At 24.6% G+C, this 57671-nt stretch carries 56 protein-coding genes and 8 pseudogenes (2 of these 64 only partly in view); 50 read left to right on the forward strand and 14 right to left on the reverse strand.

Annotated elements, in window-relative coordinates:
• From coaBC to ACI2WJ_RS05230, 5 genes and pseudogenes are all read left to right on the forward strand, one after another.
• Window positions 1–640: the 3' portion of a bifunctional phosphopantothenoylcysteine decarboxylase/phosphopantothenate--cysteine ligase CoaBC gene (coaBC, locus tag ACI2WJ_RS05210; protein ID WP_400255047.1), read on the forward strand. Its footprint begins 533 nt before the window's first position; only the last 640 of its 1173 coding nucleotides appear in the window; its start codon lies off the left edge, out of view; its stop codon occupies window positions 638–640.
• A gap of 377 nt (window positions 641–1017) precedes the next feature.
• Entirely contained in the window at window positions 1018–1881 is an 864-nt protein-coding gene (locus ACI2WJ_RS05215; RefSeq protein WP_338959718.1) for a hypothetical protein, read from the forward strand.
• Window positions 1882–1921: 40 nt separating this feature from the next.
• Window positions 1922–5917, forward strand: a complete 3996-nt coding sequence (locus ACI2WJ_RS05220; RefSeq protein ID WP_400255048.1) for an ABC transporter permease — start codon at window positions 1922–1924, stop codon at window positions 5915–5917.
• Between the two features lie 20 nt (window positions 5918–5937).
• Window positions 5938–6936, forward strand: a complete 999-nt coding sequence (locus tag ACI2WJ_RS05225; RefSeq protein WP_338959714.1) for an ABC transporter ATP-binding protein — start codon at window positions 5938–5940, stop codon at window positions 6934–6936.
• A gap of 534 nt (window positions 6937–7470) precedes the next feature.
• Window positions 7471–8710 (forward strand): annotated as a pseudogene (locus ACI2WJ_RS05230) (IS256 family transposase).
• A gap of 324 nt (window positions 8711–9034) precedes the next feature.
• Here the strand turns inward: ACI2WJ_RS05230 and ACI2WJ_RS05235 are convergent.
• On the reverse strand, window positions 9035–9595 hold the full coding sequence (locus ACI2WJ_RS05235) for a hypothetical protein (RefSeq protein ID WP_400255049.1): 561 nt from the start codon (window positions 9593–9595) through the stop codon (window positions 9035–9037).
• 118 nt (window positions 9596–9713) lie between these two features.
• Here ACI2WJ_RS05235 and ACI2WJ_RS05240 point away from each other — a divergent pair.
• The 8 genes from ACI2WJ_RS05240 (at window position 9714) to ACI2WJ_RS05275 (ending at window position 18713) form a co-directional block, all read left to right on the forward strand.
• A protein-coding gene (locus ACI2WJ_RS05240; RefSeq protein WP_400254448.1) for an IS5 family transposase occupies window positions 9714–10503 on the forward strand; the annotation gives its coding sequence in 2 pieces (ribosomal slippage) (window positions 9714–9974 and window positions 9976–10503; 789 coding nt in all).
• A gap of 392 nt (window positions 10504–10895) precedes the next feature.
• Window positions 10896–11552: a hypothetical protein gene (locus ACI2WJ_RS05245; RefSeq protein WP_400255050.1), complete on the forward strand. Its 657-nt coding sequence runs from the start codon at window positions 10896–10898 to the stop codon at window positions 11550–11552.
• 16 nt (window positions 11553–11568) lie between these two features.
• Window positions 11569–12240: a (d)CMP kinase gene (gene cmk, locus ACI2WJ_RS05250; RefSeq protein ID WP_400255051.1), complete on the forward strand. Its 672-nt coding sequence runs from the start codon at window positions 11569–11571 to the stop codon at window positions 12238–12240.
• Between the two features lie 27 nt (window positions 12241–12267).
• Window positions 12268–13599 (forward strand): ribosome biogenesis GTPase Der, encoded by a 1332-nt coding sequence (gene der, locus ACI2WJ_RS05255; RefSeq protein WP_338957597.1) that lies wholly within the window; start codon window positions 12268–12270, stop codon window positions 13597–13599.
• 439 nt (window positions 13600–14038) lie between these two features.
• On the forward strand, window positions 14039–15865 hold the full coding sequence (locus tag ACI2WJ_RS05260) for a PTS transporter subunit EIIC (protein WP_400255052.1): 1827 nt from the start codon (window positions 14039–14041) through the stop codon (window positions 15863–15865).
• A gap of 105 nt (window positions 15866–15970) precedes the next feature.
• Entirely contained in the window at window positions 15971–16408 is a 438-nt protein-coding gene (locus tag ACI2WJ_RS05265; protein ID WP_400255053.1) for a hypothetical protein, read from the forward strand.
• A gap of 468 nt (window positions 16409–16876) precedes the next feature.
• Window positions 16877–18115 carry an IS256 family transposase gene (locus ACI2WJ_RS05270; protein ID WP_400255245.1) on the forward strand — a complete coding sequence of 413 codons (1239 nt, stop codon included), beginning with the start codon at window positions 16877–16879 and terminating at the stop codon, window positions 18113–18115.
• Window positions 18116–18275: 160 nt separating this feature from the next.
• Window positions 18276–18713: a hypothetical protein gene (locus ACI2WJ_RS05275; RefSeq protein WP_400255054.1), complete on the forward strand. Its 438-nt coding sequence runs from the start codon at window positions 18276–18278 to the stop codon at window positions 18711–18713.
• 2 nt (window positions 18714–18715) lie between these two features.
• Here ACI2WJ_RS05275 and ACI2WJ_RS05280 read toward each other — a convergent pair whose 3' ends face one another.
• Window positions 18716–19540 carry an Mbov_0401 family ICE element transposase-like protein gene (locus ACI2WJ_RS05280; protein ID WP_400255055.1) on the reverse strand — a complete coding sequence of 275 codons (825 nt, stop codon included), beginning with the start codon at window positions 19538–19540 and terminating at the stop codon, window positions 18716–18718.
• Between ACI2WJ_RS05280 and ACI2WJ_RS05285 the strand changes: the two genes are divergently transcribed.
• Window positions 19522–20311 (forward strand): IS5 family transposase gene (locus ACI2WJ_RS05285; RefSeq protein WP_400254448.1). Its coding sequence is split into 2 segments (ribosomal slippage): window positions 19522–19782 and window positions 19784–20311, totalling 789 coding nucleotides; the frame shifts between segments, so codons are not numbered across the junction. The two genes, ACI2WJ_RS05280 and ACI2WJ_RS05285, sit on opposite strands and share 19 nt — an antisense overlap.
• A 78-nt stretch (window positions 20312–20389) precedes the next feature.
• On the opposite strand, the pseudogene ACI2WJ_RS05290 reads toward ACI2WJ_RS05285, so the two are convergent.
• Window positions 20390–21512: pseudogene (locus ACI2WJ_RS05290) on the reverse strand (IS3 family transposase).
• Window positions 21513–21954: 442 nt separating this feature from the next.
• On the opposite strand from ACI2WJ_RS05290, the gene ACI2WJ_RS05295 reads away from it, so the two are divergent.
• From ACI2WJ_RS05295 to ACI2WJ_RS05310, 4 genes and pseudogenes are all read left to right on the forward strand, one after another.
• On the forward strand, window positions 21955–22854 hold the full coding sequence (locus tag ACI2WJ_RS05295) for an NUDIX hydrolase (RefSeq protein WP_400255056.1): 900 nt from the start codon (window positions 21955–21957) through the stop codon (window positions 22852–22854).
• A 111-nt stretch (window positions 22855–22965) separates the two neighbouring features.
• Entirely contained in the window at window positions 22966–23151 is a 186-nt protein-coding gene (locus ACI2WJ_RS05300) for a hypothetical protein (protein ID WP_338959299.1), read from the forward strand.
• Between the two features lie 180 nt (window positions 23152–23331).
• Window positions 23332–24570 (forward strand): IS256 family transposase, encoded by a 1239-nt coding sequence (locus tag ACI2WJ_RS05305; protein ID WP_400255246.1) that lies wholly within the window; start codon window positions 23332–23334, stop codon window positions 24568–24570.
• A 40-nt stretch (window positions 24571–24610) separates the two neighbouring features.
• A pseudogene (locus ACI2WJ_RS05310) lies at window positions 24611–24781 on the forward strand (IS256 family transposase); the annotation flags it as partial.
• 43 nt (window positions 24782–24824) lie between these two features.
• Here ACI2WJ_RS05310 and ACI2WJ_RS05315 read toward each other — a convergent pair.
• Window positions 24825–25948: pseudogene (locus tag ACI2WJ_RS05315) on the reverse strand (IS3 family transposase).
• 387 nt (window positions 25949–26335) lie between these two features.
• Here ACI2WJ_RS05315 and ACI2WJ_RS05320 point away from each other — a divergent pair.
• Together ACI2WJ_RS05320 and ACI2WJ_RS05325 are read left to right on the forward strand one after the other, a co-directional pair.
• The gene (locus ACI2WJ_RS05320) at window positions 26336–27004 is read left to right on the forward strand and encodes a UPF0236 family transposase-like protein (protein ID WP_400255058.1); all 669 of its coding nucleotides are present in this window, start codon (window positions 26336–26338) and stop codon (window positions 27002–27004) included.
• On the forward strand, window positions 26973–27470 hold the full coding sequence (locus ACI2WJ_RS05325; protein WP_400255059.1) for a UPF0236 family transposase-like protein: 498 nt from the start codon (window positions 26973–26975) through the stop codon (window positions 27468–27470). Before ACI2WJ_RS05320 ends, ACI2WJ_RS05325 begins: the two co-directional genes overlap by 32 nt.
• A 1-nt stretch (window position 27471) precedes the next feature.
• Here ACI2WJ_RS05325 and ACI2WJ_RS05330 read toward each other — a convergent pair whose 3' ends face one another.
• The 6 genes from ACI2WJ_RS05330 to ACI2WJ_RS05355 all read right to left on the reverse strand — a co-directional run bounded on the left by ACI2WJ_RS05330 (window position 27472) and on the right by ACI2WJ_RS05355 (window position 31769).
• Window positions 27472–27807: a hypothetical protein gene (locus ACI2WJ_RS05330; protein WP_400255060.1), complete on the reverse strand. Its 336-nt coding sequence runs from the start codon at window positions 27805–27807 to the stop codon at window positions 27472–27474.
• A gap of 57 nt (window positions 27808–27864) precedes the next feature.
• Complete coding sequence (locus ACI2WJ_RS05335; protein ID WP_400255219.1) at window positions 27865–29103, reverse strand: IS256 family transposase; 1239 nt, start codon at window positions 29101–29103, stop codon at window positions 27865–27867.
• A gap of 82 nt (window positions 29104–29185) precedes the next feature.
• Window positions 29186–29359, reverse strand: a complete 174-nt coding sequence (locus ACI2WJ_RS05340; RefSeq protein ID WP_400255061.1) for a hypothetical protein — start codon at window positions 29357–29359, stop codon at window positions 29186–29188.
• A 231-nt stretch (window positions 29360–29590) separates the two neighbouring features.
• Window positions 29591–30112 (reverse strand): transcription elongation factor GreA, encoded by a 522-nt coding sequence (gene greA, locus ACI2WJ_RS05345; RefSeq protein ID WP_252320669.1) that lies wholly within the window; start codon window positions 30110–30112, stop codon window positions 29591–29593.
• A gap of 109 nt (window positions 30113–30221) precedes the next feature.
• Window positions 30222–30569: an HPr family phosphocarrier protein gene (locus ACI2WJ_RS05350; protein ID WP_252320667.1), complete on the reverse strand. Its 348-nt coding sequence runs from the start codon at window positions 30567–30569 to the stop codon at window positions 30222–30224.
• Window positions 30570–30648: 79 nt separating this feature from the next.
• Window positions 30649–31769 (reverse strand): IS3 family transposase gene (locus tag ACI2WJ_RS05355; protein ID WP_400254545.1). Its coding sequence is split into 2 segments (ribosomal slippage): window positions 30649–31526 and window positions 31526–31769, totalling 1122 coding nucleotides; the frame shifts between segments, so codons are not numbered across the junction.
• Window positions 31770–32004: 235 nt separating this feature from the next.
• On the opposite strand from ACI2WJ_RS05355, the gene rpmB reads away from it, so the two are divergent.
• From rpmB to phoU, 5 genes are all read left to right on the forward strand, one after another.
• Complete coding sequence (rpmB, locus tag ACI2WJ_RS05360) at window positions 32005–32196, forward strand: 50S ribosomal protein L28 (RefSeq protein WP_252320665.1); 192 nt, start codon at window positions 32005–32007, stop codon at window positions 32194–32196.
• Between the two features lie 267 nt (window positions 32197–32463).
• Window positions 32464–33429, forward strand: coding sequence for a PstS family phosphate ABC transporter substrate-binding protein (locus ACI2WJ_RS05365; RefSeq protein WP_338959705.1), 966 nt, complete (start codon window positions 32464–32466; stop codon window positions 33427–33429).
• Window positions 33430–33443: 14 nt separating this feature from the next.
• Entirely contained in the window at window positions 33444–35465 is a 2022-nt protein-coding gene (pstC, locus tag ACI2WJ_RS05370) for a phosphate ABC transporter permease subunit PstC (RefSeq protein ID WP_400255062.1), read from the forward strand.
• 80 nt (window positions 35466–35545) lie between these two features.
• Window positions 35546–36325: a phosphate ABC transporter ATP-binding protein PstB gene (gene pstB / locus ACI2WJ_RS05375; protein WP_400255247.1), complete on the forward strand. Its 780-nt coding sequence runs from the start codon at window positions 35546–35548 to the stop codon at window positions 36323–36325.
• A 37-nt stretch (window positions 36326–36362) separates the two neighbouring features.
• A complete protein-coding gene (phoU, locus tag ACI2WJ_RS05380; RefSeq protein ID WP_400255063.1) occupies window positions 36363–37040 on the forward strand; it encodes a phosphate signaling complex protein PhoU in 678 nt (225 codons plus the stop codon).
• A 251-nt stretch (window positions 37041–37291) separates the two neighbouring features.
• Here the strand turns inward: phoU and ACI2WJ_RS05385 are convergent, their stop codons facing one another.
• Window positions 37292–38530, reverse strand: a complete 1239-nt coding sequence (locus tag ACI2WJ_RS05385; protein ID WP_400255248.1) for an IS256 family transposase — start codon at window positions 38528–38530, stop codon at window positions 37292–37294.
• Between the two features lie 565 nt (window positions 38531–39095).
• Between ACI2WJ_RS05385 and ACI2WJ_RS05390 the strand changes: the two genes are divergently transcribed.
• The 9 genes from ACI2WJ_RS05390 (at window position 39096) to ACI2WJ_RS05430 (ending at window position 46603) form a co-directional block, all read left to right on the forward strand.
• The gene (locus tag ACI2WJ_RS05390) at window positions 39096–40478 is read left to right on the forward strand and encodes an MFS transporter (RefSeq protein WP_400255064.1); all 1383 of its coding nucleotides are present in this window, start codon (window positions 39096–39098) and stop codon (window positions 40476–40478) included.
• 902 nt (window positions 40479–41380) lie between these two features.
• Window positions 41381–41644, forward strand: a complete 264-nt coding sequence (locus ACI2WJ_RS05395) for a hypothetical protein (RefSeq protein WP_400255065.1) — start codon at window positions 41381–41383, stop codon at window positions 41642–41644.
• A 101-nt stretch (window positions 41645–41745) separates the two neighbouring features.
• Window positions 41746–42387 carry a hypothetical protein gene (locus ACI2WJ_RS05400; RefSeq protein WP_400255066.1) on the forward strand — a complete coding sequence of 214 codons (642 nt, stop codon included), beginning with the start codon at window positions 41746–41748 and terminating at the stop codon, window positions 42385–42387.
• Window positions 42388–42409: 22 nt separating this feature from the next.
• Window positions 42410–42688 carry a transposase gene (locus ACI2WJ_RS05405; protein WP_400255067.1) on the forward strand — a complete coding sequence of 93 codons (279 nt, stop codon included), beginning with the start codon at window positions 42410–42412 and terminating at the stop codon, window positions 42686–42688.
• Between the two features lie 119 nt (window positions 42689–42807).
• Window positions 42808–42993 (forward strand): transposase, encoded by a 186-nt coding sequence (locus ACI2WJ_RS05410; RefSeq protein ID WP_400255068.1) that lies wholly within the window; start codon window positions 42808–42810, stop codon window positions 42991–42993.
• Window positions 42965–43300, forward strand: coding sequence for a hypothetical protein (locus ACI2WJ_RS05415; protein ID WP_400255069.1), 336 nt, complete (start codon window positions 42965–42967; stop codon window positions 43298–43300). Before ACI2WJ_RS05410 ends, ACI2WJ_RS05415 begins: the two co-directional genes overlap by 29 nt.
• Before the next feature lie 206 nt (window positions 43301–43506).
• Window positions 43507–45228: a phosphoenolpyruvate--protein phosphotransferase gene (gene ptsP, locus ACI2WJ_RS05420; RefSeq protein ID WP_450097635.1), complete on the forward strand. Its 1722-nt coding sequence runs from the start codon at window positions 43507–43509 to the stop codon at window positions 45226–45228.
• Between the two features lie 84 nt (window positions 45229–45312).
• Window positions 45313–45822 carry a PTS sugar transporter subunit IIA gene (locus ACI2WJ_RS05425; RefSeq protein WP_174481513.1) on the forward strand — a complete coding sequence of 170 codons (510 nt, stop codon included), beginning with the start codon at window positions 45313–45315 and terminating at the stop codon, window positions 45820–45822.
• 76 nt (window positions 45823–45898) lie between these two features.
• The gene (locus ACI2WJ_RS05430; protein ID WP_400255070.1) at window positions 45899–46603 is read left to right on the forward strand and encodes an alpha/beta hydrolase; all 705 of its coding nucleotides are present in this window, start codon (window positions 45899–45901) and stop codon (window positions 46601–46603) included.
• Window positions 46604–46605: 2 nt separating this feature from the next.
• On the opposite strand, the pseudogene ACI2WJ_RS05435 reads toward ACI2WJ_RS05430, so the two are convergent.
• Window positions 46606–47698: pseudogene (locus ACI2WJ_RS05435) on the reverse strand (IS3 family transposase).
• Window positions 47699–47775: 77 nt separating this feature from the next.
• Here ACI2WJ_RS05435 and ACI2WJ_RS05445 point away from each other — a divergent pair.
• The 12 genes and pseudogenes from ACI2WJ_RS05445 to ACI2WJ_RS05500 all read left to right on the forward strand — a co-directional run.
• Window positions 47776–48417 (forward strand): annotated as a pseudogene (locus tag ACI2WJ_RS05445) (IS256 family transposase); the annotation flags it as partial.
• 238 nt (window positions 48418–48655) lie between these two features.
• A complete protein-coding gene (locus ACI2WJ_RS05450) occupies window positions 48656–48802 on the forward strand; it encodes a hypothetical protein (protein WP_338956860.1) in 147 nt (48 codons plus the stop codon).
• 273 nt (window positions 48803–49075) lie between these two features.
• Window positions 49076–50197, forward strand: a pseudogene (locus ACI2WJ_RS05455) (IS3 family transposase).
• 109 nt (window positions 50198–50306) lie between these two features.
• A complete protein-coding gene (locus tag ACI2WJ_RS05460) occupies window positions 50307–51155 on the forward strand; it encodes a rolling circle replication-associated protein (RefSeq protein ID WP_400255072.1) in 849 nt (282 codons plus the stop codon).
• Window positions 51156–51227: 72 nt separating this feature from the next.
• Window positions 51228–51563 carry a hypothetical protein gene (locus ACI2WJ_RS05465; protein ID WP_400255073.1) on the forward strand — a complete coding sequence of 112 codons (336 nt, stop codon included), beginning with the start codon at window positions 51228–51230 and terminating at the stop codon, window positions 51561–51563.
• Between the two features lie 19 nt (window positions 51564–51582).
• Window positions 51583–51897, forward strand: a complete 315-nt coding sequence (locus tag ACI2WJ_RS05470) for a hypothetical protein (RefSeq protein ID WP_400255074.1) — start codon at window positions 51583–51585, stop codon at window positions 51895–51897.
• Between the two features lie 208 nt (window positions 51898–52105).
• Entirely contained in the window at window positions 52106–52393 is a 288-nt protein-coding gene (locus ACI2WJ_RS05475) for a hypothetical protein (protein ID WP_400255075.1), read from the forward strand.
• A gap of 49 nt (window positions 52394–52442) precedes the next feature.
• Window positions 52443–52637 (forward strand): hypothetical protein, encoded by a 195-nt coding sequence (locus tag ACI2WJ_RS05480; RefSeq protein ID WP_281749008.1) that lies wholly within the window; start codon window positions 52443–52445, stop codon window positions 52635–52637.
• A 101-nt stretch (window positions 52638–52738) separates the two neighbouring features.
• A complete protein-coding gene (locus ACI2WJ_RS05485) occupies window positions 52739–53140 on the forward strand; it encodes a hypothetical protein (RefSeq protein WP_400255076.1) in 402 nt (133 codons plus the stop codon).
• A gap of 129 nt (window positions 53141–53269) precedes the next feature.
• Window positions 53270–53608, forward strand: coding sequence for a hypothetical protein (locus tag ACI2WJ_RS05490; RefSeq protein WP_400255077.1), 339 nt, complete (start codon window positions 53270–53272; stop codon window positions 53606–53608).
• A 1-nt stretch (window position 53609) separates the two neighbouring features.
• Complete coding sequence (locus ACI2WJ_RS05495; protein ID WP_338956654.1) at window positions 53610–53735, forward strand: hypothetical protein; 126 nt, start codon at window positions 53610–53612, stop codon at window positions 53733–53735.
• Window positions 53735–53923, forward strand: coding sequence for a hypothetical protein (locus tag ACI2WJ_RS05500; RefSeq protein WP_338957715.1), 189 nt, complete (start codon window positions 53735–53737; stop codon window positions 53921–53923). The genes ACI2WJ_RS05495 and ACI2WJ_RS05500 overlap by 1 nt, the downstream gene beginning before the upstream one ends.
• Before the next feature lie 79 nt (window positions 53924–54002).
• Here ACI2WJ_RS05500 and ACI2WJ_RS05505 read toward each other — a convergent pair.
• Window positions 54003–54792 (reverse strand): IS5 family transposase gene (locus ACI2WJ_RS05505; protein WP_400254448.1). Its coding sequence is split into 2 segments (ribosomal slippage): window positions 54003–54530 and window positions 54532–54792, totalling 789 coding nucleotides; the frame shifts between segments, so codons are not numbered across the junction.
• Between the two features lie 233 nt (window positions 54793–55025).
• Here ACI2WJ_RS05505 and ACI2WJ_RS05510 point away from each other — a divergent pair.
• From ACI2WJ_RS05510 to ACI2WJ_RS05525, 4 genes are all read left to right on the forward strand, one after another.
• Window positions 55026–55286 (forward strand): hypothetical protein, encoded by a 261-nt coding sequence (locus tag ACI2WJ_RS05510; protein WP_338956747.1) that lies wholly within the window; start codon window positions 55026–55028, stop codon window positions 55284–55286.
• Between the two features lie 12 nt (window positions 55287–55298).
• Complete coding sequence (locus ACI2WJ_RS05515; protein ID WP_400255078.1) at window positions 55299–55622, forward strand: hypothetical protein; 324 nt, start codon at window positions 55299–55301, stop codon at window positions 55620–55622.
• Between the two features lie 207 nt (window positions 55623–55829).
• On the forward strand, window positions 55830–56021 hold the full coding sequence (locus tag ACI2WJ_RS05520; protein ID WP_400255079.1) for a hypothetical protein: 192 nt from the start codon (window positions 55830–55832) through the stop codon (window positions 56019–56021).
• 2 nt (window positions 56022–56023) lie between these two features.
• Window positions 56024–57079: a hypothetical protein gene (locus ACI2WJ_RS05525; protein ID WP_400255080.1), complete on the forward strand. Its 1056-nt coding sequence runs from the start codon at window positions 56024–56026 to the stop codon at window positions 57077–57079.
• On the opposite strand, the pseudogene ACI2WJ_RS05530 reads toward ACI2WJ_RS05525, so the two are convergent.
• Window positions 57062–57671: pseudogene (locus ACI2WJ_RS05530) on the reverse strand (IS5 family transposase); it runs 179 nt beyond the window's last position. The gene ACI2WJ_RS05525 and the pseudogene ACI2WJ_RS05530 overlap by 18 nt on opposite strands.

The following is a 57671-nucleotide window of genomic DNA, read 5'->3' on the forward strand; positions in this document are numbered from 1 at the left end:
TTTATCTAATAAAAAAATTTTAATTAATATTGGTCGTACTAGAACTTATATTGATCCAATTCGTTATATTACTAATAATTCTTCAGGAAAAATGGGTAAAGCATTAGTAGATGCTTTTCTTAAAACTAACGCTAAAGTAGTATTAGTTGCAGGTGATTGTGATTTTGAAATTAAATCGCAAAAAAACCTAACTATTATTGAAGCAAATACTAATGAAAAAATGTTCTTAGCAATGAAAGAAAACTTTGATAATGCTGATATTGTAATATGTGCTGCTGCTTTAAATGATTATAAAGTAAGTAAATATATTCGTAATAAAATAATTAAAAATAAAAACGAAAATTTATCTTTATCACTGATTGCTAATATTGATGTATTGGCATTTTTAGGTAAGCAGAAAACAAAACAAGTTTTAATTGGTTTTGCTGCTCAAGAATTTAATGATAAAAATCTTGGTATCGAAAAAATGAAAATTAAAAATTGTGATGGTATTTGTATTAATAATATTAGTGTTATGGGTAAAAATGAAACAGAAATTAATTTTTATTTTAAAAATAATAATTATAATTTAATTGGTTCAAAAGTGGAAGTTGCTAAGCAGATAGTTGATATTATAAGTAAGAATATTTTAAATTATTAATATAATAAAAATAGAATTTATTGCTTTAATATTTTTTCCTAACAATAGATTATTTTAAAAAAATATTTATATAGCTAACTTTATTATAAAAAGGTAATGTTTAGTTGGTTGTTCAACAGCTATTATTTTAGTAGTAGATGTAGTAGTTTGATAATTAGTAGTGGGGTAGTACATATAGTTTGAATCCATAGGTTGTAAATATTGATATTCATTATCAAAATTATTACTAAAGAATTTGATACAGCAGTTTCATAACATTTTCTTTTTTCCTTTTCTTTTTAAATATTTGAACACTATCTAAAACTAAATAATTGCATTATTTAATTTTAATAGTTTATAATTATAATAATAGCAAAGTTTATTTAAAGGTGAATATAATGTTACGTAGTAGTAATATTTTAAAAATTAATAGTATTAATAATTTTGAACAATTATTTATTTTTTTTGGTTTACCAGTTCTTTTTTTACTTTTAATTATGAAATTAACTTTTTTAATTACTATTAATTTTCATAAAAATAGTATTAATAATAAAAAAATATTTAATAAAACGAAAATCATTATTCTTCAATTTAGTTTATGATTTTTAGCACAATTTTGTTTATTTTTATTACCAGTTCAAGAAATGGTAATTAATATTAATTTTTTAGATTTAGAAAGTTTACCAATGCTATCATTGATTTCGATTTTACATTTATTTATTTGTTTTAGTTTTTTAAGCCGTAATAATAATCAAATTATGAAAGTGATGCGTTTTACTATTTTGTCAATTATTATAATTGCTATTATTTTACAATTTAATTTTACTATGATTAAAATATCATTACCATCAATAAATAACTTTATTTCAGTACTAATTTTAGTGTTCTTTTACTATTGATTAGGTTTCTTTTCATGAAAAATGTTTAGTGATAATTTATTTACAATTTTTAATTTAATTAAAAAAACTTGAGTAACATTATTTAGTAATTCTTCATTACCCAATATTATTAATAAACAATTTCCAGTAAAAGCATATACTAAAACTAAAATTATCATTTTAACATGGCAATTTAAAAAACAAATGTTTACTAATTTTGACCACCAAGTTTCTATTACTGATAATAATAAAAAACTTTTAATTGCTATTTTTAAGAAGAATTTAACTTATTTTTTAAGTGCCCAATTAACACTACTTATTACTAAAACTATTCAAGATTTAAAAACTTTAATTAATGGTTGAAAAATGGCTTTAATTCAATAACTTTTTTTGTTTTAAAATTTAAAAGAAAGGAAGAACGAATATGAAAAAACAATCATTTTTGCTTTTTAAAAATGCGTTTAAACAAGCATTTCGTAATAAAATTCAATTAGTTGGTTTAATTGTTTTAGTATTATTATCATCAACTATTTTTTCATTAATGCAAACAAGTTTAGCAAGAATTTCTGATGAATATTCAACATTAGTTGCAAAATCTAATTTACATGATTTTGTTATTGATTTATCTAATACTACTCCAAAAACTATTTCTAATAAAATCTCAACATCAACAACTGCTGTTGATGAAAAGAATGATTTTGATATTAACAATATTGCAAATGATGCTGGTAATGAATTTATATGAGATCGTGTTGAAGGCAGAACTATGCAATTAGATAATAATAGTAATCCTAGAATTTTAAAAATATTAACTTATAATCAAGATGCTCGTATTGATAAATTAATCATTAGTGATGGTTATCAAATAGGAGATAGTAATAATCCAGATAAAACTCCAAGTTGAAAACAGGTAGTTATTAATAAAGAATTTGCTCAAAAAAATAATTTGCATATTAATGATACAATTCGTGTGCAATCAGATCAATTAGGAAGTAGTTTAAAAGTTTCAAGATATGATTTAAATGATGCTGCTTATAGTAGTTATAATTGATTAAAAATTGTTGGATATGGTGTATCTGCTGATTTCACAACCCCAATTATTGATCAAACTACACCAATTCCAAATAAAACTCGTGAAGGTTTATTATACGTTGATCCAATGCAATTTGGTTTAAGTAAAAGGTTAGAAAAAAATAATTATATTTGATCATATGATAAAGCTAATGAAAAAATCACAATTTCTTCTGATAATGATCGCGAAATTTATTTTGTTGGAAAATCAACAATAGGTAAAATTAATGATATTAAATTAATTTCACAAAGTTTAAGAAGTAAATATATTAATACTATTGATTCTGATGCTGCTTTAGTATATAAGTTAGGAAATAATAAGTATACGTTTAATAATCGTACTGCTACTTTGAATGCAACTATTATTGGATTTAAAAGTTTATTAATTGGTTTATTGTTAATTGTTTTAATTATTACAGGAATTACAGTAATATTAATTACTTATAAAAATATTGATAATTCACGAACACAAATTGGAATTTTAAAATCATTAGGTTATAGTAATATTAAAATTTTAATTACATCTTTAGCTTATCCAATGGTAGCAGCACTTATTGGTACTATTTTAGTGTTTTTACCAGCAAGTGGTTTACAAGTAATTATAGTTCAAACATTTGCCAACTATTTTAATCTAGATTTTGGTCATTTTATTTTTAATGGTTTAGGATTTATATATTGTTTAATTTTAATATTTGGTTTTTTATCAATTATTGCATGAGTTATTAATGCTTTAACAGTTATTAAAAAACCAATAGATTTAATTAAAAACGAATCAGCTACTGTTAATTCTCGCTTTAGTCGAATTATTAAAACAAAAAGTATTAATCGTGGATTTTTAACAAGATTCCGTTTATCACTATTTACATCATCAATTGGAAAAATGGCAGCAGCATCATTAACTATGTTTTTAGGAACAACTTTAATGACAACATCTATTATTGGTCCAAAAATTATGGCTGATAATAAATTACTTTCTTTTACTGGTATGAATTATCACTCCTTAGTTGAATATGACATTCCGACTTATAATTCTCCATATAGTTTTTATAAAACTTATAATCCAAATAATAAAGATGATTGAACTTATACTTCTACTGTTGATAGTACTACTGGTGATACATATTGACATCCACCACGTTTTGATAATTCTGGACCATTAAATGATACTTTTGTTAAAGAATTATTAGAAAATAATATTAATGCTGAAGCATATGCTCCAATGTCAGATGAATCTAATCCCGGTGCTGCTATTAGTGATTTAGGATATACTGGTTTAACGTATTTAAATGGTAAAATGCTTACTAAAAACTTTTTAAATGGATTAGATTCTAGTGATATTAAAGATGCTTCTGTGATTGTTGGAATTATGGTACAAATGGCTTGACCAAATGCATTACCAATGTATGACACAGTTTTAAAAAATACTAATATTAACAGTTTTTATAGTGAGAATACTTATAATATTATTAGAAAATTTTATCAAAACTATCGAACAACAGTGGCAATGAATATTAGTGGTACGATTTCGAAGACTGGTAAGATTAGTACTAATCCTAATGATTTAGATATTACAAAATTCAAAGATTGAGCAAATACTAATATTCCTGCTTACAAAAATGCCTCAAGTAAGGGTCCTACTTTTATTAATGATATTGATAATTTAAGTTTTGATACTAGCGATAAATTATATCCGTGACATTTAACTAATGAAACACAATTATTGAATAATAATGCATCTGAAATTAGTGACAAAGAGTGTGATAGTTGAATTAATAAAGTTGGAATTTGATTTGGTGCTTTATTTTATAATAGAATGGGACAAACTGTAGTGCAAGGTGCTTATACTAAAAGCCCATATTTTATTCGTCAAAATATTGCCAAAGATTATAGTGATCCCAATGCTCCTTTTAATGTTGCTTTTAATGTTGTGCCTTTTGATAAAGAAACTGATGAATTAGGAACTTACTTTATTGGTACTCCTGAAAAATTATTTAAACAGAACAAATATTTAATGAAAGTTTATGGTTTACAAAATCAACAACAGTTAGGCAAACCTTCAATGATGCAATTATATGATGCTGGAGGTTCTTCATTAAATCCACTTTTAGAACAAGAAAATAGTGATGATAGTATTAGTCTTGTTATTAATCAAACAATTGCTAAACAATTAATTTTAAAAATAAATGATGAATTTAAAATGAGTAGTAATGGTAATACTATGAAATTTAAAGATAATAATAAATTGAAACCTTTTGATTTGGATAAAATTAATATTGATAACATTGTTGGTGATAGTAAAAATGTTAATAATGTAACATTATTAAAACAACAAACTGGTTATACACAAGTTGATGAGTTAAAGGATGGGGCTTATGATAATATGGGTATTAATGCTACAAATATGTTAAAAGAAGTTACTGCTGGTAAGGTTGTTAATTCTTATAATGATAAGATAAGTTCTAAAACACCAACGTATAAAGTAGTTGGTATATATAATGGTTATGGTCAACCTAATGCTTATATTAGTAAAACTAATGCTGATAAAGTTTTATCATTTAATAAAACAAAAGAATTTTTATTTTTATTATTTAAAAAAGAATGAGAAGACAAAAAAACAACTTGTGATGTTGATTTTGGTAAATTAAAATCATTTAATGAATATCAAAATTTTCTTAATCAATTAAATGATCCCGTTATTTATAAACTTAATCAAATATTTGAAAATGAAAATCCAATCTTTAATTTTAAATTTTCAAATTCGCAATCATTACCAGATATAACTAATTCATTTTCAACTTCGCAAATGTATGGAGATTACAGTGCTTTTGGTTTAAATGGTGGTACTGATGGTTCTGGTACTTATCAAGGTTATGGTGCAGGTAGTGCTGTTAATATTACGCCACAAGATATCCATCATCAGTTGTTAAATCAAATTACTGCTTTAGTTGATACAGTATTGGTTGCATTTATTATCTTTTCATTAATCATTTCGTTCTTTATTATTTTATTAACAAGTAATTTAGTAATTTATGAAAATCGTAAAACAATAGCAACAATGAAAACACTTGGTTATAGTGATGCAAAAATAACTAATATTGTTATTGGTATGTATTTACCAGTGATTGCTGTTATGTTTGTTATTGGTTTTCCTGTAGGATGAATAATTGTTAAGTTTATTCTTAACTATTTAGCTGCTAATACAACATGGGTTTTACCATTATTCTTTGTTTGATGATTACCGCTTGTGGTTGGTTTAATTGTCTTTGGCATTTATGCAACAACCTTTATTATTGATTGATATGCCATGAAGAAGATTAATCCAATTAAAACTTTAAATGAAATTGATTAAAAGCAGAAAGGAATAAAAACATGAAAAATGATAAAAAAAACACTAAAAATTCAAGTGAACAAGTAACTAAAAATAAGTTAGAATCTAGTTTTACAAAGAAGTCAGTATCTAAAACCGAAGGTACAATACCACCAGTAACTCATAAATCTCATGATAAACCAGAATCAAAGGAAGAAATAGAAGCTAATAAAGCTAAATTACAAGCTTTTAAAGATAATCAAAAAGCAATTAAAAAATTAACAAAAACTCATTCAAAAGAAATTTTAGCAGGTAAAATTATATCAATGACTAATAATACTCCTGATACTCAAACTAATGTTATTGAATTATTTGATGTTAAAAAATCTTACTTAACTGGAGACTTAGAATATGAAGTATTAAAAGGAGTTAATTTAAAAATTAAATTAGGTGATTTTGTTGTTATCTTAGGACCATCGGGAAGTGGTAAGACAACATTATTAAATATTATTTCGGGATTGGATAAACCTAATACTGGTGATGTTTTTGTGGCCGGATACAATTTATCTTTATTAAAAGATAGTCATTTAACTAAATTTAGACGAGATAATGTTGGTTTTATTTTTCAACAATACAATTTATTAACTAACTTAACTGCTCGTGAAAATGCTGAAGTTGGTGAAAATCTTGCTAAAAATAAAAATATGAGTATTGATGATATTTTTCAAGTTATTGAAATGGATGAACATATGAATAAGTTTCCAAGTCAATTATCAGGTGGACAACAACAAAGAGTATCGATTGGTAGAGCACTAGCAAAAAATCCGACAATTTTATTTTGTGATGAGCCAACAGGAGCACTTGATGAGGAAATGGGGCGTAAGGTGTTAGAAATTTTATTGGATGTTAATCGAGAATATAAAACATCAATTATTATGGTTACTCATAATCCTAACTTCCAATATGTTGCAAATACTGTTATTAACGTTAAAAATGGTAAAATTATTAGTGTAAAGAATAATGAAAAACCAATGAAACCAAATGAAATAAATTGATCATAAGAAAAGGGTATAGATGGGGGTTGATTTAATAAATACTTGTATAAAGAAAAAAATATTAAATTATAAGAATCTAATAGAAAATACTATATTTTATTTAGTTTAATTATTTTTTAGAAAGAAAAAGGTGCAAGGTAATGAGTATTGGTTTAATTACATTTATTATATGAATATGTTTAGTAATTTGAATAGTGTTTTTAATTTGAGGTATAAGTTTATGTAATAGTAATAATGCATTAGGCATCATATTATTATTTTTAACATTAAATTTAATTGGTTTAATAATAGGAATTTCTTTATTATATAATAAAAATAAGCAAAATATAGATAACAAAAAAAATATTAATAGTAATATTAAAATAGAAGAATTAAGTTAAACATTCCTTTTTAGAAATTTTAATATTAAATTAAAAAATCATACCTTAATTTAATACAATTAAAAAGGTAATGTTTAGTAATCTGTGTAACTTACAAAAATAACTATGTTTAATTAATTCTAGTAAATATAATTAAATGACTAGAAAGAGTGAGTTACAGATGGCTAAAAAAGATAACTTTAATAATAATGATCCAATATCAAAAGCAGTAGATTTATTATTAGAAAATACTGAAGATTTAACAACAGTTTTTAAAGAAGGGGGTTTATATAAAGAATTAACAAAACGTTTAGTTGAAAAAATGTTGAATTCTGAGATGCAAAATTATTTAGGATATGAAAAAAATCAACATAGTAATAGTGACAATGCTCGTAATGGTATAAGTTCAAAAAAATTAATAACTCAACAAGGTAAAATTGAGATTGATGTACCACGAGATCGTAATAGTAATTTTACTCCTGTAATAGTGCCAAAAAGACAGAGAAGATTTGATGGTTTTGATCAACAAGTTCTTTCCTTATATGCAAAAGGTATGACATTATCAGATATTAGAATGCAGTTACAAGAGTTATATCATGGTGCTGATATTAGTGAAAGTGTTATTAGTCAAATTACTGATGATGTGATTGATGATGTCAAAGCATGACAAAATAGACCATTAGAAGGCATTTATCCCATTGTTTATTTTGATTGTATAGTAGTTAAAGTACGACAAGATAAACGCATTATTAACAAATCAGTTTATATAGCTTTAGGTGTTGATTTAGAAGGTAAAAAAGATGTTTTAGGTTTATGAATTAGTGAAAATGAAGGCGCTAAATTTTGATTAGCAAATTTCACAGAAATGAAAAATCGTGGCTTAAATGATATTCTTATTGCTTGTAGTGACAACTTAACAGGCATGTCAGAAGCAATACAATCAGTTTATCCTAAAACTGAACATCAATTATGTATAGTTCATCAAATCAGAAATAGTTTAAAATATGTTTCATACAAACATCGAAAATCACTAGTTACAGATTTAAAGCCAATTTATAATGCATGTAGTGAAGAACAAGCAATGCAAGCTTTAGAATCATTTGAAAGTAAATGAAATAAACACTATCCTCAAATTGCTAAATCTTGATATAAAAATTGAGATAATTTAATGATTTTTATTAGTTATCCTCCAGAAATCAAAAGAGTGATTTATACTACAAATTCTATTGAATCTGTTAATAGTCAATTACGAAAAGTCATCAGAAATAAAAAAGTTTTTCCAAATGATATGGCAGTTTTCAAAATATTTTATTTAGCAATTGAAAATATAACAAAAAAAATGAACAATGCCCATTCAAAATTGAAATACAGCAATTGCTCATTTTATGATAAAATTTGAAGACAGAATTAATCTGAACTAGTACTTTGCAAAACAAAGATACACAGATTATTAAAAAGCCTCTATAATTTATAAAATTGAGTATTTTAATTGTAATATTTTTAAATTAGTAGTAAGATAAATTTACAATTTCATAAAAATCCAAATTATTTCTTGTCTAAAATATATAAGACTACAACGATTTAATTTATTCCGGATTTTTGACAATCTCCCGTTATTTATTGTTCATTAGTGTTTCTCCTTTTATTTAATAATATAACCTAGGTTATTTAGTAATACTAAATTGACCTAGGTACTAAGAAAATATAAAAAATATTATATTTTATGAATTACTAAAATTATTTAATTACGCTTTTTTAACTGCTTTAACAGTAAAGTGGAATTTAACTGATGAACTAGCAGTTACTTGTGGTGCATTAGGTACGGTTGCTACAACTTTGTAAATAAAATCCATTTTATAGTCTAGTGCATCTCCTGAAGCTATATATGCATTTAAACATTCTTTTGTATGTTTTTCAAATTGATTTTCTAAATCGTTAATAGAAACATCTGTTTTATTAGCAATTGATCATCCTCATTGTTGACCTTGTGCTAATATATATGCTTTTGGAGCTGTTTCTTGAAGTCTAGTAAGTAAATATTGTGGTACAATTGGTGTTATACCAGCACTTGTTACTAATACGAATGTTCCATCTGGATATTGTTCATCTTTTAAAAACGCAACTTTTTCTGTAGCTGGTAAAGCTTCTAATATTTGATTAATATATGGAACCATACTGTTTAAGTTAGCTTGCACACTAATAGGATCAACGTTATCTAGTACATTAATATTATTACTATCAGTATTTCCAGTAGTAGTTGTATGTTCAATTTTTAAATGTCCTAAAGTAAATGTAGTTTTTTGCATATTTTATTCTCCTTTGTTACTAAAATAAATTTTGATTTTTAGTTTATTTTTAGAACCTGTTTAGAATCTTTTCGAAAATATTGTAAAATGATTATATATTTTAAAATAAGAGGTATATATGCATAAAAATTATCCAAGTCATGTCACCAAAGAACAATTTGAAAACATAAAATCAATTTTAGAAAATAGTAAAAAGAAAACAAAACCAAGAAGTTTAGATTTATATGAAATATTTTGTGCAATTTTATATGTATTAAAAAGTGGTTGTCAATGAAGAATGTTACCAAAAAATTTTCCAAAATGACAAACTGTATATTATTATTTTCAAATTTGAAGTAAAAATAATGGTAAAGAACCTAGTGTATTGCAATTAATTTTAAAAAAAATTAGTTAAAAAAGTTCGTATCAACAATAATCGCAAAGAACAAACTAGTTTTTGTATAATTGATTCGCAAAGTGTTAAAAATACAGATACTACTGAAAATAAAGGTTATGATGCTGGTAAAAAGATTTCAGGCATAAAACGTCATATTGTTGTTGATTCTCAAGGTTTACCACATGCAATTTACATAACCACGGCAGAAAAAACAGATCGTAATAGCGCTATAATAATGATTGAAAATGAAAAAGAAAATCTTTCTGCAGTTCAAAAAATAATAGTAGATGCTGGTTATACTGGTGAAAAATTTGCTTCTGAAATCAAAACAATCATAAATGCAAATGTTGAAGTGATAAAACGCAATGAATTACATACTTTTGTAGTATTACCAAAAAGATGAATTGTAGAACGAAGCTTTGCTTGATTAGAAAAATACAGAAGATTATGAAAAAATTGTGAAAGAAAACTAAATACTAGTTTACAAATGGTTGTTCTTTCATTTATTTCAGTTTTATTAAAAAGATTCTAAACAGGTTCTTAGAATTAAGATTTACCTAATGTAATATATTTTTATTTTTAATATCGATAATAGCAAGATATTTATAATAATGTGAAAGTGATATTAGATAAAAATATTTTTTGTAAATCTTAATTTAAGTCTATAATTGAAAAAAAGAATATACAATAAAAAAATAATACCTGCATAAAAATATAAATTTTTCTAATATTTTATTTTTAATAATGTTTAAAAGAAAACTAAGTAAAAACAATTATTTTTTAAAATATTATCAATATTATCAATAGTTAAATTTGTATATTATAATGATTTTATATATTTATGTTATAATCAAGAAAATTATCATTACTATTAAAAATAAATCAATATTGGAATTTTTTAAATATTAATTTGTGGGTGCTTTAATGACAAGAATGGAAAAGTATAAAAGTTTACGTGAACAAATTGCTAAAGAAATTAAAGAAAATAGTAAGCTTTGAGAACAAGAACAAAAAATAGAAAATTATTATCAGCAACTAATAAAAATTGATAAATCATATTTTGAGCCAATTTTTCAAAAATTAAATTCTGATTTAAATTTAGTTAATTTTGAAAATTATTTTATTAAAAATAATGAACAACATTTAGATGATAATGATAAATTAATATTGGAAAATATGTTAGAAAATATTAATAATATTTTAAAAAAATATAGCGAAAATATTGATTTTGAAATAGTTGATGTGCCATTAATAAGTACTAACTTGGAATATCAAACGTTAATTAATAGTATGCATAATAAAATAAATGAATTTCAAAAAGACTTAGAAAGTAAAATTCATGATGTCAAAAATTTTGTTAAAAATTTAGAATTTAAATATAAAAAGTATAAAATAAATAATAGTTATCTTAATAAAGAACTAAAAGAAATTAATCAAGAACATAATAATTTTCAAGATGAATTACAAAAAGTTAAAATTAAGAATAACTATAAGTGAAGTTTAACAGTATTTAGTATTATCATTATTTGTTTAATTTTAATAGTCGTGTTAGTATTATCATTAATATTATTTATTAAGTAGAGAATGGAGAAAAACAATGTACCCAAAGATTAATATTGCAATAGATGGTCCAGCAGCTAGTGGTAAATCAGCAGCAGCATATTTACTTTCTAAAAAAATTGATTATCAATTTATGGATACAGGAATTATGTATCGTAGCTTTACTAATTATTGTTTAAAAAACAAAATTGCTTTTGAAAGTGAAGATTTAATACTTGCAGCATTACAACTTTTTGATATAAGATGAGTTAATGGTCATTTTTTATTTAATGATCAACCACCAACAGAAGAAATTTATGATAAAAATGTTACTAATAAAGTACCAATAATTGCTTCGTTATCTGAAGTTAGAAAAGTTATGGTTGCTAGAATTCAAGAAATGGTTAGAAGTCAAGGCTTTATTGTCGTTGGCAGAGATATTAGTAGTGTTGTTTTACCTGATGCTCAATTAAAGATTTTTTTAACTTCTAGTTTACACGCTCGTAGTGAAAGAAGATATAAACAGTATATTAAAGAGGGTATTAATATTACACAAGAACAAGTATATAACGATATGGTAATTCGTGATAATGTTGATAAAACTCGTAGCACTGGTCAACTAGTAATTGTTGAAGATGCAGTTATTTTAGATAATAGTGATTATAATTTACAAACGACCGTTGATAAATTAAAAGTTTTATATGATAATTACTTTAGTCATAAAAAATAATATTTTAAATATAAGGATTTGAATAAAATGAATAAGTTACCAAAAGTAGTAATTGTAGGACGCCCTAATGTTGGTAAATCTTCAATTTTTAATCGTATATTACAAAAAAAAGTAGCAATAATTGAAGATATGCCTGGAGCAACTAGAGATCGAATTTATGGCATTGGTGAATGATTAACACAAAATTTTGTGATTATTGATACGGGTGGTATTACTAAAACGATTACTAATTTTACTCAACAAATCAATCAACAAGTTAATATTGCTTTAGCTGAGGCTGATATTGTTTTATTTGTTTGTTCTTATCAAGAAGGTCTAACTCACGAAGATGAAGATATTGCTAAATTATTATACAGAACTAAGAAACCGGTTATTATTATTGCAAATAAATATGATAATGTTCAAAACGATAATGATAAAATTTATGATTATTTAAAAGTTGGCTTTGGCGAACCAATTTTAGTATCTGCTAGTCATGGTGTTGGTTTTGGTGATTTATTAGATATGATAATTACTAAATTACCAAAAGAGGTTCATACAGAAAAAAAAGAACATATTAATTTAGCAATTATTGGTCGTCCCAATGTTGGTAAATCAAGTTTAGTTAATACTATTCTTCAAGAGAATAGAGTTATTGTTTCACCAATAGCAGGAACAACAACTGATGCTATTGATAGTAATTTTGTTTATAATAAAAAACAATATTGTGTTATTGATACTGCTGGAATTCGTAGAAAAGGAAAAATTACTGAAGATTTAGAAAAATATAGTTTAATTAGAACTACTAATGCTATTGAACGTAGTGATATTGTTTTGTTTTTATTAGATGGTAGTGTTGAAATTCAAGAACAAGATTTAACAATAGCAGGAATGGCAAAAAATTTAGATAAGCCAGTTATTATTATTGTTAATAAATGAGATTTAGTTAAAAAAAATGAAAAAACAATGCAAGAGTTTACTAAAAAAATAAAAGAAAAATTTAAATACCTTGAGTATTCTTTTGTTGTATATTTATCTGCTTTAGAAAATACTAGAATTCATACTTTATTTGCTACTATTAATGAAGTATTAGTTAATATGAATTTAAGAATTAAAACAAGTATTCTTAATGAAATAATTAATAAAGCTCAATTAATTAATGAGCCGCCCTACTTTAAAGGTGGTAGATTAAAGATATATTACACAACACAGGTTGAAAAAAATCCGCCTACTTTTATTTTAATGGTAAATGATCCACAACGATGTCATTTTTCTTATGAACGTTTTTTAATTAATCAAATTCGTGAACGATTTGGTTTTCAGGGTGTACCAATTAAATTAAGATTTAGAATGCGTAAGTCATTGTATAATAAACAATAAAAAAGTGTAAAATTTTGTGATTATATTTATTTAAGAAAAATTTATTGTATAATAATATTTAATTAAGATAAAAAACTAATGATTAGAAAGTGTAAATGATTATGCTAAATTTTTTAACATTAGAGTCGCACAATAAAAGTTTATCAACATCGGCAATGTGAATAATGTTTATCATTGGTTTGATTTGTATTGGTATTATTTTTCTTGTGTTTTTTTTATTTAAAAGAAAATTACGTAAAGAAAGGAGCCTGATTAACGAGCAATTTTTATTTAAACCAAAAAAAGTTACATATCAAGTTTTTCATTTTTGAAATAAAGCTCTTTATATATTTTTAATGTTTTGTGCAACAGTTGGTGCCATTGTGCTATTATCAGTTTCAATAAGTTCAATGTTTTAATTTTGAAAAATTAAGAAAAAGTTTTAGGAAGGGGTTAAAATATGGGTTTAGTTTTCTGAAAAAAACATAAAGAAAAAAACGATAGTATAACAATTTATCAAAAAAAACTAGAACAAGAATTAAAAACCTCAAAAGAAAAAAGTCCTTGAAATAATGTTTTAAAATTTTTACAAGACTTAGGTAAAGCATTACAATTTCCAATTGCAGTATTACCATTCGCTGCTATTTTAAACAGATTTGGAGAATTAGGGCTTACATTTACTACTACAACTGATGCTGGTGTTATGCATGTTACTAATGAAGTTGGTTATTGAATTTCATATATTATTCAACAACCAGGAAAAATAGTATTTGATAATTTACCATTATTATTTGCTTTAGGTTTAGCATTTGGTTTAGCTAAAGATCATCGTGGTGAAGCTGCATTAGTTGGAGCAGTATTTTATTTGGCAATATCTGCAATGACATCAATTGAACATTCATTACCAGAAATGTTATATAAAAATGTTTTAACTTTTACATCAAGTAAAGGTGAAAAATTTTCGTCATTATTTTATGTAGAAGAATTTGGAACAGATGGTAAAACTATTATCGGTGGTATTTATGTATTAAACATTGGTGTTTTTGGTGGAATTGTAGCGGGGTGTTTATCTGCAGTTTTATATAATAAATATAAAGAAATTAAACTTCCTCAAGCATTATCATTCTTTGGTGGTAGAAGATTTGCACCAATGGTGGCTTTAGCAATAACTATTCCCACTGCTTTGGCATTTGCTATTGTTTGACCATGAATTCAATTAGTATTAATGAAATTTGGTCAATTAGTTGCTAATCCAAATAATCCAGCAGTTGCTATTCCAGGAACAGCAGTTTATGGAATATTAAATCGTTTATTATTACCTTTTGGATTACATCAAATCTTAAATACTTTTTTTTGATTTCAATTACCAATTAATGGTCAGATAATATCTCCAATTACAGGTGCTGCATCTGGAACAACGGAATGAGTAAATGGAGACATTAATGCTTTTACTAGAGGTATTGAAGGATCTGGATTTTTTCAATCAGGTTTCTTTCCTATTATGATGGGTGGTATTCCTGCTGCTGCCTTAGCTATGATTATGGCAGCTAAAAAAGAAAATAGAAAAATGGTATCAGGATTTTTAGGAGGAGTTGCTTTAGTTTCTTTTATTAGTGGAATCACTGAACCAATTGAATTTTCATTTGTATTTATTGCTCCATTATTATTAGTAATTCATGCCTTATTAACAGGGATATTTATTGCAATAACGACAGCATTGCATATCCAAGTTGGTTTTGGTTTTAGTGCTGGAATTATTGACTATTGCATTTCTTTTGCTCAATCATGAGGATTTGCTAATCATGCTACAGGTGCTTATCATATTACTTCAAATCCACTATGAGTATTATTATTAATTGTGGCTGCTGGTGGAGTTTATTTTATTGTATTTTATACATTAATTACTAAAATGAATATTGAAACGCCAGGAAGAGAAGAAGATTTTGGTGTTGAAGAAAATAAAGTAACAACAAAATCAGAGTTAAGCAATAAAAATCTTAAAAGTGATAAATATACATTAATGGCAACAAAATTAATTGAAGCAATTGGTGCAGATAATTTTGTTGAAATTGATAATTGTGCTACTAGGTTACGTTTGATTGTTAAAGATACATCACGTGTTAATTTGGCAAAAGTTAAGGCCGCAGGAGCATTTGGTACTAAAATTTTGAATAAAGAAGCTTTGCAAATTGTTATTGGTACCGATGTTGAACATGTAGCCAATGCAATAAAGACACAGTTACAAAATTCAGCAACTTTGAATATTAAAACTAAAGTTAATCTATAATTAAAAGTGATTATTACAATATAATATTAAAGCTACTAAAGCTCATATAACCATTAAATGGTTATATGAGCTTTTAATTGATTAAAAAAGATAGGAGTAAAAATAATGGGAGTAGGTAAACATTTAATTACTAACATTTTACAAAAAATAAAATCACAAGTACCAACATTAACTAAAGAAGACATTATTACTGCGCTTAATATTATCTATATAACTTGTGCAGAATATAATGCTATTGATAGTTCTATTAGTAATATTGCCAAATATTATCACCAAGAAGATGAAAAATTTGATAGTCAATTGTTTAGAAAAAATTTGCATAGTTCTTTGCAATATATTGATCAAGACAATTTATACAGTTTGAAAAGTTTGATTTCAATTATTTTATTAATTAATGTTTTTAATCATCCTTTATTATTTAGTGATTTTAGTGATTTTATTAAAAAAGATATTACTAATATTGAATTTATGAAAACAAAAATAGAAATCCTGAAAAATGATAATATTTTTTTATTAAAAAAATTAGTTCGTGCAAGGACTTAAATAAGTTAAATAAATTAAGAGAGCAATTAAATAATAATTTTGAAATATTAAAACATTTTAAAACAATTTGTGAAAATCATCAATTAGGTGTATTAAATATTTATAACTTTATTGCTAATCAATCAAAATATTTTGTTACTGATGAAGATTGTGATAATAAAATTAGTTAAACAAGTAATGAATATGAAAAAATTAAGGAGATAATGTCAAGAGAAAATAAATTTAAGGATATTTTAGTTAAAGATAGTAATTCTGAAATTCCATATAAATTAAATATTGAAGAACTTGAATTTGGGCGGTTGTCAAAAATCCGGAATAAATTAAATCTTATATAGTCTTATTATATTTTAGACAAGAAATAATTTGGATTTTTAGGTAATGTTTAGTAATCTGTGTAACTTACAAAAATAACTATGTTTAATTAATTCTAGTAAATATAATTAAATGACTAGAAAGAGTGAGTTACAGATGGCTAAAAAAGATAACTTTAATAATAATGATCCAATATCAAAAGCAGTAGATTTATTATTAGAAAATACTGAAGATTTAACAACAGTTTTTAAAGAAGGGGGTTTATATAAAGAATTAACAAAACGTTTAGTTGAAAAAATGTTGAATTCTGAGATGCAAAATTATTTAGGATATGAAAAAAATCAACATAGTAATAGTGACAATGCTCGTAATGGTATAAGTTCAAAAAAATTAATAACTCAACAAGATAAAATTGAGATTGATGTACCACGAGATCGTAATAGTAATTTTACTCCTGTAATAGTGCCAAAAAGACAGAGAAGATTTGATGGTTTTGATCAACAAGTTCTTTCCTTATATGCAAAAGGTATGACATTATCAGATATTAGAATGCAGTTACAAGAGTTATATCAGGGTGCTGATATTAGTGAAAGTATTATTAGTCAAATTACTGATGATGTGATTGATGATGTCAAAGCATGACAAAATAGACCATTAGAAGGCATTTATCCTATTGTTTATTTTGATTGTATAGTAGTTAAAGTACGACAAGATAAACGCATTATTAACAAATCAGTTTATATAGCTTTAGGAGTTGATTTAGAAGGTAAAAAAGATGTTTTAGGTTTATGAATTAGTGAAAATGAAGGTGCTAAATTTTGATTAGCAAATTTAACAGAAATGAAAAATCGTGGCTTAAATGATATTCTTATTGCCTTCAGTGATAATTTAACAGGCATGTCAGAAGCAATACAATCAGTTTATCTTAAAACAGAACATCAATTATGCATAGTTCATCAAATTAGAAATAGTTTGAAATATGTCTCATATAAGCATAGAAAATCTCTAGTTGCAGATTTAAAACCAATTTATACTGCATGTAGTGAAGAACAAGCAATGCAGGCTTTAGAATCCTTTGAAAATAAGTGAAATAAACACTATCCTCAAATTGCTAAATCTTGATATAAAAATTGAGATAATTTAATGGTTTTTATTAGTTATCCTGCAGAAATTAAAAGAGTGATTTATACAACAAATGCTATTGAATCTGTAAATAGTCAATTACGAAAAATTATCAGAAATAAAAAAGTTTTTCCTAATGATATGGCAGTTTTTAAAATATTTTATTTAGCAATTGAAAATATAACAAAAAAATGAACAATGCCCATTCAAAATTGAAATACAGCAATTGCTCATTTTATGATAAAATTTGAAGATAGAATTAATCTAAACTAGTACTTTGTAAAACAAAGATACACAGATTACATAAAAGCCTCGATTTTTATGAAATTGTATTTAAATAATATAATTTTTTTTAAAATATTGCAACTAAAATACTTATAATTAAATTTGTTAAATGTTAAACTTATGAAGTAAAGTTAAGGAGAATTTAAAAATGAAACTTAAAGCACTTAAAAAATTACAGTTAATAACTGTATTATTATTTATTTTTACTATTTTAATTATGATTATAGGTTTAACTCTTATAGGTTCTTGTGATTATCATTCTCATATTTACAATTTATTAACGAAAAAATATATAAACCTAGAAAAAAATGGATTTGGAATATTAAGTACAACCAGTAATATAATCCATATTTTAGGTTGTTCTCCCAAATCTGTATGTTCAATAACTAATTGTAATGGAAATTATTGTAGTTGAATTCAATTACAAATTGGAGTGATTTTTTGTCTAATTTTAGTACCAATTTTAATAATTATAATTTTATCATTAACTTTTTTCATTATTGGTTTAAAAGTAAAAATAAAAAATAATAATTTTTGAGATGCTATTCAAAATTGTGAAATAATAAGTAACTATTACATACATTAAAGCTATGTTTCTAAATTTATCTTATTACATTTAAAAATAACCATTTTAATATAAATTAAAATATTATATGTTCTATTACCAAGCATTTCTTTTAAAACATGTCAAATATTAGTTTCTGTAAAACAACCAATATTTCACTTTGCACCTTGATTTTCAATACCTTCTTTATTATTTTTAAAGTATTGTTTTTTTAATTTTTTATGATTATCTAATTGATTATATAAATAGTTAATTAATTGTTCATATTGACCATTATTAATTAAATATTTACAATGATTATATTCTTCTAAATATTTTTCTTTATTTCCAGCCATTATTCCAAGATATAATGTTCTAATTAAATGAAATTTATCTAAAACAAACTGTGCACCTAAACAATCAGCAACTTCTTTAATTCATCCTGCACTATCACCACAAATAATAATTTTTGCTTGTTCAATATTTTCATAAAATTTTTGACAATGTTCTTTAACAAATTCAGCAGTTTTTTTAACTCCAATTTTTGTTTTTGTTGGTCTTATAATTGCCTTTACTCTTTTATTTTGTACTTTATGATTAATATTATCTGTATATGTTACTATTAATCGCATAGAATGTTTTGTACCTTTACGTTTAAAATTTCAAAATTTTCGGTGACCATCATCAATTGCTACAAAAATAGGCTGATTTTTTTCTAACTTTACTTTTACTGGATTTGCTTCAATTACTTCTAAATTTTTAAAAACTCTATGAATAGAACTAAGAACCTGTTTAGAATCTTTTCGAAAATAATGTAAAATGATTATATATTTTAAAATAAGAGGTATATATGCATAAAAATTATCCAAGTCATGTCACCAAAGAACAATTTGAAAACATAAAATCAATTTTAGAAAATAGTAAAAAGAAAACAAAACCAAGAAGTTTAGATTTATATGAAATATTTTGTGCAATTTTATATGTATTAAAAAGTGGTTGTCAATGAAGAATGTTACCAAAAAATTTTCCAAAATGACAAACTGTATATTATTATTTTCAAATTTGAAGTAAAAATAATGGTAAAGAACCTAGTGTATTGCAATTAATTTTAAAAAAAATTAGTTAAAAAAGTTCGTATCAACAATAATCGCAAAGAACAAACTAGTTTTTGTATAATTGATTCGCAAAGTGTTAAAAATACAGATACTACTGAAAATAAAGGTTATGATGCTGGTAAAAAGATTTCAGGCATAAAACGTCATATTGTTGTTGATTCTCAAGGTTTACCACATGCAATTTACATAACCACGGCAGAAAAAACAGATCGTAATAGCGCTATAATAATGATTGAAAATGAAAAAGAAAATCTTTCTGCAGTTCAAAAAATAATAGTAGATGCTGGTTATACTGGTGAAAAATTTGCTTCTGAAATCAAAACAATCATAAATGCAAATGTTGAAGTGATAAAACGCAATGAATTACATACTTTTGTAGTATTACCAAAAAGATGAATTGTAGAACGAAGCTTTGCTTGATTAGAAAAATACAGAAGATTATGAAAAAATTGTGAAAGAAAACTAAATACTAGTTTACAAATGGTTGTTCTTTCATTTATTTCAGTTTTATTAAAAAGATTCTAAACAGGTTCTAAGACTAATATTTGCTTTTTTTATAATATCTCAAATATCTCTGTATTGGAATGGCAACCCTTTTTAGGACTATTTTTTGGTAGACATTTTTTCATGATATTTAACTGGAGTTAGGTAGTTTAAAGTGCTGTGGATTCGTATGTTGTTGTATCAATTGATATAATCAAATAATTCTAATTTTAATTGGATTAATGATGTAAAATTTTTATCATTAATAAATTCAGTTTTGAAAGTTTTGAAAGTTGCTTCAGCAACAGCATTATCATAAGGACAACCTTTTTTGCTTAAAGAACGGGTAATATTGAATGCTAATAAAAGTTTATCAATAGTTTTATTATTGAATTCATTACCGCGATCACTATGAAATATTTGAATATCTTTTAAACAGCGATTTGATTGCATAAATGCTTGATATACTAATGATGCATCTTTTTTATAGTACCTACACTATGTCCAATAATTTCGCGGTTAAATAGGTCGATTAATAAGCAAATATAGTTTCACTTACCATTAACTTGAACATAAGTTAAATCACTAACAATAACTTCATTTTTAAGCCTATTATTAAAGTTTCTATTCACAAGATTGCTTATTTGGCTATCATTGACTTTGTTATGATGATTTTTAAATGATAATTTAGTGTATTTTGATATTAAATTATGCTGATTCATAATTTCTTTAATTTTTTTGCGTGATAAATAAATTTCTTTATTTTCTAGACTGACTTTTAATCTTCTTGTTCCATAAACTTCTTTATTTTGTTTAAAAGCACTAATAACAGCTTCATCATACATATTATTTTTGATTTTATCTTCTTTTTTCTTTAAATTAAAATAATATGTTGATTTAGAAAGTTTTAAAAAACGACAAATTGGACGAATTTTATATTTAGATTTATTATTTGTAATAATCTCTACTTTCTGCCTATTATTAGTGCTGCTTGCTTTAAAATATCATTCTCCATTCTTAATTGTTTTAATTCTTTATTTGCTTGAATTAATTGTTTTTCTAAATCCGAAAGATTATCTTTAGTTTTAAAACTGCCTGAATTTGTAAATTGCTTAATTCATTTATAAGTAGCTGCTCTTGTAACGTTGTATTCTTTAGCAAGGCAAGATACTGATTTGCCATTTTGATATAAAGATACTATTTGTTTTTTAAATTCATCATTATATGAGTTAATATTGGCCATAATTATATTTCCTTTCTTTTAACTAATTTGTTCACTTGTCTACGTAATTAGTGTCCAATAAAGTGTAACCCATCCAGTTTTAAAACTAATTTATCAATTTTAGCATTTTGTTCTCTAAAATTTCATTTATAATTAAAATTCACATTTACTTTTCCTAACTATTTTAAAAAAATCTAAATTTATTGTAAATATATTTAAAAAATTAATTTACTTGTTTATTATATACATATATAAGTGTAATTTAAAATTAAATCAAAACTGTTTAAAAAACCACTTTCATATTTAAAATATAATAAACAATTTCAATATAATTAATAGTATAGGTATCAGAAAATAAACGCCTAAATTAAAGGCGTTTATTTTGTATTTAAAAGCATACTTGTAAAAATAATCAAAAATAGTACAATTTATAAGTAAAATTAAAAATTAAAGGAGTAATTTAATGAATCAAGAATATTTAAAATTTATTAAAGTTGAATTTATGCATGGTGTAGAAGAGCCTTGATGTAATAACCAAGGAGTTGCTATATTGCCTTATGTTATTAAAAACAATGAATACTATTATTTACTAGTTATAGAAAATAATCCATTATTTAAAGATAAACAAATTAGTGAATATGGTACTATCACTGGAGGTCTTGAAAATCTTGACCCTTATCAAACAGTAATTAATGAGATGCTTGAGGAAACTGGAATTGATGTTAAAAATGATAAATCAAAAATTTATTATTTAGATAAACATTATGCAAATAAATCAAGTACAAAATTATGATATTTTTTTTCTATAGATTTAACAATGTTGAATTTGGATTTAACAAAAACATACAAAGGTAGTGGTGATGGAACAGAAGCAGAAAAAGACATCATTGCAAAATTTATAAGTTATGAAAAAATTTGCAAATCTAATGATTCTTTATGTTTAGCAATTTTTGCTAAATGAACTTTTAGAGAAAAAGCAATAAAAGAAAAAGCAAAACAACTATTTAATTTTAAAAATGAAATATTATCTGATAAGTTTTTAACTGGAATTCATCTTAATGAAATTGACGAAGAAAACCCAGAATTAATAAGATGGTTTTTACCTAGAGAAAATTGACAAGAATTTTTGAAACTTGAAGAAGATTTAAACAATAGTATATTATATAAACTGCAAGAATTAAATAATGAAATGTTAATTTCAAATTCATCAAATTTACATAAAAATTTGAAATTACAAGCTAGTATATTTTACGATAAAAATAAAAATATTTTTTGAGAATATGAAGCAATAAATAAATTAGGTGATGAATATTATTCAGGTGCAGAAATTTATGAAATAAATTCAATTGCACCTCATTTATAAAAAAGGAGTAATTTAATATGCAAACATGAATAAAAACAAATTTAAGTAAAATAACATTAGCATTAGCACTAACTGGTGCAACAACTGGAACAATAGGATTAATCATGGGGGGTGCTTACCCATAAAATAGATAATTCCTATTTAGAACCAAACGGCGAAAGAGTATTAGGAATAACAACTATTTGATGAAATAAATGAGATAGTCCGAATAAAACTGAATTATATTTTTCTAAATTTAAACATCATGATGAAGATGTAAAATGAGATGGTACTTATACAAATAATTATTTTGAATAATTATATCTCTAAATTTATATAAGAAATATTTTCGTTATATTTATCAAATAAATTAATATTTTGTAAATTTATTTCTTGCCCTTATCGGTAATGTTTAGTAATCTGTGTAACTTACAAAAATAACTATGTTTAATTAATTCTAGTAAATATAATTAAATGACTAGAAAGAGTGAGTTACAGATGGCTAAAAAAGATAACTTTAATAATAATGATCCAATATCAAAAGCAGTAGATTTATTATTAGAAAATACTGAAGATTTAACAACAGTTTTTAAAGAAGGGGGTTTATATAAAGAATTAACAAAACGTTTAGTTGAAAAAATGTTGAATTCTGAGATGCAAAATTATTTAGGATATGAAAAAAATCAACATAGTAATAGTGACAATGCTCGTAATGGTATAAGTTCAAAAAAATTAATAACTCAACAAGGTAAAATTGAGATTGATGTACCACGAGATCGTAATAGTAATTTTACTCCTGTAATAGTGCCAAAAAGACAGAGAAGATTTGATGGTTTTGATCAACAAGTTCTTTCCTTATATGCAAAAGGTATGACATTATCAGATATTAGAATGCAGTTACAAGAGTTATATCATGGTGCTGATATTAGTGAAAGTGTTATTAGTCAAATTACTGATGATGTGATTGATGATGTCAAAGCATGACAAAATAGATCATTAGAAGGCATTTATCCCATTGTTTATTTTGATTGTATAGTAGTTAAAGTACGACAAGATAAACGCATTATTAACAAATCAGTTTATATAGCTTTAGGTGTTGATTTAGAAGGTAAAAAAGATGTTTTAGGTTTATGAATTAGTGAAAATGAAGGTGCTAAATTTTGATTAGCAAATTTCACAGAAATGAAAAATCGTGGCTTAAATGATATTCTTATTGCTTGTAGTGACAACTTAACAGGCATGTCAGAAGCAATACAATCAGTTTATCCTAAAACTGAACATCAATTATGTATAGTTCATCAAATCAGAAATAGTTTAAAATATGTTTCATACAAACATCGAAAATCACTAGTTACAGATTTAAAGCCAATTTATAATGCATGTAGTGAAGAACAAGCAATGCAAGCTTTAGAATCATTTGAAAGTAAATGAAATAAACACTATCCTCAAATTGCTAAATCTTGATATAAAAATTGAGATAATTTAATGATTTTTATTAGTTATCCTCCAGAAATCAAAAGAGTGATTTATACTACAAATTCTATTGAATCTGTTAATAGTCAATTACGAAAAGTCATCAGAAATAAAAAAGTTTTTCCAAATGATATGGCAGTTTTCAAAATATTTTACTTAGCAATTGAAAATATAACAAAAAAATGAACAATGCCCATTCAAAATTGAAATACAGCAATTGCTCATTTTATGATAAAATTTGAAGACAGAATTAATCTGAACTAGTACTTTGCAAAACAAAGATACACAGATTATTAAAAAGCCTCGAAAAGTCATCAGAAATAAAAAAGTTTTTCCAAATGATATGGCAGTTTTCAAAATATTTTACTTAGCAATTGAAAATATAACAAAAAAATGAACAATGCCCATTCAAAATTGAAATACAGCAATTGCTCATTTTATGATAAAATTTGAAGACAGAATTAATCTGAACTAGTACTTTGCAAAACAAAGATATGGAATGGCAACCCTTTTTAGGACTATTTTTTGGTAGACATTTTTTCATGATATTTAACTGGAGTTAGGTAGTTTAAAGTGCTGTGGATTCGTATGTTGTTGTATCAATTGATATAATCAAATAATTCTAATTTTAATTGGATTAATGATGTAAAATTTTTATCATTAATAAATTCAGTTTTGAAAGTTTTGAAAGTTGCTTCAGCAACAGCATTATCATAAGGACAACCTTTTTTGCTTAAAGAACGGGTAATATTGAATGCTAATAAAAGTTTATCAATAGTTTTATTATTGAATTCATTACCGCGATCACTATGAAATATTTGAATATCTTTTAAACAGCGATTTGATTGCATAAATGCTTGATATACTAATGATGCATCTTTTTTTTAGTACCTACAACTATGTCCAATAATTTCGCGGTTAAATAGGTCGATTAATAAGCAAATATAGTTTCACTTACCATTAACTTGAACATAAGTTAAATCACTAACAATAACTTCATTTTTAAGCCTATTATTAAAGTTTCTATTCACAAGATTGCTTATTTGGCTATCATTGACTTTGTTATGATGATTTTTAAATGATAATTTAGTGTATTTTGATATTAAATTATGCTGATTCATAATTTCTTTAATTTTTTTGCGTGATAAATAAATTTCTTTATTTTCTAGACTGACTTTTAATCTTCTTGTTCCATAAACTTCTTTATTTTGTTTAAAAGCACTAATAACAGCTTCATCATACATATTATTTTTGATTTTATCTTCTTTTTTCTTTAAATTAAAATAATATGTTGATTTAGAAAGTTTTAAAAAACGACAAATTGGACGAATTTTATATTTAGATTTATTATTTGTAATAATCTCTACTTTCTGCCTATTATTAGTGCTGCTTGCTTTAAAATATCATTCTCCATTCTTAATTGTTTTAATTCTTTATTTGCTTGAATTAATTGTTTTTCTAAATCCGAAAGATTATCTTTAGTTTTAAAACTGCCTGAATTTGTAAATTGCTTAATTCATTTATAAGTAGCTGCTCTTGTAACGTTGTATTCTTTAGCAAGGCAAGATACTGATTTGCCATTTTGATATAAAGATACTATTTGTTTTTTAAATTCATCATTATATGAGTTAATATTGGCCATAATTATATTTCCTTTCTTTTAACTAATTTGTTCACTTGTCTACGTAATTAGTGTCCAATAAAGTGTAACCCATCCACTTTGCTATCTTGCATTTTAATTCTCCTTTTTTCCTTGATTTTACTTTTAAATTGTACTATTTTTGATTATTTTTACAAGTATGCTTTTAAACGCAAAATAACGCTTAAATTAAAGGCGTTTATTTTATGATACCTTATACTATTAATTATATTGAAATTGTTTATTATATTGTAAATATGAAAGTCTTTTTTTAAAAATTTTTTATTTAATTTTAAATTCCACTTATATATGTATATAATAAACAAGTAAATTATTTTTTTAAATATATTTACAATAAATTTAAAATTTTAAAAAAAGTTAGGAAAAAAAATGAATTTTAATATGGATTTTAATTATAAATGAAATTTTAGAGAACAAAATGCTAAAATTGATAAATTAGTTTTAGAACATATAAAAAAGAAATGAGAAAAACGAGATTGAAGAATATTTAAAACAAGAGATAAAAAGAAATATAAAATTGTTGATTATCAATATCGAACAAGAAAAATAATGTATGGATTAGTAACTTATAAAAGAAGAATCTATGAATATTTTGATGAAAAATTACAAAAATGAGTTCGTGTTTGTTTAGTTGATGAATGACTAGAATTACCTAAATATAAAAGAATTAGTGAAGATGTTGAACAAACTATTATTGAATATTTTGCTGACGGAAAAAGATATCATGATATTTGTGCAATTTGTAAAAAAGCAGGTATTAGTGTTAGTACTGTTCATAGAGTTTTTAAGAATTTAGAAGTAGTTGAAGCAAATCCAGTAAAAGTAAAGTTAGAAAAAAATCAACCTATTTTTGTTGCTATTGATGATGGTCACCGAAAATTTTGAAATTTTAAACGTAAAGGTACAAAACATTCTATGCGATTAATAGTAACATATACAGATAATATTAATCATAAAGTACAAAATAAAAGAGTAAAAGCAATTATAAGACCAACAAAAACAACAATTGGCGTTAAAAAAACTGCCTGAATTTGTTAAAGAACATTGTCAAAAATTTTATGAAAATGTTGAACAAGCAAAAATAATTATTTGTGGAGATAGTGCTGGATGAATTAAAGATGTAGCAGATTATCTTGGTGCTGAGTTTGTTTTAGATAAATTCCATTTAATTAGAACATTATATCTTGGTATAATGGCTGGAAATAAAGGAAAATATTTAAAAGAATATAATCACTGTAAAAATTTAATTAATAATGGTAATTATGAACAATTAATTGATTATTTATATAAAGAATTAGATAATCATAAAAAAATAAAGAAAAAATATTTTAAAAATAATAAACAAGGTATTGAAAATCAAGGTGCAAAATGAAATATTGGTTGTTTTACAGAAACTAATATTTGACATGTTTTAAAAGAAATGCTTGGTAATAGAACATATAATATTTTGATTTACATTAAAATGGTTATTTTTAAATGTAATAAGATAAATTTAGAAACATAATTTAATGAATGTAATAATTACTTATTATTTCACAATTTGCAATAGCATCTCAAAAATTATTATTTTTTATTTTTCTTTTTAAGCCAATAATGAAAAAAGCTAATGCTATAATTATAAATATAAAAATCGGCATCACTATTATTAATAAAATAACTCCAATTTGCAATTGAATTCAATTATAATAATTATCATTATTTTGAAAAATATGAAATAAACATATATGATTTGCACAATGACATAAAATAAAATATGTACTATAAATTTTTAAAAGAGGCTTTTTAATAATCTGTGTATCTTTGTTTTGCAAAGTACTAGTTCAGATTAATTCTATCTTCAAATTTTATCATAAAATGGAGGCTTTTATGTAATCTGTGTATCTTTGTTTTACAAAGTACTAGTTTAGATTAATTCTATCTTCAAATTTTATCATAAAATGAGCAATTGCTGTATTTCAATTTTGAATGGGCATTGTTCATTTTTTTGTTATATTTTCAATTGCTAAATAAAATATTTTAAAAACTGCCATATCATTAGGAAAAACTTTTTTATTTCTGATAATTTTTCGTAATTGACTATTTACAGATTCAATAGCATTTGTTGTATAAATCACTCTTTTAATTTCTGCAGGATAACTAATAAAAACCATTAAATTATCTCAATTTTTATATCAAGATTTAGCAATTTGAGGATAGTGTTTATTTCACTTATTTTCAAAGGATTCTAAAGCCTGCATTGCTTGTTCTTCACTACATGCAGTATAAATTGGTTTTAAATCTGCAACTAGAGATTTTCTATGCTTATATGAGACATATTTCAAACTATTTCTAATTTGATGAACTATGCATAATTGATGTTCTGTTTTAAGATAAACTGATTGTATTGCTTCTGACATGCCTGTTAAATTATCACTGCAGGCAATAAGAATATCATTTAAGCCACGATTTTTCATTTCTGTTAAATTTGCTAATCAAAATTTAGCACCTTCATTTTCACTAATTCATAAACCTAAAACATCTTTTTTACCTTCTAAATCAACTCCTAAAGCTATATAAACTGATTTGTTAATAATGCGTTTATCTTGTCGTACTTTAACTACTATACAATCAAAATAAACAATAGGATAAATGCCTTCTAATGGTCTATTTTGTCATGCTTTGACATCATCAATAACATCATCAGTAATTTGACTAATAATACTTTCACTAATATCAGCACCCTGATATAACTCTTGTAACTGCATTCTAATATCTGATAATGTCATACCTTTTGCATATAAGGAAAGAACTTGTTGATCAAAACCATCAAATCTTCTCTGTCTTTTTGGCACTATTACAGGAGTAAAATTACTATTACGATCTCGTGGTACATCAATCTCAATTTTACCTTGTTGAGTTATTAATTTTTTTGAACTTATACCATTACGAGCATTGTCACTATTACTATGTTGATTTTTTTCATATCCTAAATAATTTTGCATCTCAGAATTCAACATTTTTTCAACTAAACGTTTTGTTAATTCTTTATATAAACCCCCTTCTTTAAAAACTGTTGTTAAATCTTCAGTATTTTCTAATAATAAATCTACTGCTTTTGATATTGGATCATTATTATTAAAGTTATCTTTTTTAGCCATCTGTAACTCACTCTTTCTAGTCATTTAATTATATTTACTAGAATTAATTAAACATAGTTATTTTTGTAAGTTACACAGATTACTAAACATTACCATTTAAAATATTAAATCCATTTGTAATTTTAATCTGTTCATAATTATTATAACTAAAATTTGAAATACCAATTAATATTAAAGCAATAATAGTTATTAAAATAGTTAAAACAAATAGTAATACAGTTATTAACTGTAATTTTTTAATTGCTTTAAGTTTCATCTTTAAATTCTCCTTAACTTTTACAATAAGTTTAACACCTAGATAACTTAATTATAAGTATTTTAGTTGCAATTTATTGAAAAAAATTATATTATTTAAATACAATTTCATAAAAATCCAAATTATTTCTTGTCTAAGCATAATAAGACTATATATGTTTTAATTTATTCCGGATTTTTGACAATCTCCCAATGATCACTATTTATTAGTGATCATTTTTAATTAAATTATTTATAATTGATTTTTTACTTCTATAATTTTTACCCTATATGTTTCTTTAATACCTTTAATATCAACAATATCACCAACAACACAATTCATAATTGATACTGCTAATGGGCACTCATTAGAAATTAATCCTTCAAATGGATTACTTTCAATACTTCCAACAATTTTAAATTTTTCTTCTGAATCAGAAACAATTTTACCATCTTTAATTTTTACAATTGTTACTCAACTACCAACACGAACTGCTTTGATATTACTATTTTTACGTTGTTTTTGTTCTTCAAGAATAACAGCACTAGTAATAATCGTTTCAAGTTCTTGAATGCGTGCTTCATTTTTACCTTGCTCTTCACGCGCACTAGTATAATCAGCATTTTCTGATAAATCACCATCAGCCCTAGCTGCTTTTAATCGTTCTTTTATCGATTCACGTTCAACATTAATTCGTTTATATAATTCAGTTTTTAACTTTTCTAAACCTTGTTCTGAAATTATTATTTCTTTATTTTTGTTAATTTCGCTCATTAAATGCCTCCATTTATATAATTTAATATTTTAAGAACGTAAATAATTATATCATAAGGATAAATGGTTTTAAAAAAAGTATTCAAAAGAATACTTTTTTTAAAACCATTTACTTTATTAATTTTTCTTCTTTTAATAAAGAAATAATTTCTGTTTTAACTTCTTCAAGTTTTTTATCTTCTTCTTTTTCATCCATTTTTGTAATAATAAAAGCAATTTTACTAAAATTTTTTGCTTGTAAACCTAAAAAATTAAGAACTGACTTAGCTTTAACTTTAGTTTCATTACCAGTAAGTTTTACTGGCTTCGTAATATCTGCATTATCAGGTAATTTAATGACTTCTACCTCAATATTTTTATACTTACTAATAGCAGCAGCAATTTTGGCTATTGGTCGTGCATGTAAACCAATCTTTTTTTCATCATCAATTTGCACAGCATAAATAATACAATTCATTTTTTTCCTCCAAGATTTCTTAAAAATTTGTATAATATAGTTTATTTATAACATATTGGAATGGCAACCCTTTTTAGGACTATTTTTTGGTAGACATTTTTTCATGATATTTAACTGGAGTTAGGTAGTTTAAAGTGCTGTGGATTCGTATGTTGTTGTATCAATTGATATAATCAAATAATTCTAATTTTAATTGGATTAATGATGTAAAATTTTTATCATTAATAAATTCAGTTTTGAAAGTTTTGAAAGTTGCTTCAGCAACAGCATTATCATAAGGACAACCTTTTTTGCTTAAAGAACGGGTAATATTGAATGCTAATAAAAGTTTATCAATAGTTTTATTATTGAATTCATTACCGCGATCACTATGAAATATTTGAATATCTTTTAAACAGCGATTTGATTGCATAAATGCTTGATATACTAATGATGCATCTTTTTTAGTACCTACACTATGTCCAATAATTTCGCGGTTAAATAGGTCGATTAATAAGCAAATATAGTTTCACTTACCATTAACTTGAACATAAGTTAAATCACTAACAATAACTTCATTTTTAAGCCTATTATTAAAGTTTCTATTCACAAGATTGCTTATTTGGCTATCATTGACTTTGTTATGATGATTTTTAAATGATAATTTAGTGTATTTTGATATTAAATTATGTTTATTCATAATTTCTTTAATTTTTTTGCGTGATAAATAAATTTCTTTATTTTCTAGACTGACTTTTAATCTTCTTGTTCCATAAACTTCTTTATTTTGTTTAAAAGCACTAATAACAGCTTCATCATACATATTATTTTTGATTTTATCTTCTTTTTTCTTTAAATTAAAATAATATGTTGATTTAGAAAGTTTTAAAAAACGACAAATTGGACGAATTTTATATTTAGATTTATTATTTGTAATAATCTCTACTTTCTGCCTATTATTAGTGCTGCTTGCTTTAAAATATCATTCTCCATTCTTAATTGTTTTAATTCTTTATTTGCTTGAATTAATTGTTTTTCTAAATCCGAAAGATTATCTTTAGTTTTAAAACTGCCTGAATTTGTAAATTGCTTAATTCATTTATAAGTAGCTGCTCTTGTAACGTTGTATTCTTTAGCAAGGCAAGATACTGATTTGCCATTTTGATATAAAGATACTATTTGTTTTTTAAATTCATCATTATATGAGTTAATATTGGCCATAATTATATTTCCTTTCTTTTAACTAATTTGTTCACTTGTCTACGTAATTAGTGTCCAATAAAGTGTAACCCATCCATATTTTTTTAAAAAAAATATATAATTTAAATTTTTCTTATTAAAATAATGTCCTAGTAAATATTCAATTTTTTACAAATAAATTTTAATTTTTTTTTAAAATAAATAAATAAATATGGTATTATTTATTAGTTAAAACATTAATAAGGAGAAAATAACTATGGCAAGAAAATGTGCTTTAAGTGGTATTGGTCCACTAGCTGGTAACAACCGTTCGCATGCGATGAACTCTTCTAGAAGAAAATGAAATCCAAACTTACAACCAGTAAAAATTGGTGGAAAAACTTTAATGATTAGTGCTCGTACTTTAAAAACTTTAAAGAAAAATAATGCTTTAGATAATAAAAAATAAAGTTATTTTATCTTTTGAATTATATAAATAAAGAATACTAATAAAAGAAAGAAATACTTTTCTTTTATTTTTTATATTAAATTAAAAATATTTAATAAAATGGTATTAAGTTAACTAGTAGTACCATTTTTTAATTACTAAAAAATATTAATAATATAGTCTAGAACCTACATTTTTTATAAAAATGAAATAATTTTTCTAGTTTTTATCAATTATATTGTTATAATACGTGTATGATAAAGAAAACTCTCAGTTGGGTGGATTTATATGCTAAAAAAAAGAATTTTGTCATTATTTTGATTAATCACAATGATTAGTATTTTTATTGTAACTTTAGTTAGTCATAAACCCTATTTTATTATGGGCGGTTCAACTTCAGTAGCACCTTTAATGCATACATTAATGGAAGACTATCCTGATAATCATAAAGAAGCAGATTTTACTTATAACAGTTTAGGTTCAGATGCAGCAGTAATTCCCGTTAATAAAAATATGTTTGGTATTGGCTGACTTTCAAAAGAATATACAACTCCTGATAATAATTTAATTTCTTTTGTTTTATCAAAAGATGGCATGATTCTAGTTTATAATCTACCACAAAAATTCTTAGGTAATGATAAACCTCTAAATTTTACACAAGATAAAGTAAAAAAAATGTATTTATCGAAATCACCTATTTTCTGAAGAGATTTATTTCCACAAAATACTTCAGAACCAAATCAAGGTTGAATCAAACCAACTTGTGACCTCAAAATTTTACCTTATACTAGAGAAAATGGTTCAGGAACACGAGATGTTTTTAATGAAAAAGTTCTGGGTGATTCAAAAGCATATTATCCACAAGCAATAACCGTTAATTCAAGTACACAAATGTTTAATATGTCTAGTGGTGGTGTTGGCTATAGTTCATATTCAGATAAAAAACAATTAGATTCGAATAAACAATTCGCTACTATTCATATTGCTAATTGAGAAAAAATTGTTCCAAGTTTAGATACCATTAAAAATGGTACTTATCAGTTATCACGACCATTTACAGGTTTAATAAATAAAAATTTTAAACAAATTAATACTTTAGTTAAATTTCTAAAATTCTTGTTTATTCCTGACTATCCAGGTCATAACGAATACGTAGTTCCTGCTTTTTCAGAAGCTCAGTACGCACAATCAGCAGTACCATTAACTGACGAATTGAATAATGATTTAAATCAGTGATTAAGGAAATTTCCATAAAGGAGTATTAATAAATGAAATCCAAATCTTTTAAAAAGTTTTGACATAAAATAACTTTTAATCATTTTAATAAAAATCATGATCCAAAAAATGTTTTTATTAGTGAACAAAAAAAACATACTTATGATTTGATTGCTAAAATTTGTGTATTGTCTATATCTTCATTAGCACTAATTGCCGCTTCATTATTAATTGGTTTTATTATCGGTCAAACATTTAGTAATATGAGTTTTCTAAATTGATTTAAAATGTTAGGAAATAGTAAATGATTACCTAGTGCTAATAGTTTTGGTATTATTGCCTTTATCGTTGCCACTTTTTGAGTTGCGCTATTTTCAATGATACTTGCTGTTCCTTTAAGTTTACTAACATCATTATTTATATGTGAATTTTTACCACCAAAATTAAAAAAAACAACATTAACTTTAGTAGAATTATTATCTGGTATTCCTTCAGTTGTTTTTGGTGCTTTTGGTTTAATGACCATTGGTCCTATTTTTGTAAAAATGGGAGCACCAACCAAAGAAAATATGATGACAGCAAGTTTTATTTTATCAATTATGGCATTACCAACAATTATTTCATTATCTGTTAATGCTATTACTAGAGTACCAAAATCTTATCTATATGCATCATTAGCACTAGGTATTAGCAGGACTGACACTAGTTTTAAAGTCATTTTTAAAGCGGCAAAAACCAAAATCATTGGTGCAATAATTTTTGGATTTGGAAGAGTCATTGGTGAAACAATGGCCGTTGTCATGATTGCTGGTAATAGTACTCTAACCCCCAATTTTGCACATGGTCCACTTGCATTTTTATTTAGTTCAATTTCTACTTTAGCGGGAGTAATTGGACTAGAAATTGGAGAAGCAGTTAGTTCTCAACAAATATCAGCATTATATGGAATTGGTTTATTTTTATTTATTATAGTTTCAATCATTAACTTTATTGTTTTAATAATTTATAAACGTAGTGATAAAAAAGCAAAAGGTCATAAAAAACCACGAAATTATAATTTAAAAAAAATAAATCTATCTGATAATCAACTAATGTTAACTATTAGTGAAAAAACTATTAAAAATCAAGGCTGAAAACACTTTAAAGACTATTTTCGATTATTCTTTATGGGGCTAGCTTGTTTTATTACTATGGGATTAATTATTTGAATTATTGGTGATATTATTATTAATGGTATCTTCAACATTAATGGTAATGCTGGTAGTAGGGTTTTCAATTTTAATTTTGCAGCTTTAATTTGAACAACCGGTGATGAAGGTTACTTATCAATTATCACAATGACATGTTTATTGGTATTAACAACAATTACTATTGCTATGCCATTAGGTATTATTGGCGCAATTTATCTTCACGAATATGCCAAAAATGGTTGATTTGCTTCAATATTACGTTTTGTGCTAAATACCTTAGCTTCTACGCCATCAATTATCTTTGGTATGTTTGGATTTACTTTTTTTATTACTTTCTTACAAATAAGTTTCTCAGCAATTGCTGCTAGTTTAATATTAACAATTGTTATTTTACCACTTATTATTAGAGCAGTAGAAGATACATTAAAATCAGTACCTATTGAATACCGTGAAGCATCATTAGCACTAGGTGCTAGTAAATTTGAAACAATAAGAAAAGTAGTTATTCCAGCTGCCATTGGTGGCATTATTACTAGTATGATTTTATCAATGGGTAGAATTATTGGTGAATCAGCACCAGTTTATCTAACATTAGGAAGCACTGTTGCTTTTCCCAATAAAGGTTTCTTAAGTTCAGGACAAACTTTAACAACCCATATTTTATTAGTTAATAAAGAATCAAATGACCCTAATAAATTAGGAATGATGTACCAAACAGCACTAATAACAGTTATACTAATATTTATTTTAAATTTTATAGCAAAACATTTTGAAAAAAGTTTAACAACAGGAATCGGGGTGAAAACAAAATGCTCAATTGAATTATTAAAAGAAAAAATGAAAGCAAGAAAGAATCAGCGAATAGCAATAAAAAAAGAAAAGTAAATGTGATTAAACCTTACTTTTTAAAAGTGAAAGATAAATTTAAGAAAAAACCAAATAACAAATCAAATAATTTATCAAATATAGAAAATATTCCAAAAAGTAATTATGTTTTTACTATTAAAAATTTAAATTTCTTCTATAATCATGGTAAAAAACAGGCTTTATTTAATATAAATTTAGAAATAAGTCGTAATCAAGTAACCGCTTTTATTGGACCAAGTGGTTGTGGCAAATCAACATTACTACGAACTTTAAATAGAATGAATGATTTAATTGATGGTGTTAAAATTAATGGACAAATATTATTCAATAATGAAGATATTTATGAAAATAAAAAAAATATTATTTCATTACGAACTAAAGTTGGAATGGTATTTCAAAAACCTAATCCCTTTCCAATGTCAATTTATGATAATGTTGCATATGGTCCAAAAAATCAAGGCATTAAAAACAAAAAGATTCTAAATCAAATTGTCGAAGATGCTTTAAAAAAAGCGGCTTTATGAGATGAAGTTGCTCAACACTTATTTGATTCAGCATTATCATTATCAGGCGGCCAACAACAACGTTTATGTATTGCTCGTGCTATTGCCCTAAAACCAGAAGTACTATTAATGGATGAACCAACTTCAGCTCTAGATCCGATTGCCGCATCTAAAATTGAAGACTTAATGAATGATTTAAAATCAGACTTTACAATTATTGTTGTTACTCATTCAATGCAACAAGCAGCACGAATTTCTGATAAAACTGCTTTTTTCTTAAATGGAGAAGTCATTGAATATAATAATACTAAAAAAATATTTTCACGACCAAAAGATAAAAGAACAGAAGATTATATTACCGGCAGATTTGGTTAAAAATATATATAATTAATTATAGAGAAAGGAGGAAAAAATGAAAATAATTAACCGTAGATTTGATTTAGATATCATAAATTTAAAACAAAACTTATTAACTTTATTAAAAGAAGTAAAAAAAGAACATAAAGACGCTTTAATAGCAATGGAAACACAAGATTTTGACATGTCAAAAAGAATTGTTGAAACCGATAAAGAAATTAGAACAGTCGCTGAAAGTTTAACAATTACTGCAATTTGAAGTATTGCTCAACAAAATCCTTTTGCTACTGACTTACGTACTATTATTGGCTATATGAATATTATTCGTGATTTAGAACGTATTTCAAATTATGCTAAAAATTTATCCAAATTTAATGTCAAATATAAACCAGAAAATAAATTAACATCTCAATTATCAGGATTAATGAAAAAAGTATTTAAAATGATGGATTTAATTGGTGAATCTATAAATGAAAATGATATTAACAAAGCTTATCAAGCAGCAGAATATGATATTGATATTGATAATCGTTTTCGTGAATCAATGAAAAACATTGTCAATATGTTAAAAGTAAACAAAAATAATGATCAACTCTCTCAATATACATCAACAATGCAACAGTTGAAATATATTGAAAGACTAGGTGATCACTTAGTTAACATTTGTGAAACAATAGTATATATTATTAAAGGTAAATTTTATGATTTATCTTCAACAAAAATATCTGAATAATTTTTCAATCAGTGTTAAAATAATTACTTTTTTGCAAGTTTCATTTAAATATTTTTAAGTCATACTTTAATATGATAATACTTATTATTATTTTATTTTTAATGAGGCTTTTTAATAATCTGTGTATCTTTGTTTTGCAAAGTACTAGTTCAGATTAATTCTGTCTTCAAATTTTATCATAAAATGAGCAATTGCTGTATTTCAATTTTGGAGGCTTTTTAATAATCTGTGTATCTTTGTTTTGCAAAGTACTAGTTCAGATTAATTCTGTCTTCAAATTTTATCATAAAATGAGCAATTGCTGTATTTCAATTTTGAATGGGCATTGTTCATTTTTTTGTTATATTTTCAATTGCTAAGTAAAATATTTTGAAAACTGCCATATCATTAGGAAAAACTTTTTTATTTCTGATGACTTTTCGTAATTGACTATTAACAGATTCAATAGAATTTGTAGTATAAATCACTCTTTTGATTTCTGGAGGATAACTAATAAAAATCATTAAATTATCTCAATTTTTATATCAAGATTTAGCAATTTGAGGATAGTGTTTATTTCATTTACTTTCAAATGATTCTAAAGCTTGCATTGCTTGTTCTTCACTACATGCATTATAAATTGGCTTTAAATCTGTAACTAGTGATTTTCGATGTTTGTATGAAACATATTTTAAACTATTTCTGATTTGATGAACTATACATAATTGATGTTCAGTTTTAGGATAAACTGATTGTATTGCTTCTGACATGCCTGTTAAGTTGTCACTACAAGCAATAAGAATATCATTTAAGCCACGATTTTTCATTTCTGTGAAATTTGCTAATCAAAATTTAGCGCCTTCATTTTCACTAATTCATAAACCTAAAACATCTTTTTTACCTTCTAAATCAACACCTAAAGCTATATAAACTGATTTGTTAATAATGCGTTTATCTTGTCGTACTTTAACTACTATACAATCAAAATAAACAATGGGATAAATGCCTTCTAATGGTCTATTTTGTCATGCTTTGACATCATCAATCACATCATCAGTAATTTGACTAATAACACTTTCACTAATATCAGCACCATGATATAACTCTTGTAACTGCATTCTAATATCTGATAATGTCATACCTTTTGCATATAAGGAAAGAACTTGTTGATCAAAACCATCAAATCTTCTCTGTCTTTTTGGCACTATTACAGGAGTAAAATTACTATTACGATCTCGTGGTACATCAATCTCAATTTTACCTTGTTGAGTGATTATTTTTTTTGAACTTATACCATTACGAGCATTGTCACTATTACTATGTTGATTTTTTTCATATCCTAAATAATTTTGCATCTCAGAATTCAACATTTTTTCAACTAAACGTTTTGTTAATTCTTTATATAAACCCCCTTCTTTAAAAACTGTTGTTAAATCTTCAGTATTTTCTAATAATAAATCTACTGCTTTTGATATTGGATCATTATTATTAAAGTTATCTTTTTTAGCCATCTGTAACTCACTCTTTCTAGTCATTTAATTATATTTACTAGAATTAATTAAACATAGTTATTTTTGTAAGTTACACAGATTACTAAACATTACCAACATTACTAGGATAATTTTTACGCATATATACCTCTTATCTTAAAATATATAATCATTTTACCCTATTTCTCTAAAAGATTTTAAACAGGTTCTAAGAAAATTGTAAATTATTTTTTTTAAAATTAAAGAAATATCTTTTCAATTTTAGAATATATCTGTTATAATCTGAAATATATAGGTTAGGACTAAACAATTTGAGAAGGGGAAAAATAAATTATTAGTACATTTTATAAAACTGTTTAATAAATGTAAATGAATTTTAAAAGGTGTAGAGTTAATATTTATTTATGGTATTTCAAAAAAATAGTTTGGTAGAGAGTTATTTTTTAATTTTTAATATTATTTATTTTTCCACAAAAACAAAAATTGTAAAAACCTATGTGTTAAAGTATGTTTATATTAAGTTTTTAAGAGCAGGTTATTTGGGTTACTATAATTTATGCATCCTTTTAGAAGGAGAGTAAAAAAAATGTCTGTTTTTAATAGACTTGCATGTGTTTTTAAGCCACCTGCAAAAAAAGAAATTTTTAGTGAAGACTTAAAGCAAGTTAATAAAAAATTTATTATTTTACGTAATCAAGTTTTTGGTTTTAGCATTTTATCATATATTCTTTACTACTTTACTCGTCAAGCGTATACAGTAGCGGGTTCTGCTTTAGAAAGCAATGGTAGCATAACTAAAATGGAGTATGCTTTAATGGGAACAATTTTTGCCGTTGTTTATGGTGGTGCTAAATTTATTGTTGGAAATGTTGCTGACCGTAGTTCAGGAAGAGTAATCATGATTTTTGGATTATTTGTTTCTTCTATTTTAAATATTATTATGGGTGGTGTAGTTGCTTTTGCTGGAACTAAAATTAGTGTTGGCCCATTTGTAATGATGTTGAGTTTGATTGCGATGTTAGCTGTTTTCCAAGGCATGGGCTGACCAGCTACAGCTAGACTATTTTCTCATTGATTTACTGATAAAGAACGTTCGGGACGTATTGGAATTTGAAACTCAGGACAAAATATTGGTGCTGCTTTATTACCGGTTGTTGTTATTTCTTTAGTAACATTACTTGATCCGGGTGGAACAATTTATGGTTTATATTTTTGAATTCCTAGTATTTTTGCTTTAGCTATGATTCCATTATGTTTATGAGGATTGCGTGATCGCCCCGAAGCAGAAGGGTTACCTACTGTTGAAAAATGAAAAGGTGTTCTAGAACATAAAGAAGAAAGAGTAGAACTTAATTGAAAAGAAATTTTTGTAAAATATATTTTAAAAAATAAATTTTTATGAATATTAGCATTTGCTAATATTTGAGTATATGTTGTACGACAAGGACTGGCAGGATGAACATTAATTTTAATGAAAGATATTCATGGCTTAGATTTAAAACACAGTAAATGATTTGCTGCCTGTTTTGAATTATCTGGTTTATTTGGTGGTATTTCTGCAGCATATTTTGCTAAGTGATTTTTTAATAATCGTAAAGCACCATTAATGATATTTGGATTATTAATTGCACTTTGTGGACTAGTTTTATTGCAAGTTGCTCCTCGTGGTAATATGCCTATGCTTATTATTGCTTTAATGATTGCTGGTTTTGGTATTTATATGCCACAAGCGATGATTGGTGCTACTGCTATTGAACTAACAAATAAGAAAGCAGCTGCTACTGCTTCAGGATTTACAGGATTATCTGGTTATTTTCTTGGTGATGCTCTTTTTTCAAAAGTAGTAATTGCTGGTATTGGTAATGAAAACTGAGATTATGTATTTTATTACTTTTATGGTTGTATTGCTGCTGCTATTATTTCATTAGCTTTACTATGAACAAAAAATCAAGATAATAAAATATTATAAAAATATTATTAGATTAGCACCATAATAAGGGTGCTAATTTTTTTTATTTAAAATGATATTTTAATAATAAAATTAATAAAATTTTATTGATTTTCAAAGTTACGGTGTTATAATAAATTTAAGACACACAAAATTATTGGTTATTAGCCTACTAGTATTATTTTTTATTTTTACTAAGTAGTTTTTTTATGTTTTTTTGTAATGTCTTATAAAAAGGAAAAATATATTGTTATTTTTAAATAAATCTAGTTATATATTCTTATTTTTTATTTAATGAAATTACAATATATTATTTATGGGATTTTTCTTTTACATATTGATAGAAAAAATGAAATTTAGTTGATTCAATTATTCTTTGTAAGTAAAACAATAATTTCTTATATATAAAAAATATATATTATGAACTTTTAGTTTTAATTTAAATAGTTCTATTAAAAAGAGATATTGGAATAAAATCAAGAAATATAAGCGAATTGAATTAATATAGAAACATATAAATAGAACATTTAACATAAATATTAAAATTTCAAAATAAAACCTATATTTCTTTAAAAAGAAAATGAAAATATTGTGTTAATTTTAAAATATGTTTAAAAAATCTTTGGAAACTTTTCTCAATCTTTATGCAATAAAATTTTAATTATACATAATAGAGAAAACGTGTTATTAATATAAGTTTAAAAAGGAAAGAAGCAAAGACAAATGTGTCCAATAAATGGTAATAGTGCCAGTATAAGAAATCAAAATATGGAATCTTTAAATATAAAAATAAGGTAAGAATATATTTTAATGATTTAGGAGAAATTTATGAAAATTTACCAAAATTTATTAAAAAAGAAAGTGAAATAAGTTCAAATAATTGTTGTTGAAAAACTATTGAATATTTATCTTCTCCAATTGTATTGTTAACAGGTATTTCAATTAGAGTAGCACAAAGATATTTTTCAATAGATGTAGTATCAGAAAAGTCTATAATAGGTAAAACTTTTATAGAACAATTAGAAATATTAGGCAAAGGAATGTGAGAATCATTAAAAATTCCTGAAAATTATGCTATGGCTGGTGTTGATACACTTACAACTTATTTTTTATCTTACTATCCATTTGGATTAAAAAGTATTATTGATTTATTACCTTCAAATCAATTAACACAAAAAAAGAATTAGATGAATATTTACCACTTGAAATTATTATTAAAAAATTAGAAAAACATTTAGAACTTAAAGAATATGAAAAATTAAATAAAATTAATTCGAACTTAGATAAGTTGTGTACTAATTTATCAACAATTATCAAAAAACATGATGTAATAAATCATATTAAAGATGAATTAAAAAATATTGATTTTAATGATGAATTTACTTTTGAAAAATTTAATTCTTTAATTAGTGCAGAAATCAGTAATGATTTTTTAAAAGAACTTTTAAATGAATTAAGTGAATTATCAAAAACTGATTTAAAAAATGAAGACTATTCTATTAAAGAAATTATAAAAAATAGTTTATCCAATACTAACTTTTTTTTGACAACATTATTAATAAATCATTTAGTTATTACTGCTTCTTCTGCTTATACTGCTGAAACATTAACATGAGAATCTTATAAAGAAGATATAGTATCAATTAATAATATTATTTCAACTATTGTTCGTGCTACAGTAATGAAATTTGTTAATGAATGTTTTATTAAAAATTCATTAAATACAATTTTTGAACCAGTAAAAAATTATTTTTGCCCTCAAAATAATGAACATACATTGCTACAATCATTTAAAAATTGAGTTAAAAATCAAAATAAATTAAGTCAATTAGGAGTCTTTATCGTTAGTTTTCTTTTTATTAGTGCTATTACTAATTGGATGGGTTACACTTTATTGGACACTAATTACGTAGACAAGTGAACAAATTAGTTAAAAGAAAGGAAAAATAATTATGGCCAATATTAACTCATATAATGATGAATTTAAAAAAGAAATAGTATCTTTATATCAAAATGGCAAATCAGTATCTTGCCTTGCTAAAGAATACAACGTTACAAGAGCAGCTACTTATAAATGAATTAAGCAATTTACAAATTCAGGCAGTTTTAAAACTAAAGATAATCTTTCGGATTTAGAAAAACAATTAATTCAAGCAAATAAAGAATTAAAACAATTAAGAATGGAGAATGATATTTTAAAGCAAGCAGCACTAATAATAGGTAGAAAGTAGAGATTATTACAAATAATAAATCTAAATATAAAATTCGTCCAATTTGTCGTTTTTTAAAACTTTCTAAATCAACATATTATTTTAATTTAAAGAAAAAAGAAGATAAAATCAAAAATAATATGTATGATGAAGCTGTTATTAGTGCTTTTAAACAAAATAAAGAAGTTTATGGAACAAGAAGATTAAAAGTCAGTCTAGAAAATAAAGAAATTTATTTATCACGCAAAAAAATTAAAGAAATTATGAATCAGCATAATTTAATATCAAAATACACTAATGGTATTATCAGCACTTGGTGTAACTAGTTCTGATTTATATAATTTAACAAATAAAATGAAACCAGCTTTTAAATTAATATATAAGCAAGAAGAGCAACAAAAGATTATTGATGAAGTATTATCTGAATTACCAAATATAATAAATCAAGCAAATGGGAATGCTGCTAGTGATGGAAGAGATTTTCTTACTAGAAGAATAAATGGTCATATTAATAATATTAATGAATGAGATGAAAATGATGTGCAAGATATAAATAACTCAGATAGAGAATATCTTATTCCTAATAATAATCGTAATCATGATCGTTCTCTTATCCAATGCGTAACTATCTAATTATATTAATATAGTGAAAAGATTCCTACTTTTAATGAAATTAAAAGTAGGAATTAACATATATGAAAATATTTAAAAATATTAAAATCATTTTTATTTACAAAAAGTTTAAATTATAATAAATATTTTATACAATATTTCATTTTTTTTATTATAATTTAGTAGACTATTAATAAACATATTTTATAAGGAGTGAAATATATATAATGTTAAAAATGAAAGGTATTGGTGCTAGTAATGGCATTGCTCTAGCCAAAGCATTAATCTTAAAACATGAAACTATCAAAACTAATCCTAAAAAAATTAATGAAAAAGAAATAGAAGGAGAAGTTAAAAAGTTACATGATGCCTTAAAAATAGCAGGTGATGAAATTAAACAACTCATCCAAAATACAACAAAAACTTTAGGTGAAGAAAAAGCCGCTGTTTTTGAAGCTCATTTTTTAGTAACAACTGATCCAGTATTAATTGAAGATACTGAAAAGTTAATTAAAGAAGAAAAATATAATGCTGCTAATGCTTTAGAAAGTACTGCTAATAAAGCAATTGCAACATTGCAAGCAATGGATGATGATTATTTTCGTGAACGTGCTGCTGATGTTATTGATGTTCGTGATCGAATTTTACGTAAAATTTTAAATATTAAAACTATTGATTTAAGTGCAATTAAAGAAGAAACAATTATTGTTAGTCATGATCTAACACCTTCAGAAACAAGTCAATTGAATCCTAAATTTGTTAAAGGATTTTTATGTGATATTGGTGGTAGAACTTCTCATGTAGCAATTATGGCTCGTAGTCTTGGTATTCCAGCAGTTCTTGGGTTAAAAAATGTTACTACAAAAGTAAAAAATAATCATTTTTGTGTATTAGATGGTAATACTGGTGAAATTGAAATTGATTTAAATAGTAGTGAAAAAAATAAATGAGTTGCTAAACAAAGCGCATGAATTGAAGAACAAAAAGAATTATTAGTATTTAAAGGTAAATTAACTAAAACCAGTGATAATCATGAAGTAAAGTTAGAAGCAAATATTGGTTCACCCAAAGATATGATTAAAGCAATTGAATATGATGCACAAGGAGTAGGACTTTTTAGAAGTGAATTTCTTTATATGGAAAGTAGTGATTTTCCAAGTGAAGATATTCAATTTGAAGAATATAAAAAAGTATTGTCTGCTACTAAACATAAAGTTGTTATTAGAACTTTAGATATTGGTGGTGATAAAGAATTATCATATTTAGATTTACCAAAAGAAATGAATCCTTTCCTTGGTTATCGTGCCATTCGTTTGTGTTTAGATCGTAAAGATATTTTTAAAACTCAATTACGTGCTTTAATTCGTGCTTCAGCTTTTGGTAAATTAGCTATTATGTTTCCAATGATTGCCACTGTTGAAGAATTTAAAGCAGCTAAAGCATTATATGAAACTTGCAAAAAAGAATTAATTAAAGAAAAAGTTAAAGTTAGTGATGATATTCAAGTTGGAATGATGATTGAAATTCCAGCAGCAGCAGTTAATGCCGAAATATTTGCTAAATATGCAGATTTCTTTTCAATTGGAACTAATGATTTAATTCAATATAGTTTAGCCGCTGATCGTATGTCAGAAAAAGTGTCTTATTTATATCAACCATATCATCCATCAATTTTACGTTTGATTAAGATGACAATTGATGGTGGGCATAAATATAATCGTCCTGTTGCCATGTGTGGTGAAATGGCTGGTGATAAAATTGCTGTTCCACTACTAGTTGGTCTAGGGCTAGATGAATTTTCAATGTCTGCATCTAGTGTTTTAGAAACTAGAAAAATTATTAGTACTTTAAATAAAAAGGATACAGAAATATTAGCATCAAAAGCATTACAATGTGAAACCAATGAAGAAGTTAAATCATTAGTAGAAAAATTTTTATCAAAAAAATAAAAATATTATTTATTTTTAAAGTTACATTATTTAATGTTAAAATTATAAACATCTAATTTACATAATTTTGAGGAGAATCGACATATGTTTTTCAAGAAAAAAAAACAATTACCTTTATTAATTTATGCGCCAGTTACTGGTAAAGTTATTAACCTTAGTAAAGTTGAAGATCCAGTATTTGCTCAGGAAATGTTAGGGACTGGTTTTGCTATTATTCCTGAATATAAAGATAAAGATGGAGTTGAATTTGTATCACCATTTGATGGAAAATTAGCAACAGTATTTAATACAGGACATGCTTATGGTATTAAAGATGTAAATACAGGTATTGAATGTTTAGTTCATATTGGTATTGATACTGTTGAATTAGCTGGTAAGGGCTTTGATATTAAAGTTGAACAAGGTAAACCAATTAAAAAATCAGAAGTAATGGTAGTTGCTAATTTACAAGAAGTTAAGAATAAAGGTAAAAAAGTAACAACACCAATTGTTTTCACTAATGAAACAATGGAAGGTTATGTTGTAAAGCAAGTAGTAAAAGATGATGAACAAGTAACGGTTGGTCAATTAATTGCTGAAGTCACTAAGAAATAAATATTTTTATTAAAACAAAATTAATTTGATAAAATATTAGTAAGTATTTATATATTATTGGTGGGTATCATTTATTATGGATAATTTTTGGCAACATTATTGATGAGCAGTACTTATTGTAGTTTTAGCTATGTTAATAATACTTTATATTTTATATAGAATTTATCAAATTTTCCATATTGATTATCACTGAGAACTGAATCGTCATTTTCCACAATGAAGTAATGAGGGAATCATTACTAGGGATAACTATTTTTTACATACTGAATTTAAATTTGTTGATAATAGTAAATATATTATTATTGGTATTCATGGTATGGGTGCCTCTTTAACAGACTTTAAAACAGCTGCTAAGTTTTTTACTAAACATGGTATTTCATTTTTAAGTTTTGATCAACGAGGTTGAGGAGAAAATGAAAAATGAAAATATCATACTTTAGGAACAACTATTAATGATATTAAAGATATTATAACGGTTTTGAATGAACGTTATCCTAATAAAAAAATTTTATTAATGGGTGAATCATTAGGTTCAGCATTAACAGCATTAGCAATTAAAAGATTACCAAAAATGATTGATGGTGCAATTTTAACTAATTTTGTTACTAAGAAACAAATATTTAAAATAAAACCTTCATTAGTTTGTCATGCAATTTGAGGATTTCTATTTTATAAACATCATCCATTACCTATTACTTTTGATATGGAAACAATTTCTATTAACTCTAATTATATTAAAAAAGGGAAAATTAGAGCAATGTGGAATGGCAACCCTTTTTAGGACTATTTTTTGGTAGACATTTTTTCATGATATTTAACTGGAGTTAGGTAGTTTAAAGTGCTGTGGATTCGTATGTTGTTGTATCAATTGATATAATCAAATAATTCTAATTTTAATTGGATTAATGATGTAAAATTTTTATCATTAATAAATTCAGTTTTGAAAGTTTTGAAAGTTGCTTCAGCAACAGCATTATCATAAGGACAACCTTTTTTGCTTAAAGAACGGGTAATATTGAATGCTAATAAAAGTTTATCAATAGTTTTATTATTGAATTCATTACCGCGATCACTATGAAATATTTGAATATCTTTTAAACAGCGATTTGATTGCATAAATGCTTGATATACTAATGATGCATCTTTTTTAGTACCTACAAACTATGTCCAATAATTTCGCGGTTAAATAGGTCGATTAATAAGCAAATATAGTTTCACTTACCATTAACTTGAACATAAGTTAAATCACTAACAATAACTTCATTTTTAAGCCTATTATTAAAGTTTCTATTCACAAGATTGCTTATTTGGCTATCATTGACTTTGTTATGATGATTTTTAAATGATAATTTAGTGTATTTTGATATTAAATTATGCTGATTCATAATTTCTTTATTTTCTAGACTGACTTTTAATCTTCTTGTTCCATAAACTTCTTTATTTTGTTTAAAAGCACTAATAACAGCTTCATCATACATATTATTTTTGATTTTATCTTCTTTTTTCTTTAAATTAAAATAATATGTTGATTTAGAAAGTTTTAAAAAACGACAAATTGGACGAATTTTATATTTAGATTTATTATTTGTAATAATCTCTACTTTCTGCCTATTATTAGTGCTGCTTGCTTTAAAATATCATTCTCCATTCTTAATTGTTTTAATTCTTTATTTGCTTGAATTAATTGTTTTTCTAAATCCGAAAGATTATCTTTAGTTTTAAAACTGCCTGAATTTGTAAATTGCTTAATTCATTTATAAGTAGCTGCTCTTGTAACGTTGTATTCTTTAGCAAGGCAAGATACTGATTTGCCATTTTGATATAAAGATACTATTTGTTTTTTAAATTCATCATTATATGAGTTAATATTGGCCATAATTATATTTCCTTTCTTTTAACTAATTTGTTCACTTGTCTACGTAATTAGTGTCCAATAAAGTGTAAACCCATCCAGTTGATTTAGAAGGTAAAAAAGATGTTTTAGGTTTATGAATTAGTGAAAATGAAGGCGCTAAATTTTGATTAGCAAATTTCACAGAAATGAAAAATCGTGGCTTAAATGATATTCTTATTGCTTGTAGTGACAACTTAACAGGCATGTCAGAAGCAATACAATCAGTTTATCCTAAAACTGAACATCAATTATGTATAGTTCATCAAATCAGAAATAGTTTAAAATATGTTTCATACAAACATCGAAAATCACTAGTTACAGATTTAAAGCCAATTTATAATGCATGTAGTGAAGAACAAGCAATGCAAGCTTTAGAATCATTTGAAAGTAAATGAAATAAACACTATCCTCAAATTGCTAAATCTTGATATAAAAATTGAGATAATTTAATGATTTTTATTAGTTATCCTCCAGAAATCAAAAGAGTGATTTATACTACAAATTCTATTGAATCTGTTAATAGTCAATTACGAAAAGTCATCAGAAATAAAAAAGTTTTTCCAAATGATATGGCAGTTTTCAAAATATTTTACTTAGCAATTGAAAATATAACAAAAAAATGAACAATGCCCATTCAAAATTGAAATACAGCAATTGCTCATTTTATGATAAAATTTGAAGACAGAATTAATCTGAACTAGTACTTTGCAAAACAAAGATACACAGATTATTAAAAAGCCTCATTTTATTGATGAAATAAATAAAATAAGTTTATCAATCCAACATAAAACTAAAATTAATAATAAATTTATAGCAAAATAAAAATAGTTACCAAAATGGTAACTATTTTTCTAAATTAAAAAAGATGATAAAATCAAGAACATAAACTTAATATAAGTTTATAAATACACTATTTATTTTAAAAAGGAAATATAAAATATGGATATAATTTTAGAGAATAACAATAACGAAAAAACAAAAAATGAATCTATTTTTGTACCTTCTCCCGCTATTTTTGTAGAAATTTCATTTGAAAACATTAAAACTAAAAAACAAAAACATGCAGAAAGACAAAAAAATATTTAGAAAAAAATAAATCAAATCCTGAATTTATTAGAAAAAAAAGAGAAGGAGAAAAAAGACGCAGAAAAAAATATATTGAAAAGAAAAAAATAAAGAACTTATTGATAAGCAAATTCAATTAATGATTAATGAAGTTAATAACTTTGCTAATTATGAAACAATACAGATAGAAGATATATTGCAAGAAAATCAAAAAATTTTGGATGGGTTACACTTTATTGGACACTAATTACGTAGACAAGTGAACAAATTAGTTAAAAGAAAGGAAATATAATTATGGCCAATATTAACTCATATAATGATGAATTTAAAAAACAAATAGTATCTTTATATCAAAATGGCAAATCAGTATCTTGCCTTGCTAAAGAATACAACGTTACAAGAGCAGCTACTTATAAATGAATTAAGCAATTTACAAATTCAGGCAGTTTTAAAACTAAAGATAATCTTTCGGATTTAGAAAAACAATTAATTCAAGCAAATAAAGAATTAAAACAATTAAGAATGGAGAATGATATTTTAAAGCAAGCAGCACTAATAATAGGCAGAAAGTAGAGATTATTACAAATAATAAATCTAAATATAAAATTCGTCCAATTTGTCGTTTTTTAAAACTTTCTAAATCAACATATTATTTTAATTTAAAGAAAAAAGAAGATAAAATCAAAAATAATATGTATGATGAAGCTGTTATTAGTGCTTTTAAACAAAATAAAGAAGTTTATGGAACAAGAAGAATAAAAGTCAGTCTAGAAAATAAAGAAATTTATTTATCACGCAAAAAAATTAAAGAAATTATGAATCAGCATAATTTAATATCAAAATACACTAAATTATCATTTAAAAATCATCATAACAAAGTCAATGATAGCCAAATAAGCAATCTTGTGAATAGAAACTTTAATAATAGGCTTAAAAATGAAGTTATTGTTAGTGATTTAACTTATGTTCAAGTTAATGGTAAGTGAAACTATATTTGCTTATTAATCGACCTATTTAACCGCGAAATTATTGGACATAGTTGTAGGTACTAAAAAAGATGCATCATTAGTATATCAAGCATTTATGCAATCAAATCGCTGTTTAAAAGATATTCAAATATTTCATAGTGATCGCGGTAATGAATTCAATAATAAAACTATTGATAAACTTTTATTAGCATTCAATATTACCCGTTCTTTAAGCAAAAAAGGTTGTCCTTATGATAATGCTGTTGCTGAAGCAACTTTCAAAACTTTCAAAACTGAATTTATTAATGATAAAAATTTTACATCATTAATCCAATTAAAATTAGAATTATTTGATTATATCAATTGATACAACAACATACGAATCCACAGCACTTTAAACTACCTAACTCCAGTTAAATATCATGAAAAAATGTCTACCAAAAAATAGTCCTAAAAAGGGTTGCCATTCCAATTTATTAATTATTTTGTTTTTTATGTTATGATTAGTTTGTTATTAAAGTATATAAAATTAGTAATAAATTCTGGGAGTTTTATATATGCAAGAAAATTTTTATATTAAAAAAGTATATTATGGTGCTTATGTTAAAAATATAATTTTACCTATGAGTGCAATATTAAATAATAAGCGTAATGAAGTTGGTATTAAAAATTTAGGTATTAATGATAAGAAGTTACGTAATTCTACTATTCGTACTAAAACAAAATTAATACATAAAGCGTATCATAATTTTTATAATTCAAAGGTTTTAAGTTTTGTAACTTTGACTTATGCTGATAATATGCAAGATGTTAATAAAGCAAAACATGATATTGCTATATTCTTTAAACGTTTAAAGCGTTGATGAAATGACCCTAAGCGTGCTAAATATTTAGGTGAATTAAAATATATGTATGTTTATGAATATCAAAAACGTGGTGCTATTCATTTTCATATATTATTTAATAGAAAAATACATAAAAGTATGTTACCGCAATGATGACCATTTGGTTTTAATGATGTAAGAGTTGTTCAAAAGGGTACTAATGAAAATATAGTTAAGTATTTAAGTAAATATGTAGTAAAGGTTCAAAATGATATAAAATCTCAAAATCAATATGATTTAGGTGTGCGTGCTTATGCTTTTTCTCGTAATTGTTCTAATCCAAAAGTGGTTAAAGGTCAAAAAATAATGTTATATCAACGTTTAATTGATGCTTCTGCTAATGCTTTACATACACAATTTTTTAGGAAAAAAATTGATAATTTAGGTCGTACTATACTTTTTGGTGGTAGTTTTGATACTACTGTTTTTGGTGATAATTTTAAAGATTATGATGAATATGTTTCAATTGATAGTATTAGGTTTAGAAATGCAATTAAACGTGTGCCGAGAATTTTACATTAGTGAAATATTTTGATATAATCTTTTAGTCATTAATAAAATTTATAAAATTTGATGAAGGAAAAATGTACATTTATGAAAATTTGTTCTTATAAATATGAACTTTATAATATAAATAGAAATTATCAATCAAATATTAAAAGTAGGAGTTTTATATGTTCTAATTGTTTTAATAAGCAACTTATAAAAGATAATTTTATTTTTATTGGATATTGTAATAAAAATTCAGCAATTAATAGTCATAGTCTTTGTGGTGATTTAACTGATAATGATGAATTAACTTTTGTTTGTAGTTATAAAAATTGTTTAAAGATTTCACTTAATAATTTAAATGGAAATCCTAAATATAATGTTGTTCAATTAAACAAGAAAGATTTAGAAAGATTTAGAAATTTTATTAAATGAAAATAAAAAGGATTTACATAATTTAATGAAAGAATATTTTTTTTCAATAATTTTAAAACATAATTCTTCTGCTACTTTATTAGCTAGAAAAATGTTAATGCATTTTGCATTTGAATTAGGTTGTATTGAAAAAAATAAAGATTTTGTTTATTACGTTGATTATATTCAAAATGATGGGACATTAAGTAAAAATTGAAATAATAGTTTAGATATAGTTAGAAAACTTGGAAATTATGAAAATCATAAATTAAAAATAGCAACTGATAAAGAATTAGAGACAGTTAAAATTATTATGGAACAGTTAATTAATTCTCATTTTTTACCAAAAATTTATAAATAATTTTTAATTAGTAAATAAAATACTTGTATATATATATATATATATATATAATGGTTAATAGCAAAAATATAAGGTTTTACCCAGAATTTAACTTTATGTTTTTGCCTTTTTTATTGTTTTTTTGTTTTTTTATGTTATATTATAATTAATAATGTCATTACCCACATTATTAATCTGGTATTATACCTAATTCTGGGAGGTTAATAAAATGTATTTTCTTTGTCAATTGACAAAAATTAGAAACAATGAAGTAATTAAAGATGAAAAAAGTGGTAAGTCCAAAAATTATGATGTACTTACTTTTTCGCCGTTTTATGTTACTGATAAAGGTATTAAAATATCAACTGGTGAAAAATCTAAGGATAAATGAGTTTTACATGATAGTGAATTATTTTCTAAACTTTCTAAAATGAATTTAACTCTTGGTTCTTATTATGATGTTGAAATAACATGAGAAGCAAAAATAATTGACATACATAATTTAAAAACTAAATAGTTATTTATTATAGGGTAATTGGTAAATAATTATTTAAAGGATTTAAGTTATGTCAAAAATTAATAATTGTGCTTGTCAACAACATTTTCATTTAGCAATGTATGTATGCAAACTTTGTGACCAAGTAATTTGTCCTAAAAGAGTTTTACAAAATTTATATACTGGGAAATATTATTGTCCAAATTGTATATTAAATATTGCTTTGGTTAAACAAAAAGAACAATTACAACAAAAAGAAAATTAAAAATTAAATAAGGGGCATATATATACTTTTTAGTGTATTTTTGCCCCTTACTCTAATTAGTATAAATATGCTCCTTATTAATAAAGTAAGGAGTTTTATTTATGCCTAATGATTTAGAACAAACTAATAATTATACTTTAACTAAAATTTTAAGAACTGGATTAAGTCCATTAAGTGCTATGGTTGGAGTTAGTGCTTATTATGGTCAATATTTAAAAGACCCAATTTTAGGTTCTATTAATTCTTTGTTATTTAGTAAAAAATTAGGACTTGATATATGGAATATTAATCAAAGACCTACTACTAGAAATAAAGTGATTAATAGTTATAAAAAGATATTTTTAGGACTAGGAACAATTGGTTTAATAAATTATGCTAAGTTTGTTCAGTATGTAGATAAGTCAGTTGTTTTATTAAGAGATGAACCTTGTTTTTGACCACCATGTCCTATACCGAACCCCCAAGACCAACGTATTCACCATTTACAACTGTTAAACCGATAATTGATGTTCCTTTTGTAGATTGAGATACTTATTTATATATCTTTAAATAGTTTTGGTATAGCGAATGTCATTAGTGGTTTAACTGAGTTAATCCCTAATAGATTTCAAAATATAAGAAAGATAGCAAATATGGGTACTGGTGGATGTTTGATTAGTAGTGGTGTTGCTATGGGTATAAACAATAATTTTAATAATTATTTTGCTATTCCTACAATTATTGCCGGAGCAAGTGAGATTATAGATACTTTATTGTTGCCGTTAGGAAATACACATAATAATACAGAATTACAAGAAGTATTTACAGATGAAAGAGCAAGATTAATTAATGGCAGTGTTAATGATTATCAAAGTACAAATGACAGTATGGTTGATGTTGATTTAAATGATGATAGTATGTCAGAGATTAATTTAGATAGAGCAAGTTTAAACTGGGATTATTCTTATGCTTATACACTAGGTGGTGTTTAAAATGAAAAAAGATAAATGAAAAAATATGCCAAGACAAAAGTTACATAAGAAAAAAGCAAAGCGAAATTTTGAACAAAGATTAAGTGAAAATATGAGTTTTGATAATTTTTTAGGAGGTAAAAAATAATGGTTAAATGAATAGTTGTGATATTAGCTGTGCTTGGTACTGCTTGGGCTTTTAAGGGTACTATTAAAAAGATAATTTGAAAATTTAAACATAAAAAGCATAATGTAATTGACCCAGATTGTTGGTATTGTAAAGAACAAAAACGTAAAGAAAGAGCAAGAAAAGAATTAGAGGAGGGAGGTGATTAGAATGCCCGCAGGTTTAACCGCACTATTAAATATGATTGGAGGTATTGGCCAAAAATTATTAGAATCTTTTAGAACCTGTTTAGAATCTTTTTAATAAAACTGAAATAAATGAAAGAACAACCATTTGTAAACTAGTATTTAGTTTTCTTTCACAATTTTTTCATAATCTTCTGTATTTTTCTAATCAAGCAAAGCTTCGTTCTACAATTCATCTTTTTGGTAATACTACAAAAGTATGTAATTCATTGCGTTTTATCACTTCAACATTTGCATTTATGATTGTTTTGATTTCAGAAGCAAATTTTTCACCAGTATAACCAGCATCTACTATTATTTTTTGAACTGCAGAAAGATTTTCTTTTTCATTTTCAATCATTATTATAGCGCTATTACGATCTGTTTTTTCTGCCGTGGTTATGTAAATTGCATGTGGTAAACCTTGAGAATCAACAACAATATGACGTTTTATGCCTGAAATCTTTTTACCAGCATCATAACCTTTATTTTCAGTAGTATCTGTATTTTTAACACTTTGCGAATCAATTATACAAAAACTAGTTTGTTCTTTGCGATTATTGTTGATACGAACTTTTTTAACTAATTTTTTTTAAAATTAATTGCAATACACTAGGTTCTTTACCATTATTTTTACTTCAAATTTGAAAATAATAATATACAGTTTGTCATTTTGGAAAATTTTTTGGTAACATTCTTCATTGACAACCACTTTTTAATACATATAAAATTGCACAAAATATTTCATATAAATCTAAACTTCTTGGTTTTGTTTTCTTTTTACTATTTTCTAAAATTGATTTTATGTTTTCAAATTGTTCTTTGGTGACATGACTTGGATAATTTTTATGCATATATACCTCTTATTTTAAAATATATAATCATTTTACAATATTTTCGAAAAGATTCTAAACAGGTTCTTAGTTATGTATTTGATTGAGTATTTGCTGGTGACTCAATTATGACAAATTGACCAGTTTTAATTCCAATATTTATGATGGTCTTAGTATTTATTAAAGAATTCATAGGACATATTATTCGTGGATTTAGATAGAAAAAATTAAAGTTATTTTAGGAGGTAATAGTTATGATTAAATTATTTTTTGCAATAATTTTTGTTTTTCCTTTATTAGGTAAACTTTTACCTTCTTTAAATAATATTGTGCAAAATATTTTGCAAAGTTATATTACTGATTTTTCCGGTTTACATAATTTATCTTTGGTTATTAAAAGTTTTATTTTTGGTGATAGTTCACAACAAATAGTTTCTATGCCAGCACCATTGTTAGCAATTATTTTAGTACTTTTTACTTTTTCATTAATTTTAAAATTATTAAAAATAATATAGGAGTAGTTTATTATGGGTGTTGCTTTTATTTCAAAAATTTTAGAATTATTTGCACAAATCTTTATGAAATTTTGAAATTTGCCAATGGCAGATTTAGGTTTTAATTTAGGAACTTTTGTTGTTTTTATTCTTTTAATAAAGTTTGCTATGTCAGTTTTTTTAAATATTGATATTCAGCCAGTTTCTACATCGGGTACTGTAAAGCAAAGTTATAAAAATGTTAAGGGTAGTTCAAAATTTGTTGGAAAGCAAATTGCTAAACAACATGAAAGAAAACGTTTAAGAAATAAGGCTAAGGGTGTTGAAAATAAAAGAGGGAAGTTTGTAGGTAATTAGTTATGAGTGATTTTGTGAATAGTATATTGCATTTGATTTTTATATTTTCTAGTAAAGATATTCAAATATTTAAATCAACCAAATATTACTGATGAAGTTTATATTTTGTTTAATTTGACTTTTTGATTAGTATTAGGTGTATTTTTTAATTTTCTTTATCGTAGTATTAAATTTATTTTTAGGTCATTGTTTGGGTAGGTGTTAAGGATGAGTGTTTTAGAAATTTACAATAAAATACATCAGTGTATAGTTGATTATTGAACTATGTTTATAGGTAGTCCAGTTGATGATTTTACTACTATTTTATGAAATTTAGTAGTTTATGGAACTCAGTTTTTTATTGGATTTATTATATTTTATGGTTCATGGTGAATTTTAAAATGTTTATTTGGTAAATAATTATGTGATTTAAGTTTGCTAAATTATTTTTTGTTGTAAATAGCACTGTTCAAGCACCCACTAGTTTAATTGTTTCTAATGCACCTAGTGAAAGTAATTACACTATAACTAGCGATATGGTTAAACCCGTTAAATATAATGATTTTAATGATTGAGCAACTATTCCTTGAAATTCTGCTTATTTTGATGTTGGTCAACCAGATTTAAAATTAGTTTCTGCTATTGTTCATAAAACTACTGTTACTTCTTATTCAATTCAATTTCATTCTGATGTTGTAGGTAATTTTGATAGGCGAGTTAGTGATTTGTCCACAGATTATAGATTTACAGAACAAGACTTAGACCAGTTATCTCTTATTTTATTTAATCATAATTATATACAAACTGGTAAGTTTAATGAGTTAGTTTTTTGGAATTATAATGTTTCTAATAATTTAAGTTTTAAGTTGACTTTTGAAATTACAAAACCTTTGAGTTTTTATATACAAGGTTTTATGTTTTATATTTCTGCTGAATATTTTAGTTATTTTTCATCTATTTATACATTTTCGTTTTTAGATTATGAGGGTAATATTCGTTATAATTTTAAAGGTGTATTAAATGATAAAGATAGTGTTTATAATTTAGGAAAATATAATTTTGTTACTATGCCGGTTCGTGTTCCTAATTTAAAACATTTAACGATTAATTTTGATTTATCTTCATTAACTAATCGTGACGGTTTGCATGTTAAATTTGGTCAAATGAATATTTTTTCTTCCAAAGATATTGTTCCAGTGCCACCAAATAGTCCTTTTAACCCTGAGTATGAACGTGTTAGTTGATATGATGTTTTTGGTCATTTACGTAATGCTTTTAGATGATTACTTTATGGCGTTGTTGGTAAAGTTTTACCAGTTGAACCATTAAGACAATTTCTTTTTACAACAGATAGTTTGTTACGACATATTTTTTCAGATACTATTAGTACTGCTTTAAATGTTGATATTGTTAGTGGAATAGAAAATATTATACCTTTATGATTATTTGTTAGAACCTGTTTAAAATCTTTTCAATAAAATTGAAATAAAGGCAAGAACAACCATTTGTAAGCTAGTATTTAATTTTTTTTCACAATTTTTCATAATCTTCTGCATTTTTCTAATCATGCAAAACTTCGTTCTACAACTCATCTTTTTGGTAATACTACAAAAGAATGTAATTCATTACGTTTTATAACTTCAACATTTGCATTTATAATTGTTTTAATTTTAGAAGCAAATTTTTCACCAGTATAACCAGCATCTACTAGTATTTTTTGAACTGCAGAAAGATTCTCTTTTTCATTTTCAAACATTATTATAGCACTGTTACGATCTGTTTTTTCTGCTGTGGTTATGTAAATTGCATGTGGTAAACCTTGAGAATCAACAGCAATATGACGCTTTATTCCTGAAATCTTTTTACCAGCATCATAACCTTTGTTTTTAGTAGTATCTGTATTTTTAACACTTTGTGAATCAATTATACAAAAACTAGTTTGTTCTTTTCTACCATTATTTATACGAAATGCCATGACTAATTTTTTTTAAAACTAATTGTAATACACTAGGTTCTTTACCATTATTTTTACTTCAAACTTGAAAATAATAATATACAATTTGTCATTTT

It is taken from the genome of Spiroplasma endosymbiont of Cleonymus obscurus, assembly GCF_964273375.1.
In the GTDB taxonomy this organism is placed as follows: domain Bacteria; phylum Bacillota_I; class Bacilli_A; order Mycoplasmatales; family VBWQ01; genus Spiroplasma_E.